Genomic DNA, 56,983 nt, shown 5'->3' on the forward strand with positions numbered 1-56,983 from the left:
CGAAGCCAGCCTTTGTGAATACACAGGCTGCAAAAATGCGATAGGAGTTGCCAACGGGCTGGATGCATTGCGCCTGATAATCAAAGCCTATATGGAATTAGCTGTAATGAAGGAAGGTGACGAAGTGATAGTACCTGCCAATACCTACATTGCTTCGATACTTGCAATAACCGATAACTGCCTTGTGCCTGTTTTGGTGGAGCCGGACATTGACACCTATAATATCAATATATCCAAAATAGAAGCCGCTATAACTTCTAAAACGAAAGCCATCATGATCGTGCACCTCTACGGACGTGTGGTATTTTCTGAAGAACTGAAGGCATTGGCACAAAAGCACGACTTAAAGATAATAGAGGACAATGCACAGGCCATTGGCGCGGAATGGAACGGGATAAAAACCGGCAACCTGGGCGATGCGGCGGGTTTTAGCTTTTATCCGGGCAAGAACCTTGGTGCGCTGGGCGATGGCGGAGCGGTTACGACCAACGACGACACATTGGCCAAAACCATAAGGGCGCTGGCGAATTACGGGTCGGAAGAGAAATATGTGAATAAATACCAGGGACTGAATTCGAGGCTCGATGAGATACAGGCTGCCGTGCTGGATGTAAAGCTGCAGTATCTTAATGAGGAGAATGAAAAGCGCAGGGAGGTGATGAAATATTATTTGGAAAACATAATTAATCCTGATATCATCCTTCCACAGCTCCCTGAAAATGAAAAAGAACACGTTTGGCATCTGTTCGTCATTCGCACCATAGAACGCAACAGGCTACAGGAGTATTTAAAAGATAATGGCATACAAACGCTCATCCACTACCCTATACCGCCCTACAGGCAGGAGGCCTACCCTGAACTTCATCATTTATACTTTCCGATCACCGAACAGATCCATGAAGAGGTTTTAAGTTTGCCGATAAGCCCGGTGATGACAAATGAAGATATTAAAAAAGTGGTTGACACACTAAACAATTATAAATGAGCACACCCGATATAAATACCGAAGTACACAACGCCTTTGAGGCAATAAAAAATGGCGGCATCATCCTCTATCCTACCGATACGGTTTGGGGCATTGGCTGCGACGCGACCAACCCGGAAGCCGTAAAAAAGATATACGCACTGAAACAGCGAGAGGAAAGCAAAAGCATGATCGTACTGATGAACAGCGACCGCATGATGCACAATGTATTTAAGGAGATCCCCGAAGTAGCATGGCAGATACTCGACCTGAGCGAAAAACCCACCACCCTGATACTCGATAACCCGCGCAACGTGGCCCCGAACATTATTGCTGAAGACAAGACCCTCGGGATACGTTTAGTAACAGAACCTTTTTGCTTTAAGTTGATGGAACGCATGAAAAAGCCGCTGGTATCGACTTCGGCCAACATCAGCGGGAGGCCTACGCCCACTTCTTTTAAAGAAATAGACCATCATATTTTGGACGGCGTAGACTATGTCGTAAATTTGCACCGTGAAAAAGTATCTGCAAAACCTTCGGCCATCATTAAGCTGGGGAATAATTTGCAGGTAAAAGTGATTCGACCGTAAATGGAAAACAAAACTTCATACAAGGAAGCCCTTACCAATAAAATTTTCAGCATTACCTCGCAGGCCGCTAAGGAACTTGACGTAAAAAGCTACGTGGTAGGCGGCTTTGTGCGCGACTTGCTGCTAAAACGCGACTTTAAAAAAGACATCGATATTGTGGCCGTTGGCAGTGGTATTGACCTGGCTCAAAAGGTTTCGTCGCTATTACCTAGAAAACCGAAGGTACAGGTATTCAAGACTTATGGTACCGCTATGCTCAAATTTGAGGATATCGACATTGAATTTGTTGGTGCACGCAAAGAATCGTATACCGAGGAAAGCCGCAACCCACATGTGGAGACCGGCACGCTGGAAGATGACCAGAACCGACGGGACTTTACCATTAACGCAATGGCGCTTTCGCTGGATGAAAATAACTTTGGTGCATTGGTAGATCCATTCAATGGGATTGGCGACTTAAAGGATAAAGTCATTCGCACGCCCCTGGACCCTGATATAACCTATAGCGATGACCCGCTCCGAATGATGCGCGGCATCCGCTTTGCGACACAACTTAACTTCACCATTGAAGAGGGATCGCTAAAGGCGATCGAGCGCAATAAAGAGCGCATAAGGATCATATCGGGCGAGCGCATTGTGGACGAACTAAATAAGATCCTCTCGGCTCCTGTACCATCCATAGGTTTTTTGCTTCTTCACCAAACGGGACTGCTAGACATTATCCTGCCCGAACTTACCGCATTGAAGGGGGTTGAGGAAGTGGAAGGCCAAAAGCACAAGGACAACTTTTACCATACCCTCGAAGTGGTAGATAACATAGCGTCCAATACTGATGATGTGTGGCTGCGCTGGGCCGCACTGCTGCACGACATCGGCAAGGCACCCACAAAGAAATTCAGCAAAAAAGTAGGCTGGACATTCCACGGGCATGAATTTGTGGGCAGCAAGATGGTAAAGAAACTGTTCGAGCGCCTGCACATGCCGATGAACCAAAAGATGAAGTTCGTATCGAAGATGGTGATGCTGAGTTCGCGTCCCATTGTATTGTCCGAGGACGTTGTGACCGACTCGGCCGTACGCAGGCTGGTGTTTGATGCAGGTGAGGACATTGAGAGCCTGATGACACTGTGCGAGGCTGACATCACGACAAAGAACCCGAATAAGTTTAAAAAGTACCATAACAACTTCAAGATCGTACGCCAAAAGATAGTAGAGGTAGAAGAACGCGACCATGTGCGCAACTTCCAGCCGCCGATCACCGGAGAAGAGATCATGGCAACATTCGGGCTTACCCCCGGCAGGGAGATCGGAACATTAAAAGAGGCCATCAAAGAAGCGATACTTGAAGGCGAGATCCCCAACGAATATGAAGCGGCCCACAAATTCATGCTGGAGAAGGCCGGGAAGATGGGGTTGCAAAAAAAGTAGCAAAGTTTCAAAGTAGCAAAGTTTCAGAGTTTGAATTGTTGTAAAATTTAAATTAGTAATCTAATAACTAATACTAAATTAAAATTATGAAAACGTTCAGAGACCTTATGATTTGGCAGAAAGCAATGGCACTTGTTACTAAGTGCTACAAGAAAACAAGTAAATTTCCGAAAGAAGAATTGTTTGCTTTAACCTCACAGCTAAAAAGATGTTCGGTTTCAATACCAAGCAATATTGCAGAAGGCTATGGTAGGGGTACAAATAAAGACTATCACCGCTTTTTAAATATTGCTATGGGGTCACTATTTGAATTTCAAACACAAATTGAAATCGCCTACGATCTGGAATACATAAATGAAACTGATCTTAATGATATTTACAGCGACAGCCGTGAACTTGAAAGGATGCTAAGCTCCTTCATTTCTAAAATAAAAGGGACATTATGATTGTCATCATTTTTTCGGAAACAGTGGAGCTAAAAAGACTTTGCGACACTGCTACTTTGTAACTTTGCGACACTGCTACTTTGTAACTTTGCGACTATGAAAACAAATTTTACCCGCATAACGAAAATATCATTAATCCTTGTTTACCTCGTGATCGTCGCGGGTGCGCTCGTACGCATGACCGGATCTGGAATGGGCTGCCCCGACTGGCCGAGGTGTTTTGGCTACTATATACCCCCTACTGATATTTCAGAATTGCAATGGTCGGCCAACCACGAGTTCAGCAAAGGGCAGGTGATCATTAAGGATGAAAAGCTGTGGGTGGCAAAAGAAACTTTTACCACCGGAACCGAATATGAGGGCAGTAACTGGGAAATGTATACTAAGCATGACTATGCCGAGTTCAACCCGGTACATACATGGGTAGAATACATCAACAGGCTTGCAGGCGCCTTGGCGGGCATGGCGGTATTTGGCATGGCAGTACTTTCGGTGTCAGCATTCAGGAAAACCAGATCAAGCATTATATTTCTCTCGTGGCTGTGCGTATTCCTGATGGGCTTCCAGGCATGGCTGGGAGCTACAGTTGTGTATAGCGTACTCAATCCCGTAAAGATCACGATACACATGGTAATGGCACTGGTCATTGCCGGGCTTATCCTGTACATACTCGACAAAGCAAAGAACCCTTCAGCCAACCTGCCCGTACTCAAGCAGGACAGGCTTTTTAAAACCTTATTATGGATCTCCCTTGCGCTCACATTGGTGCAGGTAGTGCTGGGCACCCAGGTGCGCCAGTTCGTGGACGAGCGTGTAAAAATGCTGGGGTATGAGAACATGGACCTCGTTCTGGATAACCCTTTGGTAGCGTTTTACTTCCACCGCACGTTCTCGTTCGTGGTGTTCGGGATCAACCTGTGGCTATACCTGCGCAACAGGAAGCTGAACCTGGGCTATTCCAAAACTACCTGGGTAATGTGGCTGCTGGCGGCAGAGATCGCTTCGGGTATTGCGATGTACTACCTTGACTTCCCTTTCGGCATGCAGAGCGTGCACCTCGTAACGGCATCTGTATTGTTCGGGGTACAGTTCTATATGATACTTGAGAGCAGGAGAAAACATTTAGCATAGCTTTATAATTTCCTTATCACCAATTTGGCAAAACGGTTAGTAATTTTACTAAACAGAAAACAACAAAAATACAAATCATGCCAAATTCAACTGAGATCCAGGGTGGCTGGGACGAATTCAAAGGAAAACTGAAACAGAAATATGCTGAACTTACGGATGACGATGTTACCTATGAGGAAGGCAAAGAAGATGAAATGTGGGGAAAACTTGAGCAGAAAATAGGCAAGGCCAAGAAAGAGATACTCTCTTTGTTCCAATAGCCTTTTCCCTCAGGAGAAACGTACCACATATTCCGAAACTGTTCTATGGGCGTGATCGCTTATCGAACAGTTTTTTTTATGCTCTTATTTAGACCTCAGAGATCTCAGACCGAGCTACACTCGAATCTTAAAAGCTACTCTTAACTCCTGTTTATATCCGACCGGGTGATGTTTGCGTGAGGGACAGAAGCGGCATCCTGCGGAGGCACGGAGCAGATAGAGCGGATGGCCCGACGCCTGAGGGAAACAGAGGCGGCACGCCCAAATTAATTTGCCAATCGGGAAAATTAAAAGTACTTTTGCGCAAGTTTAATTTTAATTTCGCAAATGAAACCTAACACACAACAACTTAACGACTTAACTACACAGGTAAGAAGGGACATCCTGCGCATGGTGCATGCCGTGAATTCGGGCCACCCAGGCGGATCTCTTGGCTGTACCGAATTCCTCGTAGCCCTTTACCAGGTTTTGATGGACCGCAAAGAAGGCTTTGACATGGACGGTATCAATGAAGATATCTTCTTCCTTTCCAACGGACACATTTCGCCTGTATTTTACAGCGTACTGGCACGCAGCGGCTACTTCCCGGTATCAGAACTTGCCACCTTCCGCCTTATCAACTCAAGGCTCCAGGGCCACCCAACCACCCACGAAGGGCTTCCGGGCGTACGCATCGCTTCGGGATCGCTTGGTCAGGGGCTTAGCGTTGCCCTTGGCGCGGCACAGGCAAAAAAGCTTAATAACGATGATCACCTAATATACAGCCTTCACGGCGACGGTGAACTTCAGGAAGGACAAAACTGGGAAGCCATCATGTATGCATCGGCTTATAAAGTGGATAATATCATCGCTACGATCGACGTGAACGGCAAGCAGATCGACGGGCCTACCGACGAAGTGCTTCCAATGGGCAGCCTGAACGCCAAGTTCACTGCTTTTGGATGGGATGTGGTCGAGATCCTTTTAGGGAATGACATCGAAGCCATCATCAAAGGCATGACCGAAGCCAAAGACCGTACAGGCAAAGGAAGGCCGGTTTGCGTATTGCTGCACACTGAAATGGGCAATGGCGTTGACTATATGATGCATACGCACGCATGGCACGGAAAGGCGCCAAACGACGACCAGCTGCAGCTTGCCTTCGCACAGAACGTGATAACACTTGGTGACTATTAATAGATTTAAGAATTCAGATTTCAGATTTCAGATTGAGCTTCACTCATGCCGGCAATGCCGTTACAATTTTAAAGATCGAGAGTGAAGCTCAATCTGAAATCTGAAATCTACAATCTGAAATATTTCATGAAAAAATACACAAATACAGGAAATAAAGATACACGTTCGGGTTTTGGCGCAGGCCTTACCGAACTGGGACAAACCAATGAAAATGTGGTTGCCCTTTGTGCCGACCTTATCGGGTCGCTAAAAATGGACGACTTTAAAAAGAACCACCCGGAGCGTTTCTTCCAGGTGGGTATTGCCGAGGCCAATATGATAGGCATGGCTGCGGGTATGACCATTGGGGGAAAGATACCGTTTACAGGAACGTTCGCTAACTTTTCTACCGGAAGGGTTTATGACCAGATCCGCCAGTCGGTAGCGTATTCTGACAAGAACGTAAAAATATGCGCGTCGCACGCAGGGCTTACCCTGGGTGAGGATGGTGCGACCCACCAAATACTGGAAGACATCGGCCTTATGAAGATGCTTCCGGGAATGACGGTTATCAATACATGCGACTACAACCAGACAAAAGCCGCAACCACTGCGATCGCTAAGCACCACGGACCGGTCTACCTGCGTTTCGGAAGGCCGGCAGTACCAAACTTTACACCAGATGGCGGTGAGTTCGTTATCGGGAAGGCCGTATTGCTGAATGAAGGCACCGATGTAACTATCATTGCTACAGGCCACCTGGTTTGGGAAGCACTTGTTGCCGCTGAGGCTCTGGAGGCAAAAGGCATTTCTGCGGAAGTGATCAACATTCACACTATTAAGCCGCTTGATGAGGAAGCGATACTGAAGTCGGTTGCCAAAACCGGCTGTGTAGTAACTGCCGAAGAGCACAATATCCTCGGAGGCCTTGGCGAAAGCGTGGCACGCACATTGTCGCTAAACCACCCGGCGCCACAGGAATTCGTAGCTGTGAATGACAGCTTTGGCGAATCGGGCACACCGGACCAGCTTATGGAAAAATACAGGCTAAACAATGAGGCGATCGTTGAAGCCGCTGAGAAAGTGATCAGGAGGAAGAAATAAATTCTCCGCATTGCTATAAACCAGGTCCCGCTTAGAAATGAGCGGGACCTTTTTATTGCCTTGTAATAAACAAAGATCCCGATGCCTTTTACAACATCGGGATCGTTATTTATATATCCTGGTCATTAATGGCAGGAAGGGTCTAAATGCTTTTTCAAGGTACCGCCATTGCACGTAGGTATTGCGTCAAATTCATAGTATTCAACAGGATCTGAATTAGGTATCGTGATCTCATCTTTAGTGAAATAACCATCTCCATCATCATCCGCATCTTTATAATTTGGCACTTCGTCACCGTCAGTATCATAATCATCAATATCTGTACCCGGAACGGTTTCATCTTTATTAAGGATCCCGTCACCATCAAGGTCGGTATATTCAAGATCATACAGCTTAAAGGTAAATATCAGCGAATCATAGGCAGAAATAAGTCCTCGACCTGAATTATAGTAACCAAGCCCTGAAGGAAGGAACATGATACCGGAGCCAAAGTTTTGGAACGAAGGCGGGTCCGGGCTATTAGGGATGTCAATATACTCACCGGTTTTAAATAGCGGAATGATCTCCTGCCATCCTTCTATCGACGAAATAAGCGGCGACTGTGTTTGCGGGAAAGGTGTATAGTCGAACTGTGTACCGTCGAGCAAGATGCCCCTGTAAGCGGTAAGTACGTTATCAGCACGTGTCGGCGACTGGCCAATGCCTTCGCTCAATACTATATAATAAACAGTATAGTCAACATTATTGCTGTTTACGATCTTGCTTTGGAGAGGGTATTGGGTTTGATCCCAGATCGAGGTTTGGGTACCTCCGGTCTGTATCTTGGTAAAAACAACATCAAAGTTAGCATCTACAGTAATATAATGTGTTTTCAGGTAATCTTCTATCTCAACTTTCTCTGTGGCATATTGCACTGTATAGTCCCTTGGCGGGGCTACATTGGCACCGTCGTCCTTTTTACAGGCTGCAAATATCGTGAGTAAGGACACAAGGCAGAAAGCCTTAGAAATTCTGTTCATTTTAATTTTTTTTAATGGCGCAAGATACAATTTTCCTTTATTTTTGTATGGTATTATAACAACGATTTTTAGGAATTAGTATGAGGATCGATAAATATTTGTGGTGTACACGCTACTACAAAACCCGCAGCCTTGCCACCCAGGCCATACAAAAAGGACATGTTACAGTTAACGGGCAACAGGCTAAAGCATCGAGGGATATATTCCCATCGGATAAGATAACCGTGCGCCGCGACCAGATAAACTACATCCTGGCCGTGCTCGACATACCCAAGAGCCGCGTAGGGCCAAAACTGGTAGACATTTACCGTAAGGATGAGACCCCGCAGGAATCATTTGAACACCTGGAAATGTTGCGCCTGACCAAAGAACATTACCGTGCCAAAGGGACCGGCAGGCCTACCAAAAAAGACCGACGCGACCTGGACGACTACGGTGATGACTTTGATGACGTTATCGGACCAGATGAAAACTAATGATCACCATACACTTTTAATAGCATTATCCCATGAAAAACATCATTCTTACCCAACAGGAAATTGCCCATAAAACGAGGCGCATTGCCTACCAGATATATGAAACGTTTCCAGACGAGAATGAAATTGTGTTGGCGGGCATAGCTAACAGCGGCTACTTATTTACGCAGATGATCGCCACCGAACTTAAGAAAATAGCACCGTTTGAAGTAACGCTTTGCGAAGTAAGGATCAACAAGGACAATCCGCTGGATGAGATCGAGACATCGCTTACCCCGGCAGAATATACAAACAGATCGCTTGTACTGATCGACGATGTGCTGAACAGCGGGGCTACACTCATTTACGGGATAAAGCATTTTCTAGATGTACCGCTAAAGAAATTCAAGACGGCTGTACTGGTAGACCGCAATCACAAACAATACCCTGTAAAAGCCGATTTTAAGGGGCTCTCATTATCTACATCCCTACGAGAGCGCGTACAGGTCGTCCTGACCGAAAATGAGCAGTGTGCGTACCTTGAGGATTAGTACAGGCTCATTATTTGGTTAACGATATCTTCTGGGCTTTTGCCATCTGTAGCAATTACGTGTTTTGCCTGGTGATAATAATAGCTGCGGTCAAACAAATGCTTGGCCACATATTCTTGCATCTCGTCAGCGGCCAGGTTATCCAGCAGCGGCCTTCCTCCACCCTGCCGCTTCAGTCGAAATATAAGCTCCTCTATGCTAGTTTTTAAGTAAACTGACACCACATCATCCTGCTGCAGGAAAAGATGATTATTGGCATAGCATGGCGTACCGCCACCGAGGCTGAGGACGAAGCCATCATCAGTACGCATCAGTTCATTTAAATTTTCATGTTCAAGCCTTCGGAATTTTATCTCCCCATATGCTGCAAAGATCTCAGCGATGGTTTTTCCGGCCTTTTTTTGAATTATTTCGTCAAGGTCAAATGCCTTTAAACCCGTCGTTTTACCCAATAATTGGGCGATGGTTGACTTTCCCGAAGCCATATATCCGCACAAGAGTATCTTCTTCATAGCAATAAAGCCTTACAAATTAAGGCATTGAATAATTTAATCGAAAAAAACTCAAATTTATAATAATTTCGCTTTGAATAATTAATAATACATCCTTATATTTGCACCCGCATTCAGGGAATGAATTTATTGACTCGGTAGCTCAGCTGGTAGAGCACATCACTTTTAATGATGGGGTCCTGGGTTCGAATCCCAGCCGGGTCACAAAGACCTTATATTTCCTAATGCAACGACTCGGTAGCTCAGCTGGTAGAGCACATCACTTTTAATGATGGGGTCCTGGGTTCGAATCCCAGCCGGGTCACAAAAAGTTAAGCCGCAATACTGCAAGCTTAACTTTTTTTATTTGAGATTATATTGGCCACGTGGAGAAACTGGTAGACTTGCCATCTTGAGGGGGTGGTGCCGCAAGGCGTATGGGTTCGAATCCCATCGTGGTCACAAATTTAATCGGAATAGTCAGTAAACATTGATTGTTCCGATTTTTCTTTAAAATAATCCCGACATTGTTCCGACATTATTTGTGTTGCTATTAAGACAAGTATTTGTCAATGTTCCGTCCAGCCCAGCCACATTCAAAGGCGTCTAAAAATAGCTCGGGTTTGTAAAATTATACTTTTTTATCCCACACTTTAGTATTAGCCCAAAATAGCTGCATTGCATAATTTACTTAAATTTACACAACTGCCATAAATGGGATAATAAACAATGAAAAAAGCAGATAATGCAGTTGCGGGGTGGACAGCCTGCCCGGAATGCCAGGGACACGGCAAAAAAAGCAAAGGGATCAGCAGGAAACAGCGTATCCAATACCAAACAGCTTTACAGGAATATGAAATAACAAAAGGAGAAGGCATACTACCCATGCCGCCTAAAGGACATTTATACCCATGCCCGGTATGTAAGGGAACGGGGTTAGTATCCGGCATATTGCCCGTACAAGAAAGCGAGAAATACCCCCACATAGCAATTATTGGAGCCGGTATTGGAGGTGTAGCACTGGCTGTGGCCTGCCAGCACCGCGGTATACCTTTTAGCCTATATGAGCGCGACAGCGACTTTCATGCGCGATCTCAGGGTTACGGACTTACCCTGCAACAAGCCGGCAAGGCAATGGCTGGCTTAGGCATTGTTTCATTGGAAAAAGCTGTTATCTCAACAAGGCATGTTGTACATACTACCGAAGGAAAAGTTATCGGCGAATGGGGTGCGAGGAAATGGCTGCGAACAGATGCTGCAATACCTGCAAAGCGTTCCAATATGCATATAGCAAGGCAATCCCTTCGTTTGGCGTTGGTCGACCAGCTTGGGGGAAGTGATGCGATACAATGGGATCACCGGTTAACCGATCTTAAGGAACATGAAGACGAAGACATTGAACTAACATTTTACGCAGGCGGCGAAATGAAGACCTCAAGAGCAGACCTTGTAGTTGGAGCTGATGGTATACGCAGCGCAGTGCGCAGGTTACTGATCGGTGAGGAGAGCACCCCCCTGCGCTACCTGGACTGCATCGTGATATTAGGCATCTGCCAGTTGAATGACCTGAAAGGCATTGACAGCCCCTTACTCGATTCGGCAACAGTATTCCAGACCGCCAATGGCAATGAGCGGATCTATGTGATGCCTTACACGGCAAACTCTGTGATGTGGCAACTTAGTTTCCCGATGCAGGAAGATGAGGCTAAAAGTTTAAGCGCTAATGGACCCCGCGCACTTAAGGAGGAGGCTTGCCTCAGGACCCAATGGCACGATCCCATTCCGCAGATCATAGCAGCTACGCCGGAAGCCCTGATCTCCGGATATCCCGTATATGACAGAGAATTGCTCAGCGATGAATTACTAACGAATGCAGGGCCTGTAACGCTTATTGGTGATGCGGCCCACCCAATGAGCCCTTTTAAAGGACAGGGAGCGAACCAGGCCCTACTGGACGCTTTACTACTGGCAAGGGCGATCGCGAGAGGTTGCAGGAATTCCGAATGGAAAAAGGCCGGGCTTAGGAAAAGCGTACTAACTGCATTTGAGGCAGAAATGTCAAACCGAAGTGCTGTTAAGGTGAAAGATTCAGCAAGGGCAGCAGAATTCCTCCATTCTGAGATCGTACTCCATGAGTCTGATTCACCGAGAGGACGTTGCCTGAAGAAAAAGGACAGAGAAAAATAAAATACTGCATATTTATTTTATCCGGATATTGCGGTACTATTTCCCGAACACACTACACTCTCACAAAATATAACTTAAAAACAAAATTGTAATAGTAGGGCATTTTGCTCTCCAACTGTTTACTGATTAGTTATATAATTCAAAAGTGCACTTTCCATTTCTGAATAAAAATTTGTTAAGAACAAACCGATTTATTTAGTTAAAATATCTGACTGTTGCATTTTTTGTAATCTTTTTTAGTTAATATTGTCACAATAAAGCAACTCATAATGCAGCTATGAGCCTTAAGCAATTCTTCATATCCTGGATCCACAGACATCATGTTCTCATGAAAGCTACGCTGTGTGCGGCTTTAATGATCGTCGGATCACCCACTCACGCCCAGCTTCCTGCCTTTAACCTTGACGTTATAATAGGGCACGAAACCTGCCCCGGTAACGGTACGCTTACTTTTGCTACACAAAATACCATCCCCGGATCGGTATTACTGTTCACGGTATACCATGATCCTGATATGTCCATTCCCATATCATCATCTCCAAACCTTACCGTTGACGGTCTGAGCGCAGGGACTTATACCATAGTTGCCCTGCAAACCCTTGGCCTTGACACAAGCCTGCAGGAGACCCAGGTCGTCATACAAGATCAGATAAACCCTTTAACTTACAGCATAAGTTCGTCTACCCATAACTGCTCTGCGGGTGGTCAGGTAGAAATTACAACACTTAGTGGCATTGCTTCCCAATACGAGATCATTTCAGGTCCGGTGCAACGGCCGTTACAGGATTCAAATATATTTCATGATCTTCCGGCGGGCGAATACAACATCAGGGTATTCAACAACTGCGGCCAGGCGGTGGTTACCACCTATACACTTGTCATAACCCCGGGCCAGCCGGAAGTTTCGGCACCTATTTTTAATGAAGTGCTCTCCGGTAATTGTGATATAGTGAGCATTACCAATACCATATCCTATCCTCCGGGAACTGTAATAAGCTATCCTCTCACAATAACCTACACGATCAATGTGCCGGGTGGCGACCCCATTGTCGAAATTATGCATTTCGATTCGGGAGCCCCTTCCCTATTAGAGTTCTCGCATGAATTTCCCATAATACCCGGACAGGACTACACATACGACCTACAGGTAACGAACAGCTGTGGCATACAGTACGGTAATACAGGTATGTCGGTAACCCCATTTCCGGAAATAACCCACAGCCTGCCACCCATACCCTGCGGGCAGTTTTACCTTACACTGGACGTTTCCAATTACATGCCGCCTTTTACGCTTGCATTCCCCACAGCACCTTCTGGTTTTGATCCCCAGGCATTCAGTACATCTTTTCCCGGACCATTCAGCGAAGGCCCGGTATCTTTTGGAGGCGAAGGCCAGCCAGTGCCCGAAGGCGATTACACTGCGGTAGTTACCGATGCCTGCGGAAGGACAGGTACACATTCATTCACTGTAGAATATATTGTACCTGAGCCCAACGCGACCGGCCGCAATAATGGCTGCTACTCCCTGTTTGGCCGCATTATAGCGTCAATACCGGAGCGCGAGGTGGTTTTTGCCGAAATAACCGCTGCACCCCCGGCATACACTCCCGCGCTGCCAAGCAATGTTTCAGGCTTCATAAATGGATCGGGAACACTTGTGGTCACCGATCTCCCACTGGGGTTTTATACCCTTAACCTCACTGACGATTGTGGGATCCTTTATGAAGACATCATTGTGGAGGTCCCTGCATTTACCGAGCAGGATTTTACCGCTACCGCTTTTGCCGATTGTACTGTAGGAATAGGCGCCGCAAGGGTTTCAAGCGGTAACGGAAGGCTTACGGCACTGTCGGTCATAGCAGCACCGGATGCATTTGAACATACACTGCCTTATGATGTTTCTGCTAACATAACCCCAGGCGGGCTTTTCTACATGGACAACCTCCCCGCGGGCACCTACACTTTCCACGGCACAGATATATGCGGCATACAACGCACAGTGTCGGTAACGATCACAGGTTATTTACCCATGGGTGGGACACCGTTCTTATTCGACCCCAATTGCAGTTCCTTTAACATAGAAATGTTCGATGTCGATACATCTGCCGGCTCCCCCGGTTACTGGCTGCAAAGGGAAAATCCTGACGTACCCGGCGAATGGGGCCATCCTGATACCGGAATAGTGTATACTGAAGGGACTTTGCCGGTTGACGAAAACTCGATGGCGCTGCCAAATAACCAGACTACCATAAACCTGTTGTATTTTGGGTCGTTCAGGATCGTAAAAGCATTTGAAACGGTAGGAACAGGGACTTCTTCCAAACTATGTTATGAAGTGCTTGGCGATTTCAATTACTATGACGGGGTGAACATCGAGAATATCTACAACATCTCGTGCCTGCCCAATACCGATGATATTTATATAGAAGCCACAGGGCTGGCCCCTTTGCAATACCGTATCGATAAAAAGGACGGCCTGCCCTTCTTTATAGATAACGGAACGAATAATATATTTACCAACCTCCCCACAGGCTCTTACCAGTTCGTGGTAGAGGATGCATGCGGGCACATAGGGCGCAGGACAGAGAATATCAACCTGCTGCCGGAACTGGCTGTGGCGCATGACCCCGGGAACATGATGCAATGCATCGAGCCCGGGCAGCCCGCATCGTTCGAGTTCGACCTCTCTACGCAAAATGCGGGGGTGCTCGATGGCCAAAGCCCCGATGCTTATACCGTTACCTACCATACTACTCCCGAGGATGCTGATGCAGGGACATTACCGTTGCCGACTTTATATACCAACACCAGCAACCCGCAAACCATTTATGCCAGGGTGGTGCACAATTATATTACCATCTGCCACGACATTGTGCCATTTGGGCTACAGGTTTCAGAATACCCACAACTTACAATGGATCAGGAAGTATATGTATGCGTTGGCAGCGGCCCGGTCACCCTGACCGCCGATCCGGGTTTTGACTCCTATGAATGGTCAACCGGAGAAACGTCCAATTCTATAGAAGTAGAAACCCCGGGCGTCTATTCGGTGTCTGTAGCTAAGGTTTATGGCAATGTAGAATGCGCAACGACGACCGACATTATAGTGAACGCATCGCAACTGCCGGAAATTATAGCTATTGATACAGACGACTGGTCCGATAACCACAACTCCATAACCATACAGGCCGGAGGTACAGGAAATTACGAATACTCGCTTGATGGCGAAAATTATCAGGACAGCCCTTATTTTGGTGGCCTTGCGACAGGTATATATAACCTGCACCTACGGGATAAGAATGGTTGCGGCATTACCATACAACCATTTTACCTGCTCAATTATCCAAAATTCTTTACCCCAAATGGCGACGGTGTGAACGATACCTGGCGGATCCGTTACTCGATGCTTGAACCTGACATGGAGATCGAGATCTTTGACCGCTACGGCAAGTTCATTACATCATTCCCTCCCGAAAGTGAAGGCTGGGATGGCACTTACAACGGCAGGGCACTCCCTTCTACCGACTACTGGTTTGTGGTTACACGGGATGACGGTGAAGTGCACAGGGGACATTTTGCGATGAAGCGTTAATGTGGAAAAACTGTAGAAATTCTACAGCAGGTTGTAGAATTCCACATTTCGACATTTAAAGCTAAAACCAAAAAACATTTAATTTTCAGCAACTTACAATCGCCAAACAGGTACTATCCTAAATGGTACGATTATTTCATATAATTGATCGTAACGATGTAATTGCTGAACGATATGAAACGGTTGTTAATTACCATGATAAGTATCCTGACGCTTTCGGCAAATGCAGGCGCTACGTCAAATGAAAGAGAAAGGGCCCTGGCTTTCGCACAGGGCGATTATAAAGAGATAGGTATTACAGCAGTACCAACAGACATATTGAGATCACTGACGAAAAGGTATAAAGGTTTTTTGCTGGATGAAGCCTGGATATCGGAAGAAGACGGCTTTAGGCTGTCACTCTCCAACGAAAGGAAGCATATTACATCTTTTTACAAAAGCACAGGTGAATTCATAAAAGATGAAGTGAAATAGAAAAAGCATATAGTAAGGTGATTTGAAGAATTTATTCTTCGGCAAAGGAGGCTCAAAAGCCTCCTTTTGTTTTTCCTTAACATTATACAAGGCACAGATCACTTACTTTTGTATTTATTCCATTAGCTAATGATTCCCAAAATACTGGTCGTAGACGATGATACCGCTTTTTGCGTAATGCTTAAGACTTTTCTGCAAAAGAAAGGTTTTGAAGCATTTAATGCATTTACGGCCCGTGAAGCGGAAGAAGCCCTAAGATCACAAACTTTTGATGTTGTACTTACTGACATCAGGCTGCCGGACAGCGACGGGCTGGATGTGCTTAGAACAGCAAAAGAAAGCTCGATGGAAACGCAGGTGATACTGATGACAGGATATACAGACATCAAGACAGCTGTGAACGCCATGAAGCAGGGCGCGTTCGACTATGTAGGCAAACCCATTAACCCCGATGAGATACTCCACACCATTGGGATGGCATTACAAAAAAGACCGGGCGGAAAACCAACTGAAACCAAAAAGACTTCAGCCAACCAAAAGACGCTTCCATTTGTAAAAGGAATCAGCGGCGATGCCATGAGGCTCCAGGAGCACATCGATCTTGTAGCGCCGACCAATATGTCGGTACTCATCATCGGCGACAGCGGCACAGGTAAAGAACACATTGCGCACTCCATCCATTCGCAAAGCAAAAGGGCAGCACATCCGTATATCGCGGTAGATTGCGGCGCCATACCCAAAGAGCTGGCATCGAGCGAATTCTTCGGGCACCTGAAAGGTTCATTCACCGGGGCCATAAATGACAAGACCGGCCACTTTGAAGCCGCGAACGGTGGTACGCTATTTTTAGACGAAGTGGGCAACCTAAGCTACGAAGTACAGGTACAGTTGCTAAGGGCTTTGCAGGAACGCAAGATAAAACCCGTAGGCAGCAATAATGAAATAACAGTAGACATACGTGTGGTGGCCGCTACCAACGAAGACCTGGCAGAAGCAGTAAAGCGTGGCGACTTCAGGGAAGACCTGTACCACAGGCTTAATGAGTTCTGCATAAAAGTACCCCGCCTTGCCGAACGCAAACAGGACATTATGGTATTTGCCAACCACTTTTTGGCCCAAGCCAACGATGATCTTGAAAAAGACATTGAAGGCTTTGATGACGAAGTTACCTCGCTGTTCAAAAACTACGGCTGGCCCGGCAACCTGCGTGAAATGAAGAACATTATCAAGAGATCCGTGCTACTGGAAAGATCAGAAATTATACATATTGACGTACTGCCCCACGAAATGCTGGAGGCTTCAAAAACCGAAGGCTCATTGTCAGGATACTCCAAAAGCAATGAGGAAGAAGCCATAAGGCATGCACTGGAAAAAGCCAACTACAACAAATCGAAAGCCGCAATACTATTGGACATTGACCGAAAGACACTCTACAACAAGCTGAAGCTTTACAACATTGAGCTTTAGGCCACCTCTTTTTCAAGGGCACGGCACAGCAGATCCATTTTTTCGCAAATAACCTGTACATACCCGGGCATTTGTGACCAGTCGATATCCATAGGCCTGTCTTCCAACGGAAGAAGTAGCGCGGCTATCTCATTCACTTCCATCTGCTTCAGCATTGGTATCATCCTGTGGGCGGTCTCTGCCAATTGGCGCCCGTCGCTATTCGATGCCGCACTAACAAGTTCTTCACAATTGCTTTTGGCACTCGCTGTAAATGTAAGTATTATCGTCCTCAATGAGTCGGGGTCGTTGTTGGTAAATTGCGAAAGGCTTTCCAGGCTGTATAACTTGCCTTGAGTAACACGGACTTCCGTTTTTGGCTTCAGCTGCATTTTTTCTCCAAAGAGCCTTTTAAGGAGTTCAAGAAGCTCATCCAACTGTATGGGCTTAGGGTGGTGTGCCGTAAAGCCCCTGCCCAGGAAATCATCTTCAGTAAGGTCCCGCCTGCCGGATAATGCAATAACAGGCAACATATTTACAGACGGATCGGCATGCTGCCGTATTGCCGCAAGTACTTCGAAACCATCCATCGAAGGCATTTGGATATCGGTCAATACAATATCGAACCTGTCTTTTTCCAACGCAGGGATAATTGCAGAAGGATTGATCTCTGTACGCACGTATGCCGCATGGCTGCCCAGCAACTCTTTCATTAATGTTAGCTGTGTGCTGTCGTCGTCTACGACCAGGATACGCTTGTCTTTCAATGAAGATACTTTTTTTTCAGCAACAGCAGGGCTGGTGGCAGACGCTTCATTTTTGCCCGCAATGCATGGTATGGAGATGATAAATATGGAGCCCTGCCCCTCGGCGCTTTCAAGGGTAATGGTCCCCCCGAGCAATTCAATAATGCGTTTTGAGATCGTAAGCCCCAGGCCGGTCCCCCCAAACTTCTTTTCGATACCGGCATGGGCCTGAGTAAATTCCCTGAATACTTCATCATGCTTGTCTGGGGCAATGCCTATGCCGGTATCGAGCACCGAAATGAGTATATCGAAACCTTCTATCTTCGCAGTAACTTCTACCGATCCATCGCTCGTGAATTTAACAGCATTACTTATAAGGTTTGTCAGCACCTGCTTTATACGATACGGATCAGCTATGTAGTTACGGTCGAGCCTGTCGTCTATGTCCCAATTGAGCTCGATATTCTTTTTTTGTGCCATTGGCGAAAGCGCCATGCAGGTCCCCTCAATAATATTCCTGACATTAAACGATGATAGCTCAATGGCAAAGCGATTATTCTCGAGCCGCGAAAAATCGAGCAGGTCGTTTACCAGTTTCAGGATGTAGTCGGCAGATTGTTTGATATTCCCAAGGTATTGTCCCTGCCTCGTGGTTACGCCCGAATCTCTGATAAGGTCATGAAATCCGATGATGCTTCCAAGCGGTGTTTGCAGGTCATGGGTTACCGCTGCCATCAGCATGGTCTTGGTACGGAGTAACTCTTCATTCTCGTGGTTGAGCAGTTCCAGCTGACGGCGATAATTTTGATTAGAAGTAAGGTCCCTTATGATGATCCAGGCAAAGACAATAAAAAAGAACAGAGTTATCGCCCCCACCCAAGCCATCTTTTTTACAGTGGCCGAAATTGAGTTCCGGGACTCTTCGATCTTTGCATATGATTTTTCGAGGAATTCTTTTTCTACAGATGTAAGAAGTGTCCGCAGCCTGTCTGAGAGCATACGGTTCTCATCCAAAAGCCTTTGTTCCCGCTGAGCCAGTCCGTAGTTCACTTTCCTGCTCCGCTCAATGACGTTAGAGAGTACTTTATCAAATACCAGGGCGAGCGAATCGTTGGAGACCTGGAGCTTGCTCAGTGAATCGAGCATTTTTTTTGGGAGTGCCGAGTATACCAGCTGCCTTGCGTCATATTGCTTTCTGGAGCGCACGGGCTTGGTTTTGTCCCACACAGAATCCTTTGCTGAATAAATACCGTCTATGGCAACGTTCAGCGGATTTTTTCCATATTTTTCGCGGTACTGCCTTATCTCCTCAATGCTTTGTTTTTTTCGTGCCAAAAGCATTTGGATGGAATCAAATTTAGGGACCTGTGAGGCTTCGGCACTGCCTTTAACTGCATCTATCTCGCGGGCAATGCTGTCTATAAAAGTAATGTATCGGTTATGATCTGCTGCCTTGCCCGATAGTATGGCACCCCTGCCTATGGCTTCGGAAGCATACAGGTCGGCAATAGTGTTGCTTATCCTTACGATATTTTCATTATCGTTGGCCGCTCGTGCAGGTATGGCTATCTTAATGATCTCGTTATAAAGGAACCAGACCGATAATACCGCTGCGCCAAACAGCAGTACATAACCGGCAATTACTTTATATTTTACAGCTCTTGGTTTTTGTACCATACGATAAAGCTACTACATTATCGTAATAAAACCGGTACAAAAAAAAGTTAAAGTATAGCGATGTTAGCTTCTTACCATAACACGCAAAAAGTTAATTTCATCTTTTAGGTGCTGGATCTCTGAAGTGAGGCTTTCTACTAAAATGTCATAAACTTCCTTGTTAGAGCTGCTAAATCCGCTTCCGTCGGCGCTCATTGTTTCATTGAAGATATATGATATGTTAACATCAAGTATCCTTACGATCTTTAAAAGTTTGACAACATTAAGCCTCCTGTCATCTTTTTCCAGTCGCCCATAGTTGCTTTGGGTAACATCCAGATGAAGAGCCATAGCTTCTTGCGTTATTCCTTTCTCCTCCCTGAGATTTTTGATACGTTGTCCGATCACATTCATTTTAGTAAGTTTTTTTAGTGAATATAGTTGTTGCAGAACTATGTAAATTTTAATTACCGTACTAAAGTCAAAAGTTCAAAAACCGGATACTATTTTGGTTTAAAAACCAACGTTATCCTTTATTGTCGAACTTAATAAAAGCTCTAGTACAATATTGATTTCAGTAATTTTTCATAAAATTAATAAAAGTATCTAACTAAAAAACCTAAAAATAAATTAATCGACATAATGTATTTTTTTACCGCCAAAACGACAGATAAAAAATACATATATAGTTATTTTTTAATAATTAAAATTTGAATTACGGGAAAACCTCCTTGTGCTGAGCCGCATACAATAAAAAACCCACGCTGTTGGCGTGGGTCAGTATTATTATTGTGAGATGATCGATCTCGAAATAACTATTTTTTGTATCTCCGATGTTCCTTCATAGATCTGCGTGATCTTTGCGTCCCGCATAAGCCTTTCTACGTGATACTCTTTTACGTAGCCATTACCCCCGTGTACCTGTACAGCTTCTATCGTAGTATCCATTGCCACCTGCGAAGCATAAAGCTTGGCCATGGCGCCGCTAAGGTCGTAGTTATTGCCGTTATCCTTATCCCAGGCAGCTTTCATGCACAGGTGGCGTGCCGCCTCTATGCTTACTGCCATGTCGGCCAGCTTGAACGCGATGGCCTGGTGGTTACAAATTTCTGTACCAAAGGCCTTGCGCTCTTTGGAATATTTAAGCGCAAGTTCATAAGCACCGGCTGCGATGCCCAAAGCCTGCGATGCGATACCTATCCTTCCGCCGGCAAGTGTTTTCATGGCAAACTTAAAGCCAAAGCCATCCTCGCCTATCCTGTTCTCTTTAGGTACCTTCACATCGGTGAACATCAGTGAATGCGTGTCGCTCCCGCGGATACCCAGCTTTTGTTCTTTTGCCCCTATCTCAAAGCCCGGCATGCCTTTCTCTACAATAAGTGCATTGATGCCTTTATGCCTTTTTTCAACATCGGTTTGGGCAATAACAAGGTATACTTCGGCAGTGCTGCCATTGGTTATCCAGTTTTTTGTACCGTTCAGCAAATAATGGTCTCCCATGTCTATTGCCGTGGTCCTTTGCGATGTAGCATCACTGCCCGCTTCGGGCTCACTAAGGCAGAAAGCGCCTATTATCTCACCTGTGGCTAAGCGGGTAAGGTATTTTTGCTTTTGTTCTTCGGTACCAAAGGTTTGAAGGCCCCAGCATACCAATGAGTTATTTACAGACATAACAACTGAAGCCGACGCATCTATTTTAGAGATCTCTTCCATTGCCAGTACATACGAAATGGTATCGAGTCCGCTTCCGCCATACTTAGGGTCTACCATCATACCAAGGAAGCCCAATTCGCCCATCTTTTTGATCTGCTCGGCAGGGAATGATTGCTTTTCATCTCGTTCTATAACACCCGGAAGCAATTCGTTTTGCGCAAAATCACGCGCTGCCTTCTGGATCATCAGATGCTCTTCAGTAAGTTTAAAATCCATAATTACTAAATTATTTTTTTTGTTTTATGTGCGCCCAAATGTAATTATTTAATGTGAATTTTTCAATATCATTACTTAATTTTAGCCCATGGAAGAGGAAAACTATAACGTTTTAGGAGTAATGTCGGGAACTTCGCTTGATGGCGTGGATCTGGCACATTTACTATTTAAAGAAATTGAGGGAAAATGGTCGTTCGAAATAAAGGAAGCCGCAACCATTCCTTATAGTAATGAATGGGTAACGCGCCTGAAAGAGGCCGTGGATCATGACACTCCTGCACTTGATATACTTAACAAGGAGTATACCTTATTATTGTCAGGCATCATCAATGAGTTTATAGCAGCGTATAACATAGAAGGACTTGAAGCTATATGCTCGCACGGGCATACCATACAACACCGCCCCCATGAGGGTTTTACGCTCCAGATAGGCAACCTGCCGGAGATCGCAACCCTTACCCGACAAAAAGTAATATGCGACTACAGGGTCCAGGATGTAAAACTGGGCGGCCAGGGGGCTCCGCTGGTACCTATAGGCGACAGGCTGCTTTTTAATGGATACAGGTACTGCCTGAATTTGGGTGGCTTCTCCAATATATCATTCGAAGATGGCGGCCAAAGGGTAGCTTTTGACATTTGCCCGGTAAATACCGTACTCAATTTTTACGCCAACAGGCTGGGAATGGACTATGATGATGGCGGCGCCATAGCTGCCGCAGGAAATATGATCCCCGAACTTATGGAAGAACTTGAAAGCCTGCCTTTTTATTCACAGCCATACCCCAGATCGCTTGGCTTTGAATTCGTAAAAGGAATAGTGCTCCCACTTATGGAAAAGCATAAGTACACGGACCAAGACAAATTACGCACATTTACAGAGCATATTGCCCGACAGATAGCCCGGATAATAAAAGATAATGGCGAAACTGGCGGATCGCTTGTAACCGGCGGCGGAGCATACAACACATTCCTTATTAACAGCTTGAAAACACTCCTGCCCCAAACAGATATTTATGTGCCTGATGATAAAACCATTCAATTTAAAGAAGCATTGATCTTCGGTTTTTTAGGTGTCTTAAAAATGAGGGGCGATGTTAATGTTCTTGGAAGTGTGACCGGTGCTTATCAAGACCACAGCTCCGGGATGATATTCATGCCCTAAAGAATGCCTATTTTTTTTATTGCCTCTATAAGTTCCTGATCGTTACCACCCCGGCCCTGCATGAGAATGTTTTTCATGCGTGCTTTCCGTTCTTCTATATCTTTTAAAGAAAGCGGGATATAGTTGGGTATATTGGCTGTCAGAATACCTTCTGTCAGGCGCATTAAGATCTGCTTGTCGTAGGAATCAAGGTTGTAATTATCAAAAACCTTATCCTTTAAAGACTTCACGATTTTGCTGCTCAGGTAAGTATTCCCCGCAAAAACGATCTTAAAGGCATTTAGGAACTCATCAATGTCTATATCACTTTTGCATAGGATGCCTTGCGGGTTGATCTCTTTTATAAGACGGTCTATTAGCGAAGCCTCGCTATGCATGGTCAGGATAATAATGATGCAGTCCGGGGTTGCCTCCCGCAACAATTTGCCGAGGTCCATGCCTGAAAATATATTCTTTTCGGCATAAGGCGGAAGGCTCAGGTCAAGGTAGGCGATATCGAAAGGCTTGCCACTGTCTTTAGCCTCTGTGATATGGTCATAAGCCTGCTTACAATCCAGCGCCCTTGTAAAACTAAGTTCGTAACCTTCAAATTTTTCTTCGGACAGGACATTTATATATCCATTGACCGTCATCGGGTGGTCATCGACAATTAAAATATTCAGATCCTCGTGCATAAAACAATAATATTTACAAATTTAACAAAATTTTGGATTACAGAGCAGGAACACAATTTAAAATATTTATCTTGCAACAAATTTATTTTAACATTTTGATGTGCAGCATTCGTACCTGATAGTTGACGACAACACGTCGCATGTACAGGAAACCCTCCGCTTGTTTGAAGGTTTCCCGGAGTACTATTGCGTTGGCGTTGCAGCAACCTGCGATGAAGCCATTAACAAGATTTTGGAGCTCCAGCCCCAGATCGTTTTCCTGGAAATTAACCCTTCATCAAAAAAAAGTGGCCTCTGCCTTGGTATAATAACGGAACTTTACCAATTTATTGATACACTCCCCTATTTTATTGTACACACTGCAACACCAAAATTTGCATTTGAAGCCATTAAGGCGGGAGTATCTGATTATTTATTAAAGCCGCTGAGCACTTTTGAGCTAAGGAAAAGCCTGCTGAAGTTCCAAAAAACAGATCCGGCTGCAGCCAGTAACACCATTTGCATAAAATCTTATGGCGACTACCAGTTTATTTGCCTTAGCGATGTGGTATACCTGAAAGCTGACAATAATACGACCGATTTCCATCTTCAAAACGGCAGGACCGTTACGGCTTATAAAACACTTAAGCATTATGAGGCCAGCCTGCCATTCTTCTTTTTGAGGGTACACAACAGCTATATTGTGAACAGCAACTACATTTCCAGGATAAATACCGGAAAATCGCTTTGTTACCTTAATAACAGTGATCTGTCCATCTCCTTCTCCAAAACTTTTAAGGATAATATCGATACCATTATCCGCAGGATCGCACCCGAGTATTTATAAAATACGTCATTTACCCTTCAAATCGGTCTAGTTACTCGTATACGGGCACCATTCACTAAACAGCCTGTGTATCATAGTGATTAACTTTTTTTTCATAGTACTTTTGCTTCAGAAATAACAGCAACGGTTATTCTAAAATAGAAATTCATTACTAAGACATCTATAAAAACACTTTACTACCATGAAAAAATTTATCCTTACCATCGCTCTTATTGCTGCACTAAGTACAACTTTCGTTTCTTGCTCTACTGATGACAGCGCACTTACAGACACATCTGCAGATAATGCAATATCAGAACCGGGCAATGGCAACATATCAATACCAAAACCAACTACTCCTAAGCCATAATTTAGCACATCACATAAAAAAATATTATTTTTGAGGCACAGGTCAAACACCTGTGCCTCAAAAATTTTGTACAGACACCTATCATATACTATCGCATTATTATTTTGCCTGGGGATTTTCTCCTGCGGACATCCTGCGAAAGACGAGGAATCGCAAAATGCTATCGAAAAATTATTTGAGCGCGGAGAAAATTCGGCTCTCAGCCATAAAGAACGCGAAGCGAGCATAGACTCGGCATACACTATTTTTTCAAAATTCGACAATGATTCTGTTACTCGTTTTTTTTATCGGCGGGCTACAGTAGCCTATTATGACCTGGACCTTTACAACAAATCCTTAAGCACAAGCCACAAGGTATTTGATATGGGTGTTGACTCGAAGGATTCATTAACTATGGCCAAAGCTTCCTATTTTTTAGGAATATCCCATTCTGAAAAAAATCATAATGACAGCGCTTTTTTTTATTACGCACAGGCAGAGAAACTTTACATAGAGATCAAAGACAAGAGCCTGCTTGGTGAAATAGGGCTCAGTAAAGCGTATATATATTATGACATTGGCGAATATGTACAATGTGAAAGCCAGGCGATAAAAGCACTGAGGTTGCTTGAAGAAAAAGGAAGCACGATCGACCTCCATAAATGCAACAATCTTATAGGGAGCGCATTACTTGGCCAAAACAACTTCCCGGAAGCCATAAAATATTACAGGAAGGCCCTGAACCAACTGGATGATCTTGCTAAAGAGGGCTATCCTGAAGAAACAATATCAAACTTTCGGGCCTCCTGCTACAACAACCTGGGGCATGTTTACGTAAAAGAACAGGACTATGCCGCTGCTATAAAGATTTATCGGGAAGCGCTTGCCAGCGATCAGATAAGATCAACATTGCCCGCATTATATGCCAAACTTCAAAGTAACCTTGCTTACGCGCAATTTAGGTCGGGTAATTATTCCGGCCTCCCGCAAATGTTTTACAATTCACTGAAGATCAGGGAGAGTATTAAAGACAGGCCAGGCATTGTGGCAAGCCACATTAACCTGGGTGAGTATTATGCATCTAAGAACAACATGGCCCTTGCAATAAGTCATCTTAAAAGGGCTTACAATGATGCAAAACAAATTGGCAGCAATGATGAAATACTTACAAGCTCTAAATTATTATCCGAAATTGATAAAAAAGATGGTGCTTTCTATTCTGAGCAGTATATCAGTTTGAATGAAAAAATGCAAAATGCCATTAAGGCCAACCGGGAAAAATTTGCCCGCTTTGAATATGAAACCGATAAATTGCTGGATGAAAAGGAAGCACTTGCCAAAAAGAACACGTATATAATAGGAGCTTCGATAATCATACTGCTTTTTGTCGCGGCTATCTTCATCATTTACTACCTCAACTCCCGCAACAAGGAACTCCTCATGATACAGGAACAGCAAAAAGCCAGCGAGGAAATATACCAGCTGATGTTTGAGCAGCAGTCGAATATTGAGTCGGCCCGTACCGAGGAGAAAACAAGGATCGCGATGGAGCTTCACGACGGTATCCTCAATAACATCTATGCCGTGCGGCTCAACCTGGAGTTCATAAACAAAAAGGCTGATGAAGGATCCGTGATCAAACGGAAGGAATACATAAAAGAGCTTCAAAATGTGGAAAGTGAAATTCGTGCTGTATCGCATGACCTGAGCCGCAATGACATCTTTATCCAGGGAAAGGATTTCGGTACTATATTGCGCTTTATGATCACCTCCCAAAAAAATAACTTTAATACAGGTTTTGATGCCGAGATAGACCCCACTATAGATTGGGATGCCATTACCAACACCTATAAAGTGAATATTTACAGGATCATACAGGAGGCATTGCAAAACATTAATAAATACTCGCAGGCACAACATGCCGGGGTAGAGATCATACAGAAAGAAAACAACCTGACTGTTATTGTTACGGACAACGGCATTGGCTTTGAACCTGAAAAAGCAAAAGGAGGCATAGGCCTGAGAAACCTGCGCAAGCGCGCCGATGCCCTGAAAGGCATCCTTACCATCAACTCAGAAATAGGAAAAGGGTCGGTTATTGAAGTGGTTTTCCCATTGGCATAAAAACAAAAAATACAGAATTCTCATATATTGTTTTTATATATTTGTGCCAATTTATAAAAACACAACAAATGAAAGATTTACTAAGTAAATTCGAAAATAAACAACCTGAGATCATATTTAACTGGAAGGATACCGAAACCGAAGCAGAAGGCTGGACGGTGATCAACTCGCTTCGCGGCGGCGCTGCGGGCGGTGGTACCAGGATGCGCAAGGGACTTGACATGAACGAGGTACTTTCGCTTGCAAAAACCATGGAGGTGAAGTTCTCTGTATCCGGCCCGGCAATTGGCGGCGCCAAGTCAGGGATCAACTTTGACCCGGCCGACCCCCGCAAGGAAGGCGTACTACAAAGGTGGTATAAAGCGGTCTCACCCCTTCTTAAAAGCTATTATGGAACAGGGGGCGACCTCAACGTAGATGAGATACACGAAGTAATACCGATGACCGAAGAATGCGGCGTATGGCATCCGCAGGAGGGTGTTTTCAACGGACACTTTAAGCCCAGCGAGGCCGACAAGATCAACCGCATTGGCCAGTTGCGCCAAGGTGTTGTAAAAGTAATAGAGAACCCTGCCTTTTCGCCCGATGTGAACAGCAAATATACTGTTGCCGACATGATAACCGGATACGGTGTGGCAGAAGCTGTACGTCATTTTTATACCATTTACGGTGGTGATATAAAAGGTAAGAAAGCAATTGTACAAGGCTTTGGCAATGTAGGTTCGGCCGCGGCGTTCTACCTTGCCGAAATGGGTGCGAAAGTGGTGGGTATCATCGACCGTGATGGTGGGCTTATCAATAAAGACGGCTTCACCTTTGAAGAGATCAAACAATTGTTCCTTAATAAAGACGGTAACAAGCTGGTAGCCGGTAACATGATGCCGTTCGAGCAGATCAACCGGGAAATATGGAATGTAGGTGCTGAAATATTCACACCGTGTGCTGCCTCAAGACTGGTAACCAAAGACCAGATCGACAACATGATCGCGGCCGGGCTGGAAGTGATATCATGTGGTGCAAACGTTCCTTTTGCGGATAAGGAGATCTTCTTCGGACCAATTATGGAAGCCACCGACAGCAAGGTAAGCCTTATCCCCGACTTTATATCGAACTGTGGAATGGCAAGGGTATTTGCCTACTTCATGGAGAAAAAAGTGAGCATGACCGATGATGCTATTTTCAGCGATACATCGGCGATAATTGGCAAGGCCATCAAAAACGTGCATGCGCAAAACAGCTCTAAGACCGGAATAAGTGCTACAGCATTTGAAATTGCCCTGAAGCAATTGGTATAACGATATAAAATAGTATTTTTAATGGCAGGGATCCCCTGCCATTTTTTAATTATGGACTATAAAGAAACGCTACAATGGATGTTTGGCCGCCTCCCCATGTACCAGATGCAGGGCGCTTCGGCCTATAAAAAAGACCTAACCAATACGCTGCTGCTCGCAAAGCACCTCGGCGATCCGGAACGGAAGATCAAGGCTATACACGTGGCAGGAACCAATGGTAAAGGATCAACGTCCAATATGCTGGCCTCTATACTACAGGAGGCGGGATACAAAACCGGCTTGTACACCTCACCACACCTGAAAGACTTCAGGGAGCGGATAAAAATAAACGGGCAGGACATAACGGAAGCATCTGTGGTAAATTTTATTAACAAAAACAAAGCATTTTTTGAAGCGCAGGAACTCAGTTTTTTTGAAATGACCGTCGGCCTCGCCTTCGACTATTTTGTTTCTGAAGGTGTAGACATTGCAATAATAGAAGTTGGTATGGGTGGCAGGCTCGATTCGACCAATATCATTACACCAATCGTATCGGTGATAACCAACATCGGCATGGACCATACGCAGTTTTTGGGGAATACATTACAGGATATCGCCGGTGAAAAAGCAGGCATCATCAAGCCCGGGATACCTGTAGTGATCGGAGAATACATCCCAGAAACGAAGCCCGTATTTTTAGAGAAAGCCAAAGCCGGCTCCTCTCCTGTCTATTTTGCTTCAGATGAAGTTATCGCAGATATTCCTTCCGACCTCGTTGGCGATTACCAGGTCCAAAACCGGAGAACAGTGCTTAAGACCCTTGACGTGGTACGGGATAAATTTCCCGTAAGTCGGCATAACATTGAAAATGGCTTACTGAACGTAATGCGTAACACAGGTTTTAAAGGCAGGTGGCAGCAGGTTCATTCCAAACCTGTCGCTATAGCCGATACCGCCCACAACGGCCACGGACTTAAAATTGTCATGGCCCAACTGGAGAAGCAGGAATTTGACACGCTCCGCATTGTTTTGGGTGTTGTGAATGACAAAGACCTGGACGACATTCTGCCGCTTTTCCCGAAAAATGCAGCTTATTATTTCTGTAAGCCCAATGTGCCGCGCGGCCTGGATGAAAAACTTTTGCAGGGAGCGGCGCTTCGCCATGGACTTAATGGAAATGTATATAATTCGGTTGCAGCAGCTTATGAAGAAGCTTTGGCGAAAGCGTCTGACAGCGACTTTATTTACATTGGCGGAAGCACCTTTGTTGTAGCAGAAATTTTATGATTTTTTAATTTAATGTTTGCAAATACCAAAAATCGCGCTATATTTGCACTCGCAATACGGCACTAACGGCATTGCAAAACATATTGGGGCGATTAGCTCAGTTGGTTCAGAGCATCTCGTTTACACCGAGAGGGTCGGGGGTTCGAATCCCTCATCGCCCACAAAAATTAAAACCTTCAGTTCCGACTGAAGGTTTTTTTATTTTAAATGCATCTTAAAAATAATTCCGCTCCATATCTTCAAGCAGTCCGATCTGTACAGGTTCCCAGCCGAGTGTCTCGCGGGTTATCATGTTCTCCGAAGCACAATCCATCATTGCAAAATGTGTAAACCATGTGAAATGCTTTTCGGCATCCGCAACGGCAAGGTTAGCTAAGGGCAAATTTAACCGGGTACTTATTTTTTCTGCGATCTCAACAAATGGGATGCCTTTCTCTGCCACAGCGTGGAAGACTTTTTGCATAGGCTTAAGTTCTGCGATACGGCAATATACTTTTGCGGCATCAAGACAGTGTACTGCCGGCCAGCAGTTTTGTCCATCGCCAATATAAGCTGACCGTCCTTTATCCTTTGACATTTCTATTATCATTGGCACAAAGCCATGTTCCCCCGCCCCATGCACCGAAGGCGGAAGGCGTACTACATACACGTTGGCACCTTTGGCAGCAGCTACTACAGCCGCTTCTTCTGTCGCAGCCCTGGGTACAGTATCCGGGCCAACATTCAGCACGTCATTTTCATTCACTACACGACCATAACTGAGTATCCCGATCCCCGAAGTAATGATCAAAGGCTTTACCGTACCTGCCATTGCATCGCCCAAAGCTTCAATAACGCGACGGTCGGCTTCACAGCTTTCTTTAAATTTTGAAAAGTCGTGGTTAAAAGCCGTGTGGATCACCGCATCACACTCAACGGCACATCTAGTAATGAGGCCAATATCATTGATATCGCCCAGCAGCGCCTTGGCACCCACAGCTTCCAGATTTTGAAAACCGGCTTCAGTCCGTACCAATCCTGATACACTGTGGCCATTAGACAATAATTCATTCACGATCGAAAAGCCTACAAATCCCGAGGCTCCAGTTACAAATACTCGCATATAAATTAATTTTATAGTGCAAATCACTGAAAAAGAGAAAAGGAAAATGTGGTCATATGACGCTATTTTGCCTCATGGTGTAATTGTGCGTGACGGATCCGGGTAAGGGTTTTCAGAGATATACCAAGGTAGGAAGCTATCATGCGCAAGGGCAGGCGCATCATAAGGCCCGGGAAAGTACGTATGAAATCATCGTACTTTTCTTCGGGCGTACCTCCCAGTACAGTGGCAATGCGTTGGCGGCTGTAATAGATATTCCGGGATATAAGCTGTTGTGAAAAGTTTTTTAAGCCCGGAATTTCGGACAACAAGTTTTGGAAATCAGCTTTTTTCCAAAGTAGTACCTCCGTTGGCTCCACAGCACAGATGTTTACCGCAGAAGGTATTTCCTTATCGTAGCTTTCAACGTCCAGTGTCCAAGTATTTTCAGGAGAGAACTGCAGGATATGTTCACTGCCATTTGCCGTAATTACAGAGCTGCGCAACATCCCGTTAAGGATAAATACCTTATGGCGGCATATTTCGCCTGACTGTAAAAGCAACCCATTTTTAGCCAAAGATCGGTGCGTTGCCATGCAGATCACAGCTTTTATAGCATCTTCATCAAGCTTTGCCTGGCTTTTAAGGTATTGTTCAAATTCCGTGTGCATTATGCAAAAATATTGATATTTTTTTTTACGCAGATCATATTGCTATCTTGAAATGAATTGATAGATTTGCGCCAAACTAACTTATACACATGAAAAAAATATTCTTTTTCGCTGCGGCATGCGCGGCAATGCTCACATCATGTTCTGACGACGATTCAAGCAGCTCAGGCGGATCCAATGCTCCCCTTTCTGTAAAAGTAAACGGTACCCTTAAAAAATTCAGCAATGTAGAGGTTGAGCTGGAAGGCCAAAGGGTATATGTTGTAGCGATGAGCACGAACCATTCAGAAATACTTTCTTTTGAAACCGACCTGGGCTACACAGGTGATGGCTATGTATTTTACGTACAGTACGTGAAAGACAACACGATCTACTGGGAAGGTGAAAATACTACCAGCAATGTTGAAGTAAATACTGAGAACAGGCTTAAAGGTACTTTTGGCGCTACAGTAGAATCGTATAATGATAATGGCGATGTAGATGAAACACTTACGCTAACAAACGGTAAGTTCGACCTGCCTTATTAATATCGTTTAAAAACTTATGAAATGCCCCGGCTCTTGTCGGGGCATTTTTTATGGTTTAGTTTCCGGAAGCGCAATTAACATTATCGGTAACAATTGATGAAATTTGGCTAAAACAGGGACATTTTTGCCGATACCGGCAAAAACTAAAAATCCTCTTTCACTTCAAATTTTACAACTTCCCCCGTCACCGGATGTGTGAATCTAAGGAAAGCGGCATGCAGGTGCAGCCTCTCGGCCGTGGTGCCGTAAAGGTCATCTCCTACAATGGGTGCGTTCAGTCCCAGTTCGTGGGCGGCGTGCATGCGCAATTGGTGTGTACGGCCGGTCAATGGCCAAAAGTGGACTTTTGTTGTGGTTTCATTGCGTTCAACGACCTTCCATTTTGTTACAGCCGGTTTCCCGAATTCAAAGCAAACCAATTGCCGTGGCCTGTTGTCAAGATCGCCACGTAAGGGCAGACTTATCTCGCCCTCTTTTCCATCAATACGCTTCGAGAGCAATGCTGTATATCTTTTTGTAACGGTGCGCTTCAGGAATTGCTTTTGTATGTGTTCGTGTACATCCTTTACTTTGGCAACAACTAAAAGCCCCGATGTTGACATGTCCAGCCTGTGGATGATGAGAGGCTCGATACCGCCCCACATGCCTTTGAGTCGTGCATATACCGAATCATACACCTGTATTCCCGGCACCGAAAGCAACTCAGCAGGTTTGTTCACCACCACAAAACTATCATCTTCATATACGATCTCCAGCTCTTTGCCTTCTCCCCTATTCAGCAAGAACGGGTCATCATCCAGTTCCATCCCTTCAAGCATGTGCGCGAGGATAGGCTTGCATTTGCCTGTACAGGCAGGGTAAAACTGGCCGTGCCTGCGCACTTCCGACTTTGGTGGCGCACCCCACCAGAATTCGGCCATTGCCAAGGGCTTATATCCATGCAGAAAGGCATATTGTAATAATTTGGGCGTGGCGCACTCCCCCGCTGCCGCGGGCGGCTTTCCAAAAACAGTTGGACTGAATATGTCCTGAAGACTTTTCTCTTTTTTATCTTTATTCAGGAACACATACTGCTCAAAAAGCTGCTGCTGCAGTGCGGCCGACTTCTCCGCGCGTTCCCTTTTCAGGCTTTCAATTTCTGTATCGAATGCTTCAAGTGGTGATCGCACTTCGTCAAGCTGCTGTTTCCAATAGGCCGAAAGCATTCTCGACTGGTGCCTGTCATTCAGGCTATGCCGCACAAGATAAGCTTCCAGGCGGGCAAAGTGCTTTTCATTTAGAAATGGCTGCTCCTCTTCCCTAAGCTTTTTTCGGTCTTCTTTATTCCTTTTTAGTTTGGCTTTAAGCGCGGCAAGTTCTGCTTCGGAAACATCGGTTAAACGCTTAAATTCCTGCTTCAGTGTTTTGTAATCCTCATCCGATCCGATCTCACTTACCCTGTCATTGATGCTGTTAAGGATGTATTGCTCCTTCAGGAAAAAACTGTTCTCTTCAAGCATGTCAAAAACCGGCGGCACAAAACCCGGATGGTCATTGGACCCTGCCAGCTTACCCGAAAATCCGGAAAGATATCCCAGCTTCCCATCAGCATCCTGCACCACCAGCACACCGAACATTTTTCCTATCACCAGGCCTTCTGCTTCAGCTATGATCCCAAAATTATGGTCAAGGCCCGATCGCGTTACTAAATAATGCTTTAGCTCATCCGCAGCAATTTCAGCCAATGGGTGCGGCTCATAATAAAACGGGAAGGTAAACCGTTCAGGCAGGGCGATCCCCTTTACGGATGTTTCCGAAAAGTAAGTGACCTTATTTTGACTGTCGTAGGGCAAGAGTAATTTTTTAAGACTGCGAAAGTAGTGGATATTTCTTTTGCAGTAAATCGCAATAATATAATTTAACGCATTATTTTTGGGATCTATGAACGATGATAAATTTATCTTTTGCCTTGAGGCCGTAGCCGATGTTGAAAGTGAAGTAGTGACCGAAACCTACACTAACCTGCAACAGCTTGCCTGGGAACAGAGCGTTGGGAGCATTTACCAAACCTGCGATACTATTGAAGGCATGGTAGACAGCCTTAACGCGCTGCTGTATAATGACCATGATTTCAGGAACTACGAGATCATCTATCTTGTAATGCAAGGCGAAAAGAATATCATTTGCCTTAACGGTCACTATTACAGCATAGAGGAGGTGGCGGAAATTTTTGAGGGCAGGATGAAAGGTAAGATCATTCATTTCGCCAATGCTAAAGTACTTGACCTGACACCTGAAGAAGCGCAATACTTTTTAGATGTTACGTGTGCAAAGGCCATTTCCGGATACGGTGCCGAGTTTGGCAAGATCACCAGCAGCAGCCTCGACAAAGCCTTTTTCAGCCTGTTTGAAGATGAAGATGATGTGATCGAGATCGTAGAAGAACTCCACCGTAAGCATTATGCCCTTTGCAAGCTTCTTGATCTCAGGTTATACTACTGATCTTTTAAGGGTTTATTTACAATATCTGTTTTGTTTTAAGGTATATTTGATCTGATATCCACATACCTATGAAACAAACTGTACAATTCCCATTTTACGCAAAATTTGCCCTGATCCTATTCATAATCGTATCGGTAACCGCCCTGCTTTACTTAGGCCAGTCGGTTATTGTCCCCTTATTAATGGCGTTGCTATTTGCCATATTGCTGCGGCCGGTCGCAAACTTCATGGAAAAGAAAATGAAAATGCCGCACGTGCTTGCCTGCCTGCTTACGGTGGTTTTATTTGTAGTATTCATAGGCGGGATCTTTTATTTCATATCTATACAGGTAGTTGAAATGGCCAACGACTGGAACACCATGAAAACCAACCTCATGCAGCATTACCATAACCTCCAGGCGTATGTAAAGGATACTTTTGAGCTTGACAGGGACCAGCAGGAACAACTCATCAGTAAGGCAGCCGACAGTTCGCTTGATTCCGGTACCAGCATGGTAAGCACTACTCTCGTATCTTTTTCCGATACTATGATGAACCTGGTGCTCATACCCATATATATTTTCCTAATATTACTGTACCGCAACCACTTTATCAAATTCCTCTGCAAGCTGTTTAACGAAAAACATCATGAAAAGCTGCAGCAGATACTCGCTACTATTAAAGTATCGGTACAAAGCTACATTATAGGGCTGATGATCGAATTTGTGATCGTATCAGTACTTACTTCAGTAGGCCTGATGATCATCGGGATGAAATATGCCATACTCCTTGGGGTGATCACCGGGCTGCTAAACCTGATCCCGTACATTGGGATCCTGATCGCTGGCATACTTACCATTGTAGCATCCCTTACCGGTACTACAGATCTTTCGATAATCGTTGGGATAATAGTGGTGAACGTTGTTGTACAACTTATAGACAACAACCTGTTGGTACCTATGATCGTAAGCTCGAAGGTAGAGATCAATGCCATAGCATCCATTGTAGGGATCATCATTGGCGGAATACTTGGTGGCATCTCCGGAATGTTCCTGGCCATCCCCATCATGGCCATCATAAAGGTGATCTTTGACCGGATCGATTCGCTCGAACCGTGGGGATACCTTTTAGGCGATGACCTGCCCAGGAATTTCCAATGGCGTAAAAAAAGGCCCGAAAAACCGCAAGCCACACCGGAGGCTTAAATGTGAAAAATACCTTAATTTAAAATGGTTTAACGGATCCGTAACAGAATATAGCCGTAAATTTATTCATCATACCTGACGACTATGGAAATGACCGAACAGCTTTTTTGGCTATTTGTACTCGCGATACCCATATCGTGCGTTGCCTGGACGGTTACCCACGAAGAAGTATTCCGTGAGCCGAGAGAGTATTGCGTGGGCCGCAGCAAGTGTGGCAAAAGCATACTGGAGCGCAAATTCTTTTATCTTTTTACCTGCGAATACTGTTTTAGTCATTACGTTACTATTTTCTTTCTGGTATTGACCGGATTTAAACTCCTGATCGATGACTGGCGCGGTTACCTCATTGCAGGGTTCGCACTGGTTTTTACTGCCAATGCCTATATGAGCATCTTCGCATTTTTACGCCAGGCCATCAAAAAAGAAAAAACAGAAATAGAGGTGATGAAGAAAAGCGTTGAGCCCGACGAAAAAGAAGCCACTGACAGCATACATTAATTTAGCACACCGATAAGTATCAGGTCGGTCACCGGCTTTCCATCCCAACCGTCATATACTTTTCGCTGCATATCGGTAATTTCAAAACCATTGTCTTTTAGAGCCTTCGTAAGATAGCCCTCTTCATGGTTGTACATGTATACTTTATCCCCTTTTGAAGAAGTCCTCCACCCTGATGTAACATAATTATCTTCCATCGTACTGAGATAGATAACGCCATTGGGTTCCAGCAACTTTGCAGAATCGGCAATAACCTGTATACATTCTTCCCTGGACAAGTACGGAAATACAAATCCTATCATCATGCCATTGAACTTCCTGTTCAGTTTATCTATTTCACGGCAGTCCAACAACTCAAAAGCTGCTTCTGGGCAATTTTGCTTTGCAAGGGCGATCATATTCTCGGCAATGTCGGTACCCAGTATTTTAAGCCCCGGACATTTGTCCAACATATACCGTGTAATATTACCCGGTCCACAAGCCAGTTCCAATACAGATCCATCAGTTGGAAGGCATTTGCAGAACAGGTCGATAGATGTGGCGTACATGGCTACATCCATATACTTTTCCTGATACAGGTCCGCATTTTTATTGAATACATTTTTTACGAGCTGTGTATTGTTTTGCATACCGTAGTTTTTTATCAAAAATATAAAACATGCATTTATGGAAGATGCTCGCCCTACATTTTGATCTTCATATTTTTCACAGAAGCGGTCACCGCCAAATTCACGGTAAGATACTTAATATATGGACTTAAATATTGGTCAGTGAAAAATGAAAGATTCCGTCAATATACCTCTTTTGAGAGTTGTCAAGATCCCTATAGGATCAACAGGACCAACGGGAGTAACTGGAGTAGCTGGACCCGCAGGGCCATTAGGATTAACAGGACCAACGGAGCAACTGGAGTAGCTGGACCAGATTTGCAAATGGCACTGCCGCAGGGCAGGTATACCTTACAGGCGGATCTCCGTTCTCACCACAGGCACCGGCAACAATGTCGGGGGATGTAACCATTACATCAGCAGGCGTTACAACAATAACTGACGGCGCTGTTGCTACTTCGAACATCAGTGCAGGAGGTACAGCGTCGTCCACAACTTACCTGAGGGGTGATGGGCAGTGGGCAGCTCCTTCACAAGGGCCACTCCCAGTAACAACAATAAGTTCAAGCGGAACAACATTGAGTACATCCAACCAGTTTGTTTACTTAACAGGCAATCATAGCGTACTTTTACCTCCAAATCCACCTGCAGGGCAAACGATATACTTCTTTAGCGAAAGTACGTCAGCAACGATCAGTCCAAATGGAAAATTCATAAGGGATGGCGGATTTAACTACGGAACCTCAACGTTTAATGAATTTGGAGGTACTACTTCTAAAGGTTTCATATTAATATTTAACGGAACATATTGGTTTACCATTTAATACATAGCCAGTATTGACCGAAAAGCCTTTTTACAGATGTAAAAAGGCTTTTTTATTTAATGGAGACCCTCAAAATAAAAATCCTCCCAAGGTGTTAGGGAGGATTTAGATAGTTTATAAACTAATGTAATATTATGAAAAAGTAGTCCACACTCTTCACCTGATAAATGTATCAACATTTCTTTCTGATGTGTTATAGTTTATTCCAAAAATCTTATAACATTTCACAAAACAAAAAAAGCTCCCGACTATCGGAAGCTTTACTATATTTTGTGCAGGGTCCTTATTAAAGAGCCGCTACGTGCCTTGTAAGTTTTGACTTCAGGTTAGAAGCCTTGTTGGCGTGAATGATATTTTTCTTCGCCAGTTTGTCGATCATAGATATAACTGAAGAAAGTTTTGCTGAAGCTTCATTCTTATCAGTAGCGATACGTATTGCCTTGATAGCATTACGCGTTGTTTTATGCTGATACTTGTTCAGCACCCTTTTCTTTTCGTTTGTCCTGATCCTCTTTAAAGCTGACTTATGATTTGCCATTTTTTCTTAACTTAGTGTCTTATTATTCTTTTTTGTAGTCCGTAGGGGAATCGAACCCCTGTTACCAGGATGAAAACCTGGCGTCCTAACCCCTAGACGAACGGACCATTGTCCTTTGAAATTTGTAGCCCGTAGGGGAGTCGAACCCCTCTTGCCAGAATGAAAATCTGAAGTCCTAACCGATAGACGAACGGGCCATTTTGTTTCTCTAATGCGGATGCAAAAATACAACTATTTTTCACTTCTACAAGAGCTAAACAAAAAAAAATTAAAAAAATTAATATGCTCTTGCAAAAAGCACCCTCCCTACAGACGGAGCGCCTGTAAACACACAGGTTCCGGCTTCTTCTTTCCTATCCAGTGGTATGCAGCGGATGGTAGCTTTTGTAAGCTCTTTTATCTTTTCCTCAGTAGCAGGCGTACCATCCCAATGTGCCGATATGAATCCGGCCTTATTGTCTAGCACATCCTTGAATTCATCGAACGAATTTACCTCAGTAATATGCTCCTCCCTGTAGTTCAATGCTTTCACGAACAGGTTCTTTTGCATTTCTTCCAAAAGGTCACTGATATAGCTAACGATATCGGCACTCAATACAGTCTCTTTTGTAAGGTCGTCCCTCCTGGCTACCTCAAAAGTACCATTGGCAAGGTCGTTTGGCCCAATGGCAACACGCACAGGAACACCTTTCAATTCATACTCATTGAATTTCCAGCCAGGCTTGTGTGTGGTCCTGTCATCATATTTTACAGAGATGCCCAGCTTCCTTAGCCTTGCCATAAGTTGCTTCGCTTCCTCAGAGATCACCGCAAGCTGCTCATCGCCTTTATAGATAGGCACGATAACCACTTGTATAGGCGCCAGGTTAGGAGGCAGCACCAACCCATTATCATCCGAGTGCGTCATAACAAGCGCACCCATCAGTCGGGTAGAAACCCCCCATGAAGTAGCCCATACATATTCCTGCTTACCTTCCTGGTTGGCAAACTTCACATCGAACGCTTTGGCAAAGTTCTGCCCAAGGAAATGTGATGTACCTGCCTGAAGTGCCTTGCCGTCCTGCATGAGTGCCTCGATACAATAGGTCTCGATAGCACCCGCAAAACGCTCATTAGCGCTCTTAACGCCTTTTATGACCGGTATCGCCATGAAGTTCTCGGCAAAGTCGGCATATACGTTCATCATTTGTTCGGCTTCCGCAATAGCTTCCGTTTGTGTAGCGTGCGCGGTATGCCCTTCCTGCCATAGGAATTCAGCCGTGCGCAGGAATAAACGGGTACGCATTTCCCAACGCACTACGTTGGCCCATTGGTTTATTAGTAATGGCAGGTCGCGGTACGATTGGATCCAGCCACGGTAGGTATCCCATATAATGGTTTCAGATGTTGGGCGCACGATGAGCTCTTCTTCAAGTTTTGCATCCGGATCAACCTCGATCTTGCCGTCCTCGCCTGTTCTTAGCCTGTAATGAGTAACTACGGCACACTCTTTGGCAAAGCCATCTACGTGGCTCGCCTCTTTGCTGAAGTATGACTTGGGTATGAACAGCGGGAAATATGCGTTTTGGTGGCCTGTTTCTTTAAACATCCTGTCCAGTTCTGCCTGCATTTTCTCCCAGATCGCATAGCCGTAAGGCTTGATCACCATGCAACCCCTAACCCCCGAATTTTCGGCAAGGTCCGCTTTTACCACCAGTTCATTATACCATTTGGAATAATCTTCTGCGCGCTTCGTTAAATTCTTACTCATCGTTACTTTTTTGGCACAAAAATTGTTTATATTTATTAAAAAATAATGCTGTGGCAAAACTAACCATTTTTACACAGTCAACAATAAAAAAATACAGTTATGAGATCTGATTACTTAAACTTTACACGCCTTTCCCTCTACTCAATACTGGGGATCTTTGGCGTTGCTGCCACATCGTGCAGCTCATACAATAGCGTTTCCGGCACGGATAACGACGGAGTTTACGGCAACGTACCCCGTAATGACAACAATGAGCCGGTATATACGTACAATGATGGCACAGTAGGCCAGTATAAAGATGGTGCTGTGACCGGGCAAAATGCCAACGGCTATTCTACTTATTTCAACTCATTGCAGGATGAATATCCTGTTGTTACCGATGTTGAAGGATACAGCTCTTACGATAATGACTCTGTAGTTTCAGTACAGTCCTACAATGCCAACAACGCGGGCTGGGGTGAAGATACGGGCGATAATGTTACCGTAAATGTTTATGGTGGCGGCTGGGGCGGTTACCCTTACTATGGCGGTTGGGGCTGGCCGTATTATGGCGGCGGCTGGTACGGCAATGGCTGGGGTTGGGGCCTTGGTTACGGCTGGGGCGGCGGTTGGTATGGCAGCGGCTGGGGCTGGTACGGCAACGGTTGGGGCTGGGGTGGCGGTTGGTATGGCAACGGCTATGGCTGGGGCGGACACCACCACTACTATAATAACGGCAACTACTATGGCGGAAGGTCTAACGCTTACTACAACGGAGGCCGCAATCCTATAAGCAATGGAAGATACACCCAGGGAAGGAATGCCGGAAGGTATGCCCAGGGCAGGAGCGCCACAAGCATTAATAATGGCAGGAATGCTACAGCCGGCAGGTCGACAAGGTTTACGAACGGCAATGGCAGGAATACGAGTACCAACGTTGTTCGCTCACGCGGCAATAGTGATGCAACTTACAGCGGCTCATCAAGGAACAATGGAAATAGCCGAAGCACCTACAGCAATTCTTCACGAAGCAATAGCAACAGCACTTACACACCATCAAGAAGCTCATCCCCATCACGCAGCAGCGGAAGCAGCGTAAGCCCATCCCGTAGCGGAGGCAGCAGCGGCGGCTTTGGAGGCGGAAGGTCCGGCGGCGGCGGTGGTGGAGGCTCACGCGGCGGCGGCGGCGGAGGACGCAGGGGCTAATACAAATTTAAAATACTGCCCCATGTTATTTTCATCCGAAATAGCATGGGGTTTCTTTTTTACTAAAATCCAGGAACCATGAAAAGAGTTATAGTATCTGCTGCCTTTATTCTGGCAGCGGTGGGGACATATGCGCAGCAAGACCTGAACTCAGCGGCCGATGCGGTGCGCTATGCTACGGACAACTTAACGGGATCGGCACGCTTCAGGGCAATGAGCGGCGCATTTGGCGCGGTGGGCGGCGATGTTTCTGCCATGAATGTAAACCCGGCCGGATCGGCGATCTTCAATTATAATACCGGCACGGCTTCGCTGTCCAATTACAGCACAAGCAACGAGTCGAATTACTTTGGCACTAAAAACACAACGAACACCAACGCGTTCGACCTGAACCAACTGGGCGCTGTATTTGTTTTTAGCAATGCCAATGAAAATGCGGTGATGAATAAGTTCACACTTGGCTTTAACTACGAGAATACCAACAGTTTTTATAATAAGATGAATGCCCGGGGCACTAATCCCAACAATTCTATTGACCAATACTTTTTGCGGAATGCCAACGGGATAGGAAATGAAGGCGGGATCTACCTGAGCACTTTGCAAAATGCTTACTTTGACGAACTGAGCTTTATGAACCAACAGGCGTACCTGGGCTATAATGCTTACATTTTTAATCCTGTTACGACAGATGGCAACAACTCGGTATACACCAGCAATGTGCCTAATACCGGTAATTATTACCATGAAAATTATACCTCAACGCGTGGCTACAATGGTAAAATGGCACTCAACTTTGCCACACAGATAAAACAACGCTTTTATCTTGGAGCAAATATTAATTTCCATTTCACCGACTATGTGAAGACAACAAGCCTGTACGAGGACAACAACAACCCATCGGGAACAGGGCTTCAGGCAATACGGTTCGATAACGAGCGCTACACCTACGGGGGTGGGTTCTCGCTAAATTTGGGCGGCATCGTAAAGATCACCGAGCAGCTGAGAGCGGGCGTTGCTTATGAGTCGCCTACATGGTACAGGCTGCAGGACGAGATAACACAGCGCATTTCGTCTTTCTGTCCTGAGTGTGACGCTAATAATATCTCTAACGACACATTTGTGACCAATCCCGGCATTACATTTGTTTTTGACGATCACACCATCAAGACACCTTCTAAATGGACTGGGAGCCTTGCGTATGTTTTCGGCAGGAACGGGCTTATAAGTGTTGATTATTCCATTAAGGATTTCAGCAAGACCGAATTCAGGAACGCACGTTATGAAGCCATTAACCGGGAACTTTCCGATAACATGACCGTATCGGGCGAATTACGCGTGGGAGCTGAATATCGCATAAAGAAATTCAGCCTTCGCGGCGGCTACCGCTTTATGGAAAGCCCTTATAAAGACGGCAGGACCATGGGCGACCTTACCAGCTACACAGGAGGCCTTGGCTATTCGTTCGCCAACTCCAGGATCGACCTGGCTTATGCATGGCTGCAGCGCAAAAGCGATGCACCATTGCTCACTTCAGGTTTTACCGATGCGGCACGTGTAACGAGCACCAATAACAACGTAACACTGTCCTATACCATAGACTTATAGTTTTAATCTTACTATATCTGAAAAGCCATCCGTTAAATTTGGGATGGCTTTTTGTTTAGGCCACTCCCTACGCGCTCATTCGAATACACGACAGAAGAATATTCAAATCGGTCACCAGATATCGGCAGCAGTAGCCACGTGAGGATAGAGCCAATATCCTGCGTAATATGCCTGCCTTCGTAAATTCAGGTAATGAGGCAGATAGAGGATCCGAGGGGATAAGCCCCGAAAATAACCATCATATCTATACATTGCGGGATATATATGATTTGTGGCGTGTTTTTAGCTAACTGTAACCGCAAACTTTACCGTTTAAATAGGCGATCTGTCAATAAATTGTATTAATTTTGCACTCCAATTTTCAAGTCCATGAGAACCAAATCGTTAAAGAAGAATAAGATCAATGTGATCACGCTGGGATGTTCCAAGAACGTGTATGACAGTGAAGTGCTAATGGGCCAGCTACGCGCGAGCGGCAAGGATGTGACCCACGAAGCGCCCGCGCACGAGGAAGGCAACATTATTGTGATCAACACCTGCGGGTTCATTGACAATGCAAAGGAAGAGTCGGTTAACATGATCCTGAACTATGTCGATAAAAAAGAACAGGGCATTGTAGATAAGGTTTTCGTCACCGGATGCCTCTCTGAGCGCTATAAGCCGGACCTTATTAAAGAGATACCTAATGTAGACCAGTATTTTGGCACCACCGAATTGCCGGGGCTGCTAAAAGCACTGGGCGCCGACTACAAACATGAGCTGCTTGGTGAGCGGCTTACCACTACCCCAAAAAACTATGCTTACCTGAAAATCGCCGAAGGTTGTGACCGCCCGTGTAGTTTTTGCGCGATACCTCTAATGAGGGGCAAGCACGTTTCGCAGCCCATTGAAAAGCTGGTAAAGGAAGCCGAAGGCCTTGCCCGAAATGGGGTAAAAGAACTGATACTTATCGCACAGGACCTTACCTATTATGGACTTGACCTGTATAAAAAACGCAACCTTGCCGAATTGCTTGAAAACTTGGTTAAAGTAGAAGGAATTGAATGGATCAGGCTGCATTATGCATTCCCTTCCGGATTCCCGATGGATGTGCTGGAACTGATGGACCGCGAGCCGAAGATATGCAACTACATCGACATTCCGCTGCAGCACATCAGCGACAGTGTACTGAAATCGATGCGCCGCGGTACAACACAGGAGAAAACCACTAAACTCCTTAAGGAGTTCAGGCAGGCCGTTCCGGGAATGGCAATACGTACCACACTTATCGTTGGTTATCCTGGCGAAACGGAAGAAGACTTCCAGACCCTCAAGAATTGGGTAGAGGAAATGCGTTTTGAGCGCCTGGGCTGTTTTGCCTATTCGCATGAAGAGAACACCCACGCCTACTTGCTGGAGGATGACGTGCCTGCCGAAGTGAAGCAGCAACGTGCCAATGAGATAATGGAGCTACAGTCGCAAATATCGTGGGAACTCAACCAGGAGAAGATCGGCCAGACCTTCCGATGCATCATCGACAGGAAGGAAGGCAGCCACTTTGTTGGCCGTACCGAGTTTGACAGTCCTGACGTAGATAATGAAGTACTGATAGACGCTACACAAGTGTACCTGAAAACAGGAGAATTTGTAAACATAAAAATTACCGATGCCACAGAGTTTGACCTTTACGGAATTCCGGCCGACGTAAAAATAGAGGCATGATATTTGGAAAGCTAAAGGAAACTTTAGCTTTTTTTATTAAGTTTGATAAAATTATACTTGTTATGAAATTAAGGATATCACATATTTTATTGTTAGCCCTGTTTTTTGTCTCAGCCACTACATATTCCCAGGTAGACCGGAGGATAGGCCGCAGCCAGTATAAAAGGGACAGGAATGCGAAAAATACCGATTTTGTACAGCAATCTGTTGACTATCTTACCAGAGAACTTAAACTCGATGACTTCCAAAAAGCAGCAGTAAGGGAGATACTCGAAGATGAGCGTGATCATATTACTGAACTTCGCCAAAGCCAGGGAAAGGATGTTACGCTTGATGAGAGGAGGGATAAGGCGAAAGCGATATCTGACAGGATATACAATAAAGTGATCCCGATACTATCTAAAGACCAGGCCGCCATTTATACGAAAATGGAAGAGTCCAAAAAATTCTAAAGTACGAGCAACCCGAATTCCCTTAGCGTATTGACAGGCTTGCTGTACCAAAACAGCTCGAAGTCCTCCTGCGTACTTTCATAGTCCTGTTTCGCCTGTGCAAAGGTAGCCGTACCCGCATTTTGTATAGATGCTTTTTCGAGAAATGCTACCAGCCATTCGCCATTTTCTTTTGAGACCTGAATGGTGTAACTTTCTTTTTTATCATGGAAAGCCAGTTCAGCCATTTCGAATGATCTGCCTTTTTTGTTTTTGGTAAAGTATGAAATTGAGGGCTTCCCTCCCATCCAAACTACTTTAGCGGTCGGCTTTATGTTCAGGCTGCCATCTTCCTGAAGAACATTGTAAATATAATCTTCGGAGATCTTAGTGCGCGGTATCTTGAAGTCGAACCAATCCTGCAACGGATAGTCGAAGCATATGCCATGCATATAATTGAACAGCGATTTCTTTAACCCAAAACTAAACTTATCGTGGTTGGCACCACTATTGTCTGTGAACACTATATCATTGTTGGCAAAACTGCCAACGATGTCGCTGTCTTTTACTACACTGAACTTTTCGGGATATAATCCTACAGGACTATGTGCCGTCATGGCAAACTGGTGCCAGAACCCCGACTGCAATATACCCGTTTCGAACATTTGGCGCACCATTTCGAGCGAGTCTATCGTTTCCTGTGCAGTCTGTGTAGGGAAGCCATACATGAGGTACGCATGCACCATGATGCCTGATTCGGTAAAATTTCGGGTCACACGGGCTACCTGTGCCACGGTCACGCCTTTTTGTATGAGTTCCAAAAGCCTGTCGGACGCCACTTCCAATCCTCCCGACACTGCAATGCATCCTGAGGCTTTCAGTAACCGGCACAGGTCGGCAGTAAAGCTTTTCTCAAAGCGGATATTAGTCCACCACGTTACAGCCAGGTTGCGCCTTAGTATTTCCAATGCCACCTCGCGCATCAAAGCCGGTGGTGCGGCCTCATCTACGAAGTGGAAGCCGTTTTGCCCGGTCTGGGCAATCAGTTCCTCCATGCGGTCGACCAACAGCCGTGCCGCGACGGGTTCGTATATTTTTATGTAATCTAGCGATATGTCGCAAAACGTGCATTTACCCCAATAGCAGCCGTGCGCCATGGTAAGCTTGTTCCAGCGGCCGTCGCTCCACATGCGGTGCATCGGGTTAACGATCTCGATAACCGAAATATAATTATCCAGCAGCAGGTCGGAATAATCGGGCGTACCGACTTCCGACTGCTTGTAATCCTTACAACCTGAATTGTCGATATATTTTATTTCTCCGTCTACTAATGTAAAAGTCCGCTTTAAAGCCGACACTTCCCTCCTGCTCTCAATATGCTCAATGAGACATTTGATGGGCGCTTCGCCATCATCGAGCGTAATGAAATCGAAAAACTCCATAACACGCTTGTCCGTCAACGAGCGCAGTTCGGTATTCGGAAAGCCACCGCCCATCACTGTTCTTACTCTGGGGAAATGCTGTTTGATGTATTGCGCGCTGCGAAACGCCGCATACAGGTTACCGGGAAATGGCACAGAAAAGCATACCATCTGCGGATCGATCTCCTGCATCCTTTGGTGCAACAACCCGATCAACAGCTTATCGATATAGGTGTAAGGCTGCTTTAGGCTTTCGTAAAGTTCGTCAAATGAATTTGCCGAACGACCGAGCCTTTCCGCATAGCGGCTGAAGCCAAAATGTGGGTCGACACACTCCACGATCAGGTCGGATATGTCCTCAAGGTACAGCGTGGCAAAGTGCTTTGCCTTATCCTGCGTACCCATGGAACCAAACGCCCAGTCCAGTTCCTCCAGCTGTGCGAAGCGCGAGGCTTCGGGCAGGAAGTCCTCACTGCATATCAGGTGTGCCAGCGTTGGGTTTTTGCCCTGCAGGAAGAGGATTACGGAATCGATGGTTTTGAGGTACTCGGATTTTAGGGCGAGGATGCGTTGGGCATTGGTTGAAATGGCCTCACCCCCGGCCCCTTCAGGTTGCTTCGTCGTTCCTCCTCGCAATGACAGAGGGAAGCGAGCTTCGATCTCGTTGAAAATGTCGCTTAGTCCCTGTTTTGAGAACAGCTTTAAAATAACTTCAATGCCCAGGTCGGCCTGGAAGGACGCGATGCCTTTCGTATTGAGGAAACCCTTCAGGTAAGCGGTCGCCGGGTAGGGCGTATTGAGCTGTGTGAAAGGTGGTGTTATTAAAAGGGCTTTGTTCAAAATGATGGATTAGGGTGCAAAGGTAAAGGATATTTTCGGGATTGGGAAGTGTGGGGATTTTGGGTATATTTACTTTTGATTCCAACCTTTTGGATGATTTGGTAATCATATATAATATGACGCGATTTTTTTATCTAATTGTACTTTTTACTTCTTTAGCATCATATAGCCAAAGGGATGCCATATCGTTAAAAGAATTTCGACGGAAACCCTCTGAATTCCCACCTAATGTGAAACAAATAGAAGTTTATAAATATCAAATAAGAAAGAATGGCACCGCAGTTAAGGACAGTACATTGATACTAAGCCAAATTCTTGACAGGAGATTTAACATAATCAGTGGTATTCAGTATCAACCAATGTTCACAGTCAGTAGCGGTGAAGAATCACCTTATTTTATAGAGTATACAGAGAAATACCTTGGTGATAAAATTATATCTATATCGGAAGGACCACATAATGCCGCCCCATTTAAAGGCAAAAAATATCTCTCATATAATTATTACACACTTGCAGAAAATTATACATATGATGAGAATGGTAATTTAGTAAAATTTGACCGTACCACTCCTATGCATGATATAATGATAGATAAGAAAAATAGGGATACATTATTTCATCTCAAAACTATCAAGCCTGAAACTCAAGAATATATCTATGACAAAAATAATAGAGTAATTTCAAAATTCATTAGTACGGATAGTCTCAAAACGACAGTGTATGAAAATAGCAAATTTAAATCACGAGAAAGTCATTGTGATGATTGTTCTTCGAGATATAAATCTATAGATTATGAATATAATGAATCAGGATTTATTAAACGGAAAATCAAATATGAGATCAATGGGGAAATCAAGACTAGAATCGATTACTATTATAAAGATAATTATAAGATTAGCGAAATAGTGCTTTCACCTTCACAACTTGAAAAAACAACTAGTTTTGAGTATAAAGGATCTGAGATGACTGAAACCGTTAAAGATTATAGCTATACAATTGTTAAGAAATATAATTCTGAAAATTTACTTATAGAAGATTGTACACAATTCGAAGATGAGCCAAAACGTTGTGAATATTACGATTACACTTTGGAAAATCACAGAATTACTGCAATAGTCCATACTGACAATGAAACCCGAAAAATAAATCCTTACTTCAAATACAATTCTGCCGGACTTATCATTGAAGAAAAAGATATAGTGAATGATAAAATCGTTGACTTAATACGTTACTATTATAAATAATAGAATATCCTGTCTGTCTATTTTTCCGTAATTTTACGCAAAAGAAATTACAATGCCATCAGACTGTACCAGCTATCAGAGCTCAGGATATTTTACCCCGTTAATCGTTGATTACCTTGACCAAAAAGTTAACCTGAAACCGCTGTACAACCGCTTCCCTACTCTTAAAAATTTTAAGCTACAGATCGAGGAAAAACAGGAAAATTACGATCCTGAATTCAGAAGTGTACTGGCAGATACATTACAGCAACAATATAATGACATTGATGCTTCTCCCCTTACCCTGCAAAATATACAGTTGTTAAGTGACGGCAATACCTTTACCATAACCACCGGCCACCAATTAAACCTGTTTACCGGACCACTGTATTTTTTATACAAGATAATTTCGACCATCAACCTGACAAAGGAATTAAAAGGTGCTTACCCCGAATATAACTTCGTTCCTGTTTACTGGATGGCTACGGAAGATCATGACTTTGAAGAGATCAATTACTTCAACTTTAAAAATAAAAAGATCGCGTGGCCGCGTGAAAGTTCAGGACCTGTAGGACGGCTTTCTACGGAAGGGCTTGATGTTGTGCTGGAGGTTTTCAGTAAAGAACTTGGGCCGGGCAAAAACGCCGAATGGCTGAAGTCACTCTTTAAAAAAGCGTATTTAGAGCACGCCAATCTTGCCGATGCCACGCGCTATCTCGCTAATGCAATTTTTGGCGAACATGGCTTAGTGGTCATTAATGCGGACTCTCCCGAACTGAAAAAGCTTTTCATTCCACATATAAAAGAGGAACTGCTACGCCAGACCTCCCACCAAAAAGTTGCTGAGGCATCTGGATCATTGAAAGAGTACAAGATCCAGGTGAACCCGAGGGACATTAACTTGTTTTACATTGAAGATAACATAAGGGAGCGCATCATTTTGCAGGATGGCACCTACTTTGTAAACAATACGGAACTGAAATTTACAGAAGCAGAAATGTTGGAGTTGTTGGAAAGCCATCCTGAAAAATTCAGTCCCAATGTTATCATGCGCCCGCTATACCAGGAAGTGATACTGCCAAACCTCTGCTACATTGGCGGTGGCGGTGAGCTTGCCTACTGGTTGGAACTGAAGTCGTATTTTGACGCTGCGCATGTTAACTTTCCAATACTGCTTTTAAGGAATTCAGCGCTGGTTGCCACACACAAACAGGCGGATAAACTTGACAAGCTCGGATTGACCTGGGGGGACATGTTCTCAAAACAACAGGATCTGGTGAACCGTAAAGTTCAAGCCTATTCGGAATTCCAACTTGATCTTACAGAACAAAAGGAATTCCTCAAAGCACAGTTTGAAAAGCTATCGTCTATTGCCGCAAAAACCGACGTATCATTTACCGGCGCTGTAAAGGCACAGGAACTGAAACAGCTGAAAGGGCTTGAAAACCTTGAGAAACGACTGTTGAAAGCCGAGAAGAGAAAGCATGCTGACGGGCTGGCACGCATTACCTCCATACAAAATGAGCTATTCCCAAACAACAGTCTACAGGAGCGCAGGGCCAACTTTGCAGAATTCTATCTTGAGTTTGACGGAAGGCTGTTGGAGGAGTTATTCCGACAGCTAAAGCCCTTGGAACAGGAGTTTAACGTAGTTGTGCTTTGATAATTATTTTATATATTTATGGAATAAATTATACGCCATGAATATCACTAAAGAAAAAGAACGCTTAAAGATGGCCATCGATAAGGTTGAGGATCCGGAGATACTGGAAAGGATAAATTTTGTTCTTTCCGGATCGGAAAGAATTTCCATTACCGATGAACAATTATCAATTGCAATGGAAAGCAGGGAAGAATATTTTAGAAATCCCTCAACTGGAATGTCTTTAGAGGACTTTGAAGCACAGATGAAAAAGAAATATGGCTTTTAAAGAGGTTATTTCGCGGGTAGCCCAAATCCATATTGACGAAGCTTTTTACTACTATGAATCAAAACAGCCTGACCTTGGCTCACGATTTTTTACCGAATTTAAGAATGCTGTCAGATACATTTCATTAGACCCTTATCTGTTCCCGGTAAAATCTAAAAATCTGAGAGAGCTTAAGTTGTCTGTATTTCCATACATAATCATTTACGAAATTGTTGATGATGTCGTAATTATAGCCGCTATTTTCCACACTTCGCAAAATCCTAAAAAGAAACCTGGCAAATAATATGGATTTGATGTAAAAACGATTATTTTTGCACCAAATTTTAAAAAAGACTATGGCTACTAACAGGACATTTACAATGATCAAGCCGGATGCTGTTGAAGGCGGACACATCGGTGGTATTTTATCAATGATATCTGAAGCAGGATTCAGGATCGTATCTCTTAAGCTTACACAGCTTACAGTTGCTGATGCACAAGCATTTTACGCTGTTCACAACGCAAGGCCTTTCTACGGTGAGCTTGTTGAATTCATGTCAAGGGGCCCTATCGTAGCTGCCATCCTGGAAAAGGAAAATGCAGTTGAAGACTTCAGGACGCTTATCGGCGCTACCAACCCTGCTGACGCTGCTGATGGTACTATCCGTAAAAAATATGCTAAATCTGTGGGCGAAAATGCCGTTCACGGTTCTGACAGCGATGAGAATGCAGCTATCGAAAGCGCTTTCCATTTTGCAGGCAGGGAGCAGTTCTAATACAGGACAAGCAAACACACTATATGAGAATGCCGCTTTTTGAGCGGCATTTTTTTGTTTTTATCTCAAGACTATGGTCGCTACAACTTCCCTCTTCAGCTCTTCGTTGATCATCTTGATGATCTTTTCCTTACCGTAGCTCAGTTCTTCCCGCAACACTGCCGATGTAAGTTCTACATACAACGTTGTGCCTTTCAGCATGATGTCGCGGGTATAGTTATTCACTCCATTGCCCATGAGGTTCTTCCAGGCATCGCGTACATTGATCTTATCCATACCAGGCTGCAGGTTGTTGGCCTGCATGAATTCCTTCAGCACATCGCTTATGCTATTTTCCCCGTTTAGCCGTTTTGCCATTATTTTACTGTAAAAGGTTGTGCCCGTTTATAATGATATTCCATGTCGTGGTTGTTCTTTACAACCAGCTTGTCTTCATCCAGTGAGAGTATTTCCTCCTCCCATTTAGCATACTGTGTGGTATAGCTGATAAACGTCTTACCATCTTTTTCGGCAACAGCTATCTTTTCTGAGACATCATTTGCCAGGTACTTCCCGTCAAATTGCGGCATCACTTTTTTACGGAAGCCCTCCTTGCCCTTTAATTCAAAATAGTCAATGGTCGCATTTACTTTATAATCCTTATGTGTGCCATCAGGCATCACGACCTCTTGTATCTCCCAGTAGCCATTCAGGTGTTTCAAATTGTCTTCCGACACCTTGCCGCAGGAAACAGCAGCAATAAAAACAAATAGCAGTACGAACTTTTTCATCATCATAATTTGAAGGGTAAAATTACTCAATATTTCGCTCAACGGTTTAAACTATTTCATACTTTTAAAGTCATAGTGAAAAACAAGCCATGAAAAAAACTTTCCTTTTCCTGCTGACAGCTGTTGTGTTGGGTTGCAGCTCTGCTGACGACCGCTCTCCCAATGAAAACCCACAAACGGAAGCTATGTATTTTCCCGATAACGGAACTGATGTTTGGGAAACCAAAGACAGGGGAACGCTCAACTGGAATGAGCCCGCTGTTCAGCCTTTACTGAATTACCTTGAGCAAAAGCACAGCCGCTCGTTCATAATACTTGTAAATGGGCGTATCGTGATGGAAGAATATTTCAATGGCCACACCGCTACGACACCATGGTATTGGGCCAGTGCCGGGAAAACACTTACTGCAACCCTCACCGGGATCGCCGAACAGGAAGGTTTTCTGAATGTGGATGATAAAGTTTCCGACTACCTTGGTACAGGATGGACGAGCGCGCCATTAGCCAAAGAGAACATGATAACCATCCGACACCTGCTTACCATGACCTCGGGACTTGATGATGCCAATGGAGATGATGTTTCTCCTGCCAACCTTGAGTACAAAGCCGATGCGGGCACGCGTTGGGCATACCATAACGTATATGTAAAATTACAGGACGCAGTTGTCGAAGCCACAGGGATTTCGTGGAATGATTATTTTACAGCCAAGATCAAAACACCTCTGGGCATAACAGGCACATGGCTGGAAAGTGGCGAAGACCTCAGCGTATACTGGAGCACAACCCGCAGTATGGCCCGTTTTGGCCTGCTCGCATTGAATAACGGAAAATGGAAAGACCAGCAGATCATCAACACTGCCTATTTTAGCAATGCGACCACTACTTCGCAAAACATCAACAGATCGTACGGGTATCTTTGGTGGCTCAACGGGAAGGAAAGTTACCATATGCCGCGAACACAATTCGAATTTAATGGCGAGCTATTACCTACAGCACCTGCAGATATGTATATGGCTTTAGGTAAAAACGATCAGAAGATCTATGTTATCCCCTCAAAAAAGATGGTGATCATCCGCATGGGCGATGCAGCCGATGAAGAGAATTGGGCGTTGTCTGGCTTTGATGAGGAACTATGGGAAAAAATAAGTGCTGTGATCAATTAGAGTGCCCAATATTTATAAAAAGATCGCTTATCTGCAGAGCAAAAACAGATACTAAAATAATTATCAGTGATGAAGTTAAGATAGCCGTCCAAAAATATTTTTTTGTAACAAGGGTGATCATTGGGAGTATCATTGCAACAAAGTAACAACCCGCTATAAATAACGAATAATTCCGGAGCCCTTCGTAAAGGACATCCGGAATTAAAGGATTCGTTATTTTTAAATACTGCTTTATGCATTCCAGGGCAGCAAGTATGAACTTTAAAGCACTAATGCCTGAAATAACTATAGCTGCTGCTTTCCTGCCCTGCATTATCAGAAAGTGTAGCGAAGATTAAGACCTATCCTATTTATTTTGGACTCAATGTTTATGGGAGCGGACCCGGTAATATCCCTGGGCGATTCATAGCGCAATAATATTCCATATTTATTATTAAATTCATATCCGACGCCAAGATTAAATGAAAATGCATTCCCCAGATCAGCCTCCTGTGGATCATTGTCATCTGTACCGGGCAGAAATGTATATTGTTTCATGGTACCTCTTGGAAGGCTAAACCCTACAGCCCCTTCAAAAAATATCTTATTATCATCATTAAGGATCAAGTTATAACGAGGCCCCATATATGCATTAATACACAGCACGTCAAGATCGAATTTAAAAAGTGTGCTGTTCATAGAATTCTTGAGTCCTACGGTCTGTTCAGCTGAAAATTTTTCAAGTTCACCCCTAAAAAAGAAATCCCATTTTTCAGATGGAGCCCTGAAGATAACCTCTGCTCCAAGTGAATAATCCGTTGAGTTGGTTTTTTTAGTTTCATATAAGCTATTGTTCCAGCTAAAATCCATTTTACCTACTCCCACGTAGGCAGCCAATAAAATTTTGAACCCCTTTGAAGTTACATTCACATACTCAACACTTTCAGCACCCTGACACGAGTTATGTTCTTTAAAAACCTTAGTCAATGCAGACTTTGTATAGGCCACATCTTTGAAATATTCCACGGGTTTGTTCATACAATTAACAGTATTGAGTAATTGCTGTTTGTAAAAAGAATTTTCTCGCACTTCGGTTTCAGACACTTTATACTTCCTATACAGCAATTGCTGAGGAACTTCACCGTCTAATGAATAAAAGAATTTAGTATTATCCTGAGAGTAGGAGTATAATGTAGCCTTACCTTCAAGTACAACATTCAGGAACATATCTTCAAACTCCCAAAACGGGTCTTTGCCAAAACTAAGCTTCTTGATAGCAGTGGCAGACCTGTCTATCCTGACACTGTATTTGCGGAATTTAAACTGGCCGGCAATTCCGTATTCGGCAATGTTCCGTGTGTCGAGCTTCGAGAATCCGGCAGCAGCATCATTCCTGAATTCAAGGGATGATGCATCATAAAAATCACTGGTCTTAAAGAATCCTTCCGTGCGTTTTCCGGCATTGTCAATGTAATAGCCCTGCTGATCTTGCGCGTAGGCCTGCAACCCGAAAATAAGGGCTGTAAGTAAACTTAAAAATCTCATTACTATGTTGGTTTATTGGTTATGATTGAGGAGACTGGCTTTTATTTAAAGAAAGAGTCCACAAATTCGTGCTTGTTAAATACCTGAAGGTCTTCAATGCCTTCGCCTATGCCTATGTATTTAACCGGGATCTGAAACTGGTCAGAAATACCAATAACCACTCCGCCTTTCGCAGTACCGTCGAGTTTGGTGACCGCTAAGCAGCTCACTTCGGTAGCAGCAGTAAATTGTTTTGCCTGCTCAAAGGCGTTTTGTCCTGTTGAGCCGTCGAGCACCAGGAGGACGTCGTGCGGTGCATCGTCTATTACTTTCTGCATTACCTTTTTTACCTTGGTAAGCTCGTTCATTAGGTTTATCTTGTTATGAAGGCGCCCTGCGGTATCAATGATCACCACATCGGCGTTTTGGCTCACGGCACTTTGCAATGTATCAAACGCCACCGACGCCGGGTCGCTGCCCATTTGCTGGCGTACGATAGGCACTCCTACCCTGTCGGCCCATATCTGTAGCTGGTCAATAGCCGCCGCCCTGAAGGTATCGGCCGCACCAAGCACCACATTATGCCCGGCTTTTTTAAATTGGTAAGCTAATTTCCCGATAGTCGTAGTTTTGCCTACGCCATTCACTCCAACCACCATCAGCACATACGGCCTTTTATTTGCGGGCACTTCAAATTCTGTGGCCTCGCCGGAATTGGTTTCCGACAAAAGTCCGGCAATTTCGTCGCGAAGTATCTGGTTGAGCTCATCTGTTCCAAGGTATTTGTCGCGCGACACACGCTCCTCTATACGCTCAATTATTTTAAGGGTTGTATTTACGCCAACATCCGATGACACAAGTATCTCCTCGAGATTGTCGAGTACCTCATCATCAACTTTCGATTTCCCGGCTACGGCTTTCGAAAGCTTGGAGAAAAACGATGTTTTTGTCTTTTCGAGGCCTTTATCTAACGTTTCCTTCTTTTCGGAAGAAAATATTTTCTTAAAAAAATTCATAGTTGCAAATAGTCTGTTTCCAGTGGTAAATATAGAAAATAAAAAAGCTACTTTCTTTATGTGAAAGTAGCTTTTCTATATATTGTTGGGGATATTATTTCTTCTTAAGAAACGTGTCCACCTCTTCAGGGGTCATAACGCTCTCAACAAAAGTGTAAGCACCTGTTTTAGGCGACTTAACCATCTTGATTGCTTTAGTTAACCTTTTTGAAGCTGTTTGTAACGATGCTACGGTTTTCTTTGCCATGACTCTTTATTATTTAATTTCTTTGTGGACGGTCACTCGCTTAAGGATAGGGTTGAATTTTTTGATCTCAAGCCTGTCCGGAGTGTTCTTTTTGTTCTTGGTAGTAATATACCTTGATGTACCCGGAACACCAGATGTCTTGTGCTCAGTACATTCTAAAATTACCTGGATTCTGTTGCCTTTCTTTGCCATCGTGCTATATATTTATTAGTCCGGATTATTTAATAAATCCGTTAGCTTTAGCTTCTTTCAAAACTGCAGCAATACCGTTCTTGTTAATTGTTTTGATAGTAGAAGCGGCTACCCTAAGAGTTATCCACCTGTCTTCTTCAGGAAGATAGAAACGCTTCTTCACTAAGTTTACACTAAATTTCCTTTTAGTTTTATTCATAGCGTGGGAAACATTATTTCCTACCATCGCTCTCTTACCTGTAAGGGCACAAACTCTTGACATTATTTCTCGCTTTTATATCGTTATTCAAAATCAGGGTGCAAAGAAACAAAAAATAAAAGTATTACGCAAACACAAACAATTAGTTTTTTAATATTTCCTTATAAATTTTTTCAAGCCCTTTATTTGCTGCCCTTTCAATAACTTTTTCACGTGGCTGGCCTAGGTTATATCGCTCACTGCGCACGCCTTCAGGCGTCGCAATAGCGATATAAACTATCCCTACGTCTGCATCGGCATCACCTTTTGAAGGCCCTGCGTTGCCTGTGGTCGCAATGGCATAATCAGCATCAAAAACACGCCTTGCCGCCTCCGCCATCGCTTCAGCCACCTCACCACTTACTACAGAATGTTTATCGATAAGCTCCTGCGGAATGCCCAGCACCGCTACTTTCGATGATGTTGCATACGTTACCGCACTACCTTTAAAATAGGCAGATGAACCTGCTACCGACGTAAGCATCTGCGCTATCCTGCCACCTGTGCAGCTTTCTGCGGTAGCGATGGTCCTGCCCTTTTCCGCCAGCAACCGTCCCAGCACCACTTCAATGGTATCGTCTTCTTCAAAACCTACTATGATGTCGCCTATCAGTGCGTTGAGTTTTTCAGTTTCTTCTGCAAGGCGCTCTTTCAGGACATTTTCATCCGTGCCCCGTGCAGAAAGCCTTAACCTTACACGACCGGGGCTTGGCAGGTAAGCCAGCTTTATGAAATTTGGCAGGTTGTCCTCCCAATCCTCAATACGCTCTGCTACATGGCTCTCGCCCTGCCCGTAGGTCAATATGGTCTTATGGACAATGTATGGCCTTTCAAATTTTTCTACCAGGTGCGGAATTACGCCTGATCCCATGATGCCCTTCATTTCGAATGGCACGCCCGGAAGCGACACGAATACCGTGTTCCCTTTTTCCATCCACATACCCGGGGCTGTACCGGCCGTATTGAAAAGCACCCTGCATCTGGATGGCACCAATGCCTGGTCCTTATTGATCTGCGATGCCGTCCTGCCTGTCACCCTCTCAAACAATTCGATGACATGGGCTTCCACCTTTTCATCGCGTACCAAATGGTCATCAAAATATTCGCACAACGAAACTTTAGTGATGTCATCTTTCGTGGGGCCAAGGCCGCCGGTTATGATCACTACATCCACGCGGTTCTGCAAAAAGGCAAGCGTGCTGAGTATGTGCATCCTGTCATCGCTGACGGACAGCATTTCATATACGCCAATGCCTATCTTATCAAGCGCTTTGGCAATGTATCCCGAATTGGTATCT

General features: G+C 44.5%; 57 protein-coding genes and 6 tRNA genes (2 of these 63 only partly in view). 39 read left to right on the forward strand and 24 right to left on the reverse strand.

The window, feature by feature from the left end:
• The 8 genes from ACT6R0_RS13170 to ACT6R0_RS13205 form a co-directional block, all read left to right on the forward strand.
• Positions 1-985 carry the 3' portion of a DegT/DnrJ/EryC1/StrS family aminotransferase gene (locus ACT6R0_RS13170; protein ID WP_444654395.1) on the forward strand. Its footprint begins 119 nt before the window's first position, so only the last 985 of its 1,104 coding nucleotides appear in the window; the start codon falls outside the window, past its left edge; the stop codon is at positions 983-985.
• Entirely contained in the window at positions 982-1,557 is a 576-nt protein-coding gene (locus ACT6R0_RS13175) for an L-threonylcarbamoyladenylate synthase (protein WP_444654394.1), read from the forward strand. Before ACT6R0_RS13170 ends, ACT6R0_RS13175 begins: the two co-directional genes overlap by 4 nt.
• Entirely contained in the window at positions 1,558-2,985 is a 1,428-nt protein-coding gene (locus ACT6R0_RS13180) for a CCA tRNA nucleotidyltransferase (protein ID WP_444654392.1), read from the forward strand. It begins immediately after the preceding gene.
• An 86-nt stretch (positions 2,986-3,071) separates the two neighbouring features.
• Positions 3,072-3,431 (forward strand): four helix bundle protein, encoded by a 360-nt coding sequence (locus ACT6R0_RS13185; RefSeq protein ID WP_444654391.1) that lies wholly within the window; start codon positions 3,072-3,074, stop codon positions 3,429-3,431.
• A gap of 96 nt (positions 3,432-3,527) precedes the next feature.
• Positions 3,528-4,562, forward strand: a complete 1,035-nt coding sequence (locus ACT6R0_RS13190) for a COX15/CtaA family protein (RefSeq protein WP_444654390.1) — start codon at positions 3,528-3,530, stop codon at positions 4,560-4,562.
• Positions 4,563-4,639: 77 nt separating this feature from the next.
• On the forward strand, positions 4,640-4,822 hold the full coding sequence (locus ACT6R0_RS13195; RefSeq protein WP_444654389.1) for a CsbD family protein: 183 nt from the start codon (positions 4,640-4,642) through the stop codon (positions 4,820-4,822).
• A 327-nt stretch (positions 4,823-5,149) separates the two neighbouring features.
• Positions 5,150-5,998: a transketolase gene (locus ACT6R0_RS13200; protein ID WP_444654387.1), complete on the forward strand. Its 849-nt coding sequence runs from the start codon at positions 5,150-5,152 to the stop codon at positions 5,996-5,998.
• 126 nt (positions 5,999-6,124) lie between these two features.
• Positions 6,125-7,081 carry a transketolase family protein gene (locus tag ACT6R0_RS13205; protein ID WP_444654386.1) on the forward strand — a complete coding sequence of 319 codons (957 nt, stop codon included), beginning with the start codon at positions 6,125-6,127 and terminating at the stop codon, positions 7,079-7,081.
• Positions 7,082-7,206: 125 nt separating this feature from the next.
• Here ACT6R0_RS13205 and ACT6R0_RS13210 read toward each other — a convergent pair whose 3' ends face one another.
• The gene (locus ACT6R0_RS13210; RefSeq protein WP_444654385.1) at positions 7,207-8,100 is read right to left on the reverse strand and encodes an FKBP-type peptidyl-prolyl cis-trans isomerase; all 894 of its coding nucleotides are present in this window, start codon (positions 8,098-8,100) and stop codon (positions 7,207-7,209) included.
• Positions 8,101-8,180: 80 nt separating this feature from the next.
• Here ACT6R0_RS13210 and ACT6R0_RS13215 point away from each other — a divergent pair, with 80 nt between their 5' ends.
• Both ACT6R0_RS13215 and ACT6R0_RS13220 read left to right on the forward strand, forming a co-directional pair.
• Positions 8,181-8,576: an RNA-binding S4 domain-containing protein gene (locus ACT6R0_RS13215; RefSeq protein WP_444654384.1), complete on the forward strand. Its 396-nt coding sequence runs from the start codon at positions 8,181-8,183 to the stop codon at positions 8,574-8,576.
• Between the two features lie 32 nt (positions 8,577-8,608).
• Positions 8,609-9,106 carry a phosphoribosyltransferase family protein gene (locus ACT6R0_RS13220; RefSeq protein ID WP_444654382.1) on the forward strand — a complete coding sequence of 166 codons (498 nt, stop codon included), beginning with the start codon at positions 8,609-8,611 and terminating at the stop codon, positions 9,104-9,106.
• Here the strand turns inward: ACT6R0_RS13220 and ACT6R0_RS13225 are convergent.
• Complete coding sequence (locus tag ACT6R0_RS13225) at positions 9,103-9,618, reverse strand: shikimate kinase (protein ID WP_444654381.1); 516 nt, start codon at positions 9,616-9,618, stop codon at positions 9,103-9,105. The genes ACT6R0_RS13220 and ACT6R0_RS13225 overlap by 4 nt on opposite strands.
• Before the next feature lie 131 nt (positions 9,619-9,749).
• Between ACT6R0_RS13225 and ACT6R0_RS13230 the strand changes: the two genes are divergently transcribed.
• From ACT6R0_RS13230 to ACT6R0_RS13260, 7 genes are all read left to right on the forward strand, one after another.
• Positions 9,750-9,822, forward strand: a tRNA-Lys gene (locus ACT6R0_RS13230).
• 27 nt (positions 9,823-9,849) lie between these two features.
• Positions 9,850-9,922, forward strand: a tRNA-Lys gene (locus tag ACT6R0_RS13235).
• Positions 9,923-9,977: 55 nt separating this feature from the next.
• Positions 9,978-10,059: transfer RNA gene (locus tag ACT6R0_RS13240), tRNA-Leu, on the forward strand.
• 267 nt (positions 10,060-10,326) lie between these two features.
• Positions 10,327-11,784 (forward strand): FAD-dependent oxidoreductase, encoded by a 1,458-nt coding sequence (locus ACT6R0_RS13245; protein WP_444654379.1) that lies wholly within the window; start codon positions 10,327-10,329, stop codon positions 11,782-11,784.
• A gap of 277 nt (positions 11,785-12,061) precedes the next feature.
• Complete coding sequence (locus ACT6R0_RS13250) at positions 12,062-15,376, forward strand: T9SS type B sorting domain-containing protein (protein ID WP_444654378.1); 3,315 nt, start codon at positions 12,062-12,064, stop codon at positions 15,374-15,376.
• A gap of 174 nt (positions 15,377-15,550) precedes the next feature.
• Entirely contained in the window at positions 15,551-15,850 is a 300-nt protein-coding gene (locus tag ACT6R0_RS13255; protein WP_444654377.1) for a hypothetical protein, read from the forward strand.
• A 129-nt stretch (positions 15,851-15,979) separates the two neighbouring features.
• A complete protein-coding gene (locus ACT6R0_RS13260) occupies positions 15,980-17,317 on the forward strand; it encodes a sigma-54-dependent transcriptional regulator (RefSeq protein WP_444654375.1) in 1,338 nt (445 codons plus the stop codon).
• On the opposite strand, the gene ACT6R0_RS13265 is transcribed toward ACT6R0_RS13260, so the two are convergent.
• From ACT6R0_RS13265 to ACT6R0_RS13275, 3 genes are all read right to left on the reverse strand, one after another.
• The gene (locus ACT6R0_RS13265; RefSeq protein WP_444654374.1) at positions 17,314-19,719 is read right to left on the reverse strand and encodes an ATP-binding response regulator; all 2,406 of its coding nucleotides are present in this window, start codon (positions 19,717-19,719) and stop codon (positions 17,314-17,316) included. The genes ACT6R0_RS13260 and ACT6R0_RS13265 overlap by 4 nt on opposite strands.
• A gap of 63 nt (positions 19,720-19,782) precedes the next feature.
• Entirely contained in the window at positions 19,783-20,112 is a 330-nt protein-coding gene (locus tag ACT6R0_RS13270) for a helix-turn-helix domain-containing protein (RefSeq protein ID WP_444654372.1), read from the reverse strand.
• Between the two features lie 372 nt (positions 20,113-20,484).
• Positions 20,485-21,627: an acyl-CoA dehydrogenase gene (locus ACT6R0_RS13275; RefSeq protein ID WP_444654371.1), complete on the reverse strand. Its 1,143-nt coding sequence runs from the start codon at positions 21,625-21,627 to the stop codon at positions 20,485-20,487.
• Positions 21,628-21,715: 88 nt separating this feature from the next.
• Between ACT6R0_RS13275 and ACT6R0_RS13280 the strand changes: the two genes are divergently transcribed.
• Positions 21,716-22,789 carry an anhydro-N-acetylmuramic acid kinase gene (locus tag ACT6R0_RS13280; protein ID WP_444654369.1) on the forward strand — a complete coding sequence of 358 codons (1,074 nt, stop codon included), beginning with the start codon at positions 21,716-21,718 and terminating at the stop codon, positions 22,787-22,789.
• Here ACT6R0_RS13280 and ACT6R0_RS13285 read toward each other — a convergent pair.
• On the reverse strand, positions 22,786-23,463 hold the full coding sequence (locus ACT6R0_RS13285) for a response regulator (protein ID WP_444654367.1): 678 nt from the start codon (positions 23,461-23,463) through the stop codon (positions 22,786-22,788). The genes ACT6R0_RS13280 and ACT6R0_RS13285 overlap by 4 nt on opposite strands.
• Before the next feature lie 100 nt (positions 23,464-23,563).
• On the opposite strand from ACT6R0_RS13285, the gene ACT6R0_RS13290 reads away from it, so the two are divergent.
• From ACT6R0_RS13290 to ACT6R0_RS13315, 6 genes are all read left to right on the forward strand, one after another.
• On the forward strand, positions 23,564-24,289 hold the full coding sequence (locus tag ACT6R0_RS13290) for a LytR/AlgR family response regulator transcription factor (RefSeq protein WP_444654366.1): 726 nt from the start codon (positions 23,564-23,566) through the stop codon (positions 24,287-24,289).
• Between the two features lie 181 nt (positions 24,290-24,470).
• Complete coding sequence (locus ACT6R0_RS13295) at positions 24,471-24,638, forward strand: hypothetical protein (RefSeq protein WP_444654365.1); 168 nt, start codon at positions 24,471-24,473, stop codon at positions 24,636-24,638.
• A gap of 66 nt (positions 24,639-24,704) precedes the next feature.
• Complete coding sequence (locus ACT6R0_RS13300; protein WP_444654364.1) at positions 24,705-26,741, forward strand: tetratricopeptide repeat-containing sensor histidine kinase; 2,037 nt, start codon at positions 24,705-24,707, stop codon at positions 26,739-26,741.
• Between the two features lie 68 nt (positions 26,742-26,809).
• Entirely contained in the window at positions 26,810-28,036 is a 1,227-nt protein-coding gene (locus tag ACT6R0_RS13305) for a Glu/Leu/Phe/Val dehydrogenase dimerization domain-containing protein (protein ID WP_444654363.1), read from the forward strand.
• A 51-nt stretch (positions 28,037-28,087) separates the two neighbouring features.
• Positions 28,088-29,302: a bifunctional folylpolyglutamate synthase/dihydrofolate synthase gene (locus ACT6R0_RS13310; protein ID WP_444654362.1), complete on the forward strand. Its 1,215-nt coding sequence runs from the start codon at positions 28,088-28,090 to the stop codon at positions 29,300-29,302.
• An 86-nt stretch (positions 29,303-29,388) separates the two neighbouring features.
• Positions 29,389-29,463: transfer RNA gene (locus ACT6R0_RS13315), tRNA-Val, on the forward strand.
• A 53-nt stretch (positions 29,464-29,516) separates the two neighbouring features.
• Here ACT6R0_RS13315 and ACT6R0_RS13320 read toward each other — a convergent pair.
• Both ACT6R0_RS13320 and ACT6R0_RS13325 read right to left on the reverse strand, forming a co-directional pair.
• Positions 29,517-30,404: an SDR family oxidoreductase gene (locus ACT6R0_RS13320; RefSeq protein ID WP_444654361.1), complete on the reverse strand. Its 888-nt coding sequence runs from the start codon at positions 30,402-30,404 to the stop codon at positions 29,517-29,519.
• 62 nt (positions 30,405-30,466) lie between these two features.
• Positions 30,467-31,054: a Crp/Fnr family transcriptional regulator gene (locus ACT6R0_RS13325; protein ID WP_444654359.1), complete on the reverse strand. Its 588-nt coding sequence runs from the start codon at positions 31,052-31,054 to the stop codon at positions 30,467-30,469.
• Between the two features lie 89 nt (positions 31,055-31,143).
• Here ACT6R0_RS13325 and ACT6R0_RS13330 point away from each other — a divergent pair, with 89 nt between their 5' ends.
• Positions 31,144-31,581 carry a hypothetical protein gene (locus ACT6R0_RS13330; RefSeq protein ID WP_444654358.1) on the forward strand — a complete coding sequence of 146 codons (438 nt, stop codon included), beginning with the start codon at positions 31,144-31,146 and terminating at the stop codon, positions 31,579-31,581.
• Positions 31,582-31,724: 143 nt separating this feature from the next.
• On the opposite strand, the gene ACT6R0_RS13335 is transcribed toward ACT6R0_RS13330, so the two are convergent.
• Entirely contained in the window at positions 31,725-33,413 is a 1,689-nt protein-coding gene (locus ACT6R0_RS13335) for a pseudouridine synthase (RefSeq protein WP_444654356.1), read from the reverse strand.
• A gap of 88 nt (positions 33,414-33,501) precedes the next feature.
• Here ACT6R0_RS13335 and ACT6R0_RS13340 point away from each other — a divergent pair, with 88 nt between their 5' ends.
• From ACT6R0_RS13340 to ACT6R0_RS13350, 3 genes are all read left to right on the forward strand, one after another.
• Positions 33,502-34,062 carry a DUF6642 family protein gene (locus ACT6R0_RS13340; protein WP_444654355.1) on the forward strand — a complete coding sequence of 187 codons (561 nt, stop codon included), beginning with the start codon at positions 33,502-33,504 and terminating at the stop codon, positions 34,060-34,062.
• A gap of 68 nt (positions 34,063-34,130) precedes the next feature.
• A complete protein-coding gene (locus ACT6R0_RS13345; RefSeq protein ID WP_444654353.1) occupies positions 34,131-35,246 on the forward strand; it encodes an AI-2E family transporter in 1,116 nt (371 codons plus the stop codon).
• Positions 35,247-35,330: 84 nt separating this feature from the next.
• The gene (locus ACT6R0_RS13350; RefSeq protein WP_444654351.1) at positions 35,331-35,744 is read left to right on the forward strand and encodes a hypothetical protein; all 414 of its coding nucleotides are present in this window, start codon (positions 35,331-35,333) and stop codon (positions 35,742-35,744) included.
• Here ACT6R0_RS13350 and ACT6R0_RS13355 read toward each other — a convergent pair.
• Entirely contained in the window at positions 35,741-36,373 is a 633-nt protein-coding gene (locus tag ACT6R0_RS13355; protein ID WP_444654350.1) for a class I SAM-dependent DNA methyltransferase, read from the reverse strand. The two genes, ACT6R0_RS13350 and ACT6R0_RS13355, sit on opposite strands and share 4 nt — an antisense overlap.
• Before the next feature lie 371 nt (positions 36,374-36,744).
• Between ACT6R0_RS13355 and ACT6R0_RS13360 the strand changes: the two genes are divergently transcribed.
• Positions 36,745-37,176 (forward strand): hypothetical protein, encoded by a 432-nt coding sequence (locus ACT6R0_RS13360; protein WP_444654348.1) that lies wholly within the window; start codon positions 36,745-36,747, stop codon positions 37,174-37,176.
• Positions 37,177-37,462: 286 nt separating this feature from the next.
• On the opposite strand, the gene rpsT is transcribed toward ACT6R0_RS13360, so the two are convergent.
• The 4 genes from rpsT to proS form a co-directional block, all read right to left on the reverse strand.
• Positions 37,463-37,714 (reverse strand): 30S ribosomal protein S20, encoded by a 252-nt coding sequence (gene rpsT / locus ACT6R0_RS13365; RefSeq protein WP_444654347.1) that lies wholly within the window; start codon positions 37,712-37,714, stop codon positions 37,463-37,465.
• Positions 37,715-37,749: 35 nt separating this feature from the next.
• Positions 37,750-37,821, reverse strand: a tRNA-Glu gene (locus ACT6R0_RS13370).
• Positions 37,822-37,839: 18 nt separating this feature from the next.
• Positions 37,840-37,911: transfer RNA gene (locus tag ACT6R0_RS13375), tRNA-Glu, on the reverse strand.
• An 80-nt stretch (positions 37,912-37,991) separates the two neighbouring features.
• Positions 37,992-39,464 (reverse strand): proline--tRNA ligase, encoded by a 1,473-nt coding sequence (proS, locus tag ACT6R0_RS13380; protein ID WP_444654345.1) that lies wholly within the window; start codon positions 39,462-39,464, stop codon positions 37,992-37,994.
• A gap of 99 nt (positions 39,465-39,563) precedes the next feature.
• On the opposite strand from proS, the gene ACT6R0_RS13385 reads away from it, so the two are divergent.
• The 4 genes from ACT6R0_RS13385 (at position 39,564) to ACT6R0_RS13400 (ending at position 44,407) form a co-directional block, all read left to right on the forward strand.
• A complete protein-coding gene (locus ACT6R0_RS13385) occupies positions 39,564-40,649 on the forward strand; it encodes a hypothetical protein (protein WP_444654344.1) in 1,086 nt (361 codons plus the stop codon).
• Positions 40,650-40,727: 78 nt separating this feature from the next.
• Positions 40,728-42,254, forward strand: coding sequence for an OmpP1/FadL family transporter (locus tag ACT6R0_RS13390; RefSeq protein ID WP_444654342.1), 1,527 nt, complete (start codon positions 40,728-40,730; stop codon positions 42,252-42,254).
• 369 nt (positions 42,255-42,623) lie between these two features.
• Positions 42,624-43,955, forward strand: a complete 1,332-nt coding sequence (gene rimO / locus ACT6R0_RS13395) for a 30S ribosomal protein S12 methylthiotransferase RimO (protein ID WP_444654341.1) — start codon at positions 42,624-42,626, stop codon at positions 43,953-43,955.
• Between the two features lie 62 nt (positions 43,956-44,017).
• On the forward strand, positions 44,018-44,407 hold the full coding sequence (locus ACT6R0_RS13400) for a hypothetical protein (protein ID WP_444654339.1): 390 nt from the start codon (positions 44,018-44,020) through the stop codon (positions 44,405-44,407).
• Here ACT6R0_RS13400 and ACT6R0_RS13405 read toward each other — a convergent pair.
• Entirely contained in the window at positions 44,404-46,647 is a 2,244-nt protein-coding gene (locus ACT6R0_RS13405; protein WP_444654338.1) for a B12-binding domain-containing radical SAM protein, read from the reverse strand. The genes ACT6R0_RS13400 and ACT6R0_RS13405 overlap by 4 nt on opposite strands.
• 230 nt (positions 46,648-46,877) lie before the next feature.
• Here ACT6R0_RS13405 and ACT6R0_RS13410 point away from each other — a divergent pair, with 230 nt between their 5' ends.
• From ACT6R0_RS13410 to ACT6R0_RS13430, 5 genes are read left to right on the forward strand one after another with little or no spacing between them, the layout of a single operon-like run.
• Positions 46,878-47,891, forward strand: a complete 1,014-nt coding sequence (locus ACT6R0_RS13410) for a hypothetical protein (RefSeq protein WP_444654336.1) — start codon at positions 46,878-46,880, stop codon at positions 47,889-47,891.
• A gap of 52 nt (positions 47,892-47,943) precedes the next feature.
• Complete coding sequence (bshC, locus tag ACT6R0_RS13415; RefSeq protein ID WP_444654334.1) at positions 47,944-49,533, forward strand: bacillithiol biosynthesis cysteine-adding enzyme BshC; 1,590 nt, start codon at positions 47,944-47,946, stop codon at positions 49,531-49,533.
• A 37-nt stretch (positions 49,534-49,570) separates the two neighbouring features.
• Entirely contained in the window at positions 49,571-49,801 is a 231-nt protein-coding gene (locus tag ACT6R0_RS13420; RefSeq protein WP_444654333.1) for a hypothetical protein, read from the forward strand.
• The gene (locus ACT6R0_RS13425; protein WP_444654331.1) at positions 49,791-50,084 is read left to right on the forward strand and encodes a type II toxin-antitoxin system RelE/ParE family toxin; all 294 of its coding nucleotides are present in this window, start codon (positions 49,791-49,793) and stop codon (positions 50,082-50,084) included. Before ACT6R0_RS13420 ends, ACT6R0_RS13425 begins: the two co-directional genes overlap by 11 nt.
• 52 nt (positions 50,085-50,136) lie before the next feature.
• On the forward strand, positions 50,137-50,556 hold the full coding sequence (locus ACT6R0_RS13430) for a nucleoside-diphosphate kinase (protein WP_444654517.1): 420 nt from the start codon (positions 50,137-50,139) through the stop codon (positions 50,554-50,556).
• A 60-nt stretch (positions 50,557-50,616) separates the two neighbouring features.
• Here the strand turns inward: ACT6R0_RS13430 and ACT6R0_RS13435 are convergent, their stop codons facing one another.
• Both ACT6R0_RS13435 and ACT6R0_RS13440 read right to left on the reverse strand, forming a co-directional pair.
• Positions 50,617-50,913 carry a DUF721 domain-containing protein gene (locus ACT6R0_RS13435; protein WP_444654329.1) on the reverse strand — a complete coding sequence of 99 codons (297 nt, stop codon included), beginning with the start codon at positions 50,911-50,913 and terminating at the stop codon, positions 50,617-50,619.
• Entirely contained in the window at positions 50,913-51,326 is a 414-nt protein-coding gene (locus tag ACT6R0_RS13440) for a lipocalin family protein (protein WP_444655570.1), read from the reverse strand. Before ACT6R0_RS13440 ends, ACT6R0_RS13435 begins: the two co-directional genes overlap by 1 nt.
• A gap of 89 nt (positions 51,327-51,415) precedes the next feature.
• Here ACT6R0_RS13440 and ACT6R0_RS13445 point away from each other — a divergent pair, with 89 nt between their 5' ends.
• Positions 51,416-52,489, forward strand: coding sequence for a serine hydrolase domain-containing protein (locus ACT6R0_RS13445; protein ID WP_444654326.1), 1,074 nt, complete (start codon positions 51,416-51,418; stop codon positions 52,487-52,489).
• On the opposite strand, the gene ACT6R0_RS13450 is transcribed toward ACT6R0_RS13445, so the two are convergent.
• From ACT6R0_RS13450 to ACT6R0_RS13480, 7 genes are all read right to left on the reverse strand, one after another.
• A complete protein-coding gene (locus tag ACT6R0_RS13450) occupies positions 52,482-52,802 on the reverse strand; it encodes a hypothetical protein (RefSeq protein WP_444654325.1) in 321 nt (106 codons plus the stop codon). The genes ACT6R0_RS13445 and ACT6R0_RS13450 overlap by 8 nt on opposite strands.
• A gap of 2 nt (positions 52,803-52,804) precedes the next feature.
• A complete protein-coding gene (locus ACT6R0_RS13455) occupies positions 52,805-54,013 on the reverse strand; it encodes a hypothetical protein (RefSeq protein ID WP_444654324.1) in 1,209 nt (402 codons plus the stop codon).
• Between the two features lie 41 nt (positions 54,014-54,054).
• Positions 54,055-55,008, reverse strand: a complete 954-nt coding sequence (gene ftsY, locus ACT6R0_RS13460) for a signal recognition particle-docking protein FtsY (protein WP_444654323.1) — start codon at positions 55,006-55,008, stop codon at positions 54,055-54,057.
• A 94-nt stretch (positions 55,009-55,102) separates the two neighbouring features.
• Positions 55,103-55,255: a DUF4295 domain-containing protein gene (locus ACT6R0_RS13465; protein ID WP_444654322.1), complete on the reverse strand. Its 153-nt coding sequence runs from the start codon at positions 55,253-55,255 to the stop codon at positions 55,103-55,105.
• 9 nt (positions 55,256-55,264) lie between these two features.
• Complete coding sequence (rpmG, locus tag ACT6R0_RS13470; RefSeq protein WP_008253902.1) at positions 55,265-55,447, reverse strand: 50S ribosomal protein L33; 183 nt, start codon at positions 55,445-55,447, stop codon at positions 55,265-55,267.
• A gap of 25 nt (positions 55,448-55,472) precedes the next feature.
• Complete coding sequence (rpmB, locus tag ACT6R0_RS13475) at positions 55,473-55,709, reverse strand: 50S ribosomal protein L28 (protein WP_020212604.1); 237 nt, start codon at positions 55,707-55,709, stop codon at positions 55,473-55,475.
• A gap of 79 nt (positions 55,710-55,788) precedes the next feature.
• Positions 55,789-56,983: the 3' portion of a CinA family nicotinamide mononucleotide deamidase-related protein gene (locus ACT6R0_RS13480; protein ID WP_444654320.1), read on the reverse strand. 53 nt of this gene lie beyond the right edge of the window; the window shows 1,195 of its 1,248 coding nt (coding positions 54-1,248); its start codon lies beyond the right edge, outside the window; it ends in the stop codon at positions 55,789-55,791.

The organism is Flavobacterium sp., assembly GCF_052437795.1.
Classification (GTDB): Bacteria; Bacteroidota; Bacteroidia; order Flavobacteriales; family Flavobacteriaceae; genus Flavobacterium.

Excerpts from the sequence above, each read along its gene's own strand:
- ACT6R0_RS13320 (WP_444654361.1), bottom strand. The coding sequence starts at position 30,404 with ATGCGAGTATTTGTAACTGGAGCCTCGGGATTTGTAGGCTTTTCGATC.
- ACT6R0_RS13260 (WP_444654375.1), top strand. The coding sequence starts at position 15,980 with ATGATTCCCAAAATACTGGTCGTAGACGATGATACCGCTTTTTGCGTA.
- ACT6R0_RS13220 (WP_444654382.1), top strand. The coding sequence starts at position 8,609 with ATGAAAAACATCATTCTTACCCAACAGGAAATTGCCCATAAAACGAGG.
- ACT6R0_RS13195 (WP_444654389.1), top strand. The coding sequence starts at position 4,640 with ATGCCAAATTCAACTGAGATCCAGGGTGGCTGGGACGAATTCAAAGGA.
- ACT6R0_RS13385 (WP_444654344.1), top strand. The coding sequence starts at position 39,564 with ATGAGATCTGATTACTTAAACTTTACACGCCTTTCCCTCTACTCAATA.
- ACT6R0_RS13285 (WP_444654367.1), bottom strand. The coding sequence starts at position 23,463 with ATGCACGAGGATCTGAATATTTTAATTGTCGATGACCACCCGATGACG.
- ACT6R0_RS13435 (WP_444654329.1), bottom strand. The coding sequence starts at position 50,913 with ATGGCAAAACGGCTAAACGGGGAAAATAGCATAAGCGATGTGCTGAAG.
- ACT6R0_RS13310 (WP_444654362.1), top strand. The coding sequence starts at position 28,088 with ATGGACTATAAAGAAACGCTACAATGGATGTTTGGCCGCCTCCCCATG.
- ACT6R0_RS13280 (WP_444654369.1), top strand. The coding sequence starts at position 21,716 with ATGGAAGAGGAAAACTATAACGTTTTAGGAGTAATGTCGGGAACTTCG.
- ACT6R0_RS13180 (WP_444654392.1), top strand. The coding sequence starts at position 1,558 with ATGGAAAACAAAACTTCATACAAGGAAGCCCTTACCAATAAAATTTTC.
- ACT6R0_RS13465 (WP_444654322.1), bottom strand. The coding sequence starts at position 55,255 with ATGGCAAAGAAAACCGTAGCATCGTTACAAACAGCTTCAAAAAGGTTA.
- ACT6R0_RS13400 (WP_444654339.1), top strand. The coding sequence starts at position 44,018 with ATGAAATTAAGGATATCACATATTTTATTGTTAGCCCTGTTTTTTGTC.
- ACT6R0_RS13190 (WP_444654390.1), top strand. The coding sequence starts at position 3,528 with ATGAAAACAAATTTTACCCGCATAACGAAAATATCATTAATCCTTGTT.
- ACT6R0_RS13355 (WP_444654350.1), bottom strand. The coding sequence starts at position 36,373 with ATGCAAAACAATACACAGCTCGTAAAAAATGTATTCAATAAAAATGCG.
- ACT6R0_RS13350 (WP_444654351.1), top strand. The coding sequence starts at position 35,331 with ATGGAAATGACCGAACAGCTTTTTTGGCTATTTGTACTCGCGATACCC.
- ACT6R0_RS13210 (WP_444654385.1), bottom strand. The coding sequence starts at position 8,100 with ATGAACAGAATTTCTAAGGCTTTCTGCCTTGTGTCCTTACTCACGATA.
- ACT6R0_RS13360 (WP_444654348.1), top strand. The coding sequence starts at position 36,745 with ATGTCGGGGGATGTAACCATTACATCAGCAGGCGTTACAACAATAACT.
- ACT6R0_RS13440 (WP_444655570.1), bottom strand. The coding sequence starts at position 51,326 with ATGAAAAAGTTCGTACTGCTATTTGTTTTTATTGCTGCTGTTTCCTGC.
- ftsY (WP_444654323.1), bottom strand. The coding sequence starts at position 55,008 with ATGAATTTTTTTAAGAAAATATTTTCTTCCGAAAAGAAGGAAACGTTA.
- ACT6R0_RS13455 (WP_444654324.1), bottom strand. The coding sequence starts at position 54,013 with ATGAGATTTTTAAGTTTACTTACAGCCCTTATTTTCGGGTTGCAGGCC.
- bshC (WP_444654334.1), top strand. The coding sequence starts at position 47,944 with ATGCCATCAGACTGTACCAGCTATCAGAGCTCAGGATATTTTACCCCG.
- ACT6R0_RS13390 (WP_444654342.1), top strand. The coding sequence starts at position 40,728 with ATGAAAAGAGTTATAGTATCTGCTGCCTTTATTCTGGCAGCGGTGGGG.
- ACT6R0_RS13265 (WP_444654374.1), bottom strand. The coding sequence starts at position 19,719 with ATGGTACAAAAACCAAGAGCTGTAAAATATAAAGTAATTGCCGGTTAT.
- rimO (WP_444654341.1), top strand. The coding sequence starts at position 42,624 with ATGAGAACCAAATCGTTAAAGAAGAATAAGATCAATGTGATCACGCTG.
- ACT6R0_RS13200 (WP_444654387.1), top strand. The coding sequence starts at position 5,150 with ATGAAACCTAACACACAACAACTTAACGACTTAACTACACAGGTAAGA.
- ACT6R0_RS13215 (WP_444654384.1), top strand. The coding sequence starts at position 8,181 with ATGAGGATCGATAAATATTTGTGGTGTACACGCTACTACAAAACCCGC.
- ACT6R0_RS13325 (WP_444654359.1), bottom strand. The coding sequence starts at position 31,054 with ATGCACACGGAATTTGAACAATACCTTAAAAGCCAGGCAAAGCTTGAT.
- ACT6R0_RS13420 (WP_444654333.1), top strand. The coding sequence starts at position 49,571 with ATGAATATCACTAAAGAAAAAGAACGCTTAAAGATGGCCATCGATAAG.
- ACT6R0_RS13275 (WP_444654371.1), bottom strand. The coding sequence starts at position 21,627 with ATGGATTTTAAACTTACTGAAGAGCATCTGATGATCCAGAAGGCAGCG.
- ACT6R0_RS13430 (WP_444654517.1), top strand. The coding sequence starts at position 50,137 with ATGGCTACTAACAGGACATTTACAATGATCAAGCCGGATGCTGTTGAA.
- rpmB (WP_020212604.1), bottom strand. The coding sequence starts at position 55,709 with ATGTCAAGAGTTTGTGCCCTTACAGGTAAGAGAGCGATGGTAGGAAAT.
- rpmG (WP_008253902.1), bottom strand. The coding sequence starts at position 55,447 with ATGGCAAAGAAAGGCAACAGAATCCAGGTAATTTTAGAATGTACTGAG.
- ACT6R0_RS13185 (WP_444654391.1), top strand. The coding sequence starts at position 3,072 with ATGAAAACGTTCAGAGACCTTATGATTTGGCAGAAAGCAATGGCACTT.
- ACT6R0_RS13425 (WP_444654331.1), top strand. The coding sequence starts at position 49,791 with ATGGCTTTTAAAGAGGTTATTTCGCGGGTAGCCCAAATCCATATTGAC.
- ACT6R0_RS13205 (WP_444654386.1), top strand. The coding sequence starts at position 6,125 with ATGAAAAAATACACAAATACAGGAAATAAAGATACACGTTCGGGTTTT.
- ACT6R0_RS13295 (WP_444654365.1), top strand. The coding sequence starts at position 24,471 with ATGAAAAAATTTATCCTTACCATCGCTCTTATTGCTGCACTAAGTACA.
- ACT6R0_RS13255 (WP_444654377.1), top strand. The coding sequence starts at position 15,551 with ATGAAACGGTTGTTAATTACCATGATAAGTATCCTGACGCTTTCGGCA.
- ACT6R0_RS13450 (WP_444654325.1), bottom strand. The coding sequence starts at position 52,802 with ATGCAGGGCAGGAAAGCAGCAGCTATAGTTATTTCAGGCATTAGTGCT.
- ACT6R0_RS13245 (WP_444654379.1), top strand. The coding sequence starts at position 10,327 with ATGAAAAAAGCAGATAATGCAGTTGCGGGGTGGACAGCCTGCCCGGAA.
- ACT6R0_RS13270 (WP_444654372.1), bottom strand. The coding sequence starts at position 20,112 with ATGAATGTGATCGGACAACGTATCAAAAATCTCAGGGAGGAGAAAGGA.
- ACT6R0_RS13175 (WP_444654394.1), top strand. The coding sequence starts at position 982 with ATGAGCACACCCGATATAAATACCGAAGTACACAACGCCTTTGAGGCA.
- ACT6R0_RS13340 (WP_444654355.1), top strand. The coding sequence starts at position 33,502 with ATGAACGATGATAAATTTATCTTTTGCCTTGAGGCCGTAGCCGATGTT.
- ACT6R0_RS13445 (WP_444654326.1), top strand. The coding sequence starts at position 51,416 with ATGAAAAAAACTTTCCTTTTCCTGCTGACAGCTGTTGTGTTGGGTTGC.
- ACT6R0_RS13345 (WP_444654353.1), top strand. The coding sequence starts at position 34,131 with ATGAAACAAACTGTACAATTCCCATTTTACGCAAAATTTGCCCTGATC.
- proS (WP_444654345.1), bottom strand. The coding sequence starts at position 39,464 with ATGAGTAAGAATTTAACGAAGCGCGCAGAAGATTATTCCAAATGGTAT.
- ACT6R0_RS13225 (WP_444654381.1), bottom strand. The coding sequence starts at position 9,618 with ATGAAGAAGATACTCTTGTGCGGATATATGGCTTCGGGAAAGTCAACC.
- rpsT (WP_444654347.1), bottom strand. The coding sequence starts at position 37,714 with ATGGCAAATCATAAGTCAGCTTTAAAGAGGATCAGGACAAACGAAAAG.
- ACT6R0_RS13250 (WP_444654378.1), top strand. The coding sequence starts at position 12,062 with ATGAGCCTTAAGCAATTCTTCATATCCTGGATCCACAGACATCATGTT.
- ACT6R0_RS13305 (WP_444654363.1), top strand. The coding sequence starts at position 26,810 with ATGAAAGATTTACTAAGTAAATTCGAAAATAAACAACCTGAGATCATA.
- ACT6R0_RS13330 (WP_444654358.1), top strand. The coding sequence starts at position 31,144 with ATGAAAAAAATATTCTTTTTCGCTGCGGCATGCGCGGCAATGCTCACA.